The 57671-nt window shown below is 54.5% G+C and carries 49 protein-coding genes (1 of these 49 running past the window's edge); 20 read left to right on the forward strand and 29 right to left on the reverse strand.

The annotated features are described in order from the left end of the window. Positions 1-718 precede the first annotated feature (718 nt). The 3 genes from MWU61_RS15670 to hppD all read right to left on the reverse strand — a co-directional run bounded on the left by MWU61_RS15670 (position 719) and on the right by hppD (position 3378). On the reverse strand, positions 719-1210 hold the full coding sequence (locus MWU61_RS15670; RefSeq protein WP_247129358.1) for a cupin domain-containing protein: 492 nt from the start codon (positions 1208-1210) through the stop codon (positions 719-721). A 16-nt stretch (positions 1211-1226) separates the two neighbouring features. Continuing rightward, the gene (locus MWU61_RS15675) at positions 1227-2198 is read right to left on the reverse strand and encodes a glyceraldehyde 3-phosphate dehydrogenase NAD-binding domain-containing protein (RefSeq protein WP_247129359.1); all 972 of its coding nucleotides are present in this window, start codon (positions 2196-2198) and stop codon (positions 1227-1229) included. An 85-nt stretch (positions 2199-2283) separates the two neighbouring features. Continuing rightward, positions 2284-3378 (reverse strand): 4-hydroxyphenylpyruvate dioxygenase, encoded by a 1095-nt coding sequence (hppD, locus tag MWU61_RS15680; protein ID WP_247129360.1) that lies wholly within the window; start codon positions 3376-3378, stop codon positions 2284-2286. 129 nt (positions 3379-3507) lie between these two features. Here hppD and MWU61_RS15685 point away from each other — a divergent pair, with 129 nt between their 5' ends. Then, the gene (locus MWU61_RS15685; protein ID WP_247129361.1) at positions 3508-3969 is read left to right on the forward strand and encodes an Lrp/AsnC family transcriptional regulator; all 462 of its coding nucleotides are present in this window, start codon (positions 3508-3510) and stop codon (positions 3967-3969) included. On the opposite strand, the gene MWU61_RS15690 is transcribed toward MWU61_RS15685, so the two are convergent. Genes MWU61_RS15690 through MWU61_RS15700 form a run of 3 tightly spaced genes read right to left on the reverse strand, consistent with a single transcriptional unit; the run spans position 3958 to position 12520 of the window. Beyond that, positions 3958-7062, reverse strand: a complete 3105-nt coding sequence (locus MWU61_RS15690; RefSeq protein ID WP_247129363.1) for an adenylate/guanylate cyclase domain-containing protein — start codon at positions 7060-7062, stop codon at positions 3958-3960. The genes MWU61_RS15685 and MWU61_RS15690 overlap by 12 nt on opposite strands. 20 nt (positions 7063-7082) lie before the next feature. Further along, positions 7083-11126, reverse strand: coding sequence for a GMC oxidoreductase (locus MWU61_RS15695; protein ID WP_247129365.1), 4044 nt, complete (start codon positions 11124-11126; stop codon positions 7083-7085). Continuing rightward, entirely contained in the window at positions 11123-12520 is a 1398-nt protein-coding gene (locus tag MWU61_RS15700; protein ID WP_247129366.1) for a metallophosphoesterase, read from the reverse strand. Before MWU61_RS15700 ends, MWU61_RS15695 begins: the two co-directional genes overlap by 4 nt. 117 nt (positions 12521-12637) lie before the next feature. Here MWU61_RS15700 and MWU61_RS15705 point away from each other — a divergent pair, with 117 nt between their 5' ends. Beyond that, positions 12638-13330, forward strand: a complete 693-nt coding sequence (locus MWU61_RS15705; RefSeq protein ID WP_247129368.1) for a Crp/Fnr family transcriptional regulator — start codon at positions 12638-12640, stop codon at positions 13328-13330. Here MWU61_RS15705 and MWU61_RS15710 read toward each other — a convergent pair. The 11 genes from MWU61_RS15710 to MWU61_RS15760 all read right to left on the reverse strand — a co-directional run bounded on the left by MWU61_RS15710 (position 13327) and on the right by MWU61_RS15760 (position 25688). Then, positions 13327-14727, reverse strand: a complete 1401-nt coding sequence (locus tag MWU61_RS15710; RefSeq protein WP_247129369.1) for a TRAP transporter large permease — start codon at positions 14725-14727, stop codon at positions 13327-13329. The two genes, MWU61_RS15705 and MWU61_RS15710, sit on opposite strands and share 4 nt — an antisense overlap. Positions 14728-14729: 2 nt before the next feature. After that, positions 14730-15368, reverse strand: a complete 639-nt coding sequence (locus MWU61_RS15715) for a TRAP transporter small permease (RefSeq protein WP_247129370.1) — start codon at positions 15366-15368, stop codon at positions 14730-14732. Between the two features lie 69 nt (positions 15369-15437). Continuing rightward, complete coding sequence (gene dctP / locus MWU61_RS15720; RefSeq protein ID WP_247129371.1) at positions 15438-16448, reverse strand: TRAP transporter substrate-binding protein DctP; 1011 nt, start codon at positions 16446-16448, stop codon at positions 15438-15440. A 122-nt stretch (positions 16449-16570) separates the two neighbouring features. Continuing rightward, on the reverse strand, positions 16571-16963 hold the full coding sequence (locus tag MWU61_RS15725) for a monovalent cation/H(+) antiporter subunit G (protein ID WP_247129372.1): 393 nt from the start codon (positions 16961-16963) through the stop codon (positions 16571-16573). After that, positions 16960-17247: a K+/H+ antiporter subunit F gene (locus tag MWU61_RS15730; RefSeq protein ID WP_247129373.1), complete on the reverse strand. Its 288-nt coding sequence runs from the start codon at positions 17245-17247 to the stop codon at positions 16960-16962. The genes MWU61_RS15725 and MWU61_RS15730 overlap by 4 nt, the downstream gene beginning before the upstream one ends. Then, a complete protein-coding gene (locus MWU61_RS15735) occupies positions 17244-17744 on the reverse strand; it encodes a Na+/H+ antiporter subunit E (protein ID WP_247129374.1) in 501 nt (166 codons plus the stop codon). Before MWU61_RS15735 ends, MWU61_RS15730 begins: the two co-directional genes overlap by 4 nt. Before the next feature lie 2 nt (positions 17745-17746). Next, positions 17747-19330, reverse strand: a complete 1584-nt coding sequence (locus tag MWU61_RS15740; protein ID WP_247129375.1) for a monovalent cation/H+ antiporter subunit D — start codon at positions 19328-19330, stop codon at positions 17747-17749. Then, positions 19327-19674, reverse strand: a complete 348-nt coding sequence (locus MWU61_RS15745) for a Na+/H+ antiporter subunit C (protein ID WP_247129376.1) — start codon at positions 19672-19674, stop codon at positions 19327-19329. Before MWU61_RS15745 ends, MWU61_RS15740 begins: the two co-directional genes overlap by 4 nt. Next, a complete protein-coding gene (locus tag MWU61_RS15750) occupies positions 19674-22538 on the reverse strand; it encodes a monovalent cation/H+ antiporter subunit A (RefSeq protein ID WP_247129378.1) in 2865 nt (954 codons plus the stop codon). The genes MWU61_RS15745 and MWU61_RS15750 overlap by 1 nt, the downstream gene beginning before the upstream one ends. A 106-nt stretch (positions 22539-22644) precedes the next feature. After that, positions 22645-23973: a sigma-54 dependent transcriptional regulator gene (locus MWU61_RS15755; protein WP_247129380.1), complete on the reverse strand. Its 1329-nt coding sequence runs from the start codon at positions 23971-23973 to the stop codon at positions 22645-22647. Beyond that, complete coding sequence (locus MWU61_RS15760) at positions 23970-25688, reverse strand: ATP-binding protein (protein WP_247129382.1); 1719 nt, start codon at positions 25686-25688, stop codon at positions 23970-23972. Before MWU61_RS15760 ends, MWU61_RS15755 begins: the two co-directional genes overlap by 4 nt. Positions 25689-25844: 156 nt before the next feature. Here MWU61_RS15760 and MWU61_RS15765 point away from each other — a divergent pair, with 156 nt between their 5' ends. The 4 genes from MWU61_RS15765 to MWU61_RS15780 all read left to right on the forward strand — a co-directional run bounded on the left by MWU61_RS15765 (position 25845) and on the right by MWU61_RS15780 (position 31047). Beyond that, positions 25845-27419 carry an ABC transporter substrate-binding protein gene (locus MWU61_RS15765; RefSeq protein WP_247129384.1) on the forward strand — a complete coding sequence of 525 codons (1575 nt, stop codon included), beginning with the start codon at positions 25845-25847 and terminating at the stop codon, positions 27417-27419. A gap of 72 nt (positions 27420-27491) precedes the next feature. Continuing rightward, entirely contained in the window at positions 27492-28466 is a 975-nt protein-coding gene (locus MWU61_RS15770; RefSeq protein ID WP_247129386.1) for an ABC transporter permease, read from the forward strand. Further along, entirely contained in the window at positions 28466-29371 is a 906-nt protein-coding gene (locus MWU61_RS15775; protein ID WP_247129387.1) for an ABC transporter permease, read from the forward strand. The genes MWU61_RS15770 and MWU61_RS15775 overlap by 1 nt, the downstream gene beginning before the upstream one ends. Beyond that, on the forward strand, positions 29371-31047 hold the full coding sequence (locus tag MWU61_RS15780; RefSeq protein ID WP_247129389.1) for an ABC transporter ATP-binding protein: 1677 nt from the start codon (positions 29371-29373) through the stop codon (positions 31045-31047). The genes MWU61_RS15775 and MWU61_RS15780 overlap by 1 nt, the downstream gene beginning before the upstream one ends. Here the strand turns inward: MWU61_RS15780 and MWU61_RS15785 are convergent. The 5 genes from MWU61_RS15785 to MWU61_RS15805 form a co-directional block, all read right to left on the reverse strand. After that, positions 31044-31982: a hypothetical protein gene (locus tag MWU61_RS15785; RefSeq protein ID WP_247129391.1), complete on the reverse strand. Its 939-nt coding sequence runs from the start codon at positions 31980-31982 to the stop codon at positions 31044-31046. The two genes, MWU61_RS15780 and MWU61_RS15785, sit on opposite strands and share 4 nt — an antisense overlap. A 10-nt stretch (positions 31983-31992) precedes the next feature. Then, positions 31993-35148 carry a M10 family metallopeptidase C-terminal domain-containing protein gene (locus MWU61_RS15790; RefSeq protein ID WP_247129393.1) on the reverse strand — a complete coding sequence of 1052 codons (3156 nt, stop codon included), beginning with the start codon at positions 35146-35148 and terminating at the stop codon, positions 31993-31995. 86 nt (positions 35149-35234) lie between these two features. Then, complete coding sequence (gene otnK, locus MWU61_RS15795; RefSeq protein WP_247129394.1) at positions 35235-36464, reverse strand: 3-oxo-tetronate kinase; 1230 nt, start codon at positions 36462-36464, stop codon at positions 35235-35237. Further along, positions 36461-37258: an N-acyl homoserine lactonase family protein gene (locus MWU61_RS15800; RefSeq protein WP_247129395.1), complete on the reverse strand. Its 798-nt coding sequence runs from the start codon at positions 37256-37258 to the stop codon at positions 36461-36463. Before MWU61_RS15800 ends, otnK begins: the two co-directional genes overlap by 4 nt. Further along, positions 37255-37548, reverse strand: a complete 294-nt coding sequence (locus MWU61_RS15805) for a putative quinol monooxygenase (protein WP_247129398.1) — start codon at positions 37546-37548, stop codon at positions 37255-37257. The genes MWU61_RS15800 and MWU61_RS15805 overlap by 4 nt, the downstream gene beginning before the upstream one ends. A 207-nt stretch (positions 37549-37755) precedes the next feature. Here MWU61_RS15805 and MWU61_RS15810 point away from each other — a divergent pair, with 207 nt between their 5' ends. The 9 genes from MWU61_RS15810 to MWU61_RS15850 all read left to right on the forward strand — a co-directional run bounded on the left by MWU61_RS15810 (position 37756) and on the right by MWU61_RS15850 (position 44378). Then, positions 37756-38841 (forward strand): isocitrate/isopropylmalate family dehydrogenase, encoded by a 1086-nt coding sequence (locus MWU61_RS15810; RefSeq protein ID WP_247129400.1) that lies wholly within the window; start codon positions 37756-37758, stop codon positions 38839-38841. Beyond that, a complete protein-coding gene (locus MWU61_RS15815; protein WP_247129402.1) occupies positions 38841-39863 on the forward strand; it encodes a Gfo/Idh/MocA family oxidoreductase in 1023 nt (340 codons plus the stop codon). Before MWU61_RS15810 ends, MWU61_RS15815 begins: the two co-directional genes overlap by 1 nt. Further along, positions 39853-40527, forward strand: a complete 675-nt coding sequence (locus tag MWU61_RS15820; RefSeq protein ID WP_247129404.1) for a GntR family transcriptional regulator — start codon at positions 39853-39855, stop codon at positions 40525-40527. The genes MWU61_RS15815 and MWU61_RS15820 overlap by 11 nt, the downstream gene beginning before the upstream one ends. A gap of 75 nt (positions 40528-40602) precedes the next feature. Further along, a complete protein-coding gene (locus tag MWU61_RS15825; RefSeq protein ID WP_247129405.1) occupies positions 40603-41214 on the forward strand; it encodes a ribonuclease D in 612 nt (203 codons plus the stop codon). A 9-nt stretch (positions 41215-41223) separates the two neighbouring features. Beyond that, on the forward strand, positions 41224-41832 hold the full coding sequence (locus tag MWU61_RS15830) for a hypothetical protein (RefSeq protein WP_247129407.1): 609 nt from the start codon (positions 41224-41226) through the stop codon (positions 41830-41832). A 20-nt stretch (positions 41833-41852) separates the two neighbouring features. Beyond that, complete coding sequence (locus MWU61_RS15835; protein ID WP_247129409.1) at positions 41853-42326, forward strand: LptA/OstA family protein; 474 nt, start codon at positions 41853-41855, stop codon at positions 42324-42326. Next, entirely contained in the window at positions 42326-43078 is a 753-nt protein-coding gene (lptB, locus tag MWU61_RS15840) for an LPS export ABC transporter ATP-binding protein (RefSeq protein WP_247129410.1), read from the forward strand. The genes MWU61_RS15835 and lptB overlap by 1 nt, the downstream gene beginning before the upstream one ends. Before the next feature lie 234 nt (positions 43079-43312). Continuing rightward, positions 43313-43888, forward strand: a complete 576-nt coding sequence (gene raiA, locus MWU61_RS15845; protein WP_247129412.1) for a ribosome-associated translation inhibitor RaiA — start codon at positions 43313-43315, stop codon at positions 43886-43888. A gap of 25 nt (positions 43889-43913) precedes the next feature. Next, a complete protein-coding gene (locus MWU61_RS15850; RefSeq protein ID WP_247129414.1) occupies positions 43914-44378 on the forward strand; it encodes a PTS sugar transporter subunit IIA in 465 nt (154 codons plus the stop codon). A 4-nt stretch (positions 44379-44382) separates the two neighbouring features. Here the strand turns inward: MWU61_RS15850 and MWU61_RS15855 are convergent, their stop codons facing one another. The 6 genes from MWU61_RS15855 to cysQ form a co-directional block, all read right to left on the reverse strand. Beyond that, positions 44383-45816: a sulfotransferase family 2 domain-containing protein gene (locus tag MWU61_RS15855; protein ID WP_247129483.1), complete on the reverse strand. Its 1434-nt coding sequence runs from the start codon at positions 45814-45816 to the stop codon at positions 44383-44385. Next, a complete protein-coding gene (locus MWU61_RS15860; RefSeq protein ID WP_247129416.1) occupies positions 45813-47516 on the reverse strand; it encodes a beta-1,6-N-acetylglucosaminyltransferase in 1704 nt (567 codons plus the stop codon). The genes MWU61_RS15855 and MWU61_RS15860 overlap by 4 nt, the downstream gene beginning before the upstream one ends. Next, positions 47513-48493, reverse strand: a complete 981-nt coding sequence (locus MWU61_RS15865) for a glycosyltransferase family 2 protein (protein WP_247129417.1) — start codon at positions 48491-48493, stop codon at positions 47513-47515. The genes MWU61_RS15860 and MWU61_RS15865 overlap by 4 nt, the downstream gene beginning before the upstream one ends. A 170-nt stretch (positions 48494-48663) precedes the next feature. Next, positions 48664-49686, reverse strand: coding sequence for a glycosyltransferase family 2 protein (locus MWU61_RS15870; RefSeq protein ID WP_247129419.1), 1023 nt, complete (start codon positions 49684-49686; stop codon positions 48664-48666). A gap of 3 nt (positions 49687-49689) precedes the next feature. After that, the gene (gene galU, locus MWU61_RS15875; protein WP_247129421.1) at positions 49690-50583 is read right to left on the reverse strand and encodes a UTP--glucose-1-phosphate uridylyltransferase GalU; all 894 of its coding nucleotides are present in this window, start codon (positions 50581-50583) and stop codon (positions 49690-49692) included. A 147-nt stretch (positions 50584-50730) separates the two neighbouring features. Next, complete coding sequence (gene cysQ / locus MWU61_RS15880; RefSeq protein WP_247129484.1) at positions 50731-51528, reverse strand: 3'(2'),5'-bisphosphate nucleotidase CysQ; 798 nt, start codon at positions 51526-51528, stop codon at positions 50731-50733. 155 nt (positions 51529-51683) lie between these two features. Here cysQ and MWU61_RS15885 point away from each other — a divergent pair, with 155 nt between their 5' ends. Both MWU61_RS15885 and MWU61_RS15890 read left to right on the forward strand, forming a co-directional pair. Next, on the forward strand, positions 51684-52505 hold the full coding sequence (locus MWU61_RS15885; protein WP_247129423.1) for an ABC transporter permease: 822 nt from the start codon (positions 51684-51686) through the stop codon (positions 52503-52505). Next, entirely contained in the window at positions 52502-53131 is a 630-nt protein-coding gene (locus tag MWU61_RS15890) for a hypothetical protein (protein WP_247129425.1), read from the forward strand. The genes MWU61_RS15885 and MWU61_RS15890 overlap by 4 nt, the downstream gene beginning before the upstream one ends. Here MWU61_RS15890 and bluB read toward each other — a convergent pair. After that, the gene (gene bluB / locus MWU61_RS15895; protein WP_247129426.1) at positions 53110-53733 is read right to left on the reverse strand and encodes a 5,6-dimethylbenzimidazole synthase; all 624 of its coding nucleotides are present in this window, start codon (positions 53731-53733) and stop codon (positions 53110-53112) included. The genes MWU61_RS15890 and bluB overlap by 22 nt on opposite strands. 295 nt (positions 53734-54028) lie before the next feature. Between bluB and dnaK the strand changes: the two genes are divergently transcribed. From dnaK to radC, 3 genes are all read left to right on the forward strand, one after another. Beyond that, positions 54029-55942: a molecular chaperone DnaK gene (dnaK, locus tag MWU61_RS15900; RefSeq protein ID WP_247129427.1), complete on the forward strand. Its 1914-nt coding sequence runs from the start codon at positions 54029-54031 to the stop codon at positions 55940-55942. Between the two features lie 77 nt (positions 55943-56019). Further along, complete coding sequence (gene dnaJ, locus MWU61_RS15905; RefSeq protein ID WP_247129428.1) at positions 56020-57174, forward strand: molecular chaperone DnaJ; 1155 nt, start codon at positions 56020-56022, stop codon at positions 57172-57174. A 57-nt stretch (positions 57175-57231) separates the two neighbouring features. Beyond that, positions 57232-57671: the 5' portion of a DNA repair protein RadC gene (gene radC, locus MWU61_RS15910; protein WP_247129429.1), read on the forward strand. 307 nt of this gene lie beyond the right edge of the window; the window shows 440 of its 747 coding nt (coding positions 1-440); the start codon lies at positions 57232-57234; the stop codon falls past the right edge of the window.

A 57671-nucleotide genomic window follows, 5' to 3' on the forward strand; every position in this document is an offset into this window, starting at 1 on the left:
GATTACCAACACCACCAGCCGTCCAAGCCTGAATAGTCACACCCGCAGACTGGTATTCATTATCAACAATCGTACCACCAGATAGATCATTAAAATCAATCGTCTTCGTCATAACTCATTCTCCTAAGGCTCTAATAAGCCGTACCATTCAACGCTTGTCGTAACGTCCAGCCACACCCTGACGACACAACTGCCATCAGCTACAATTCCATTCATCCGGATACACCTGTGAAACAGGCCACTACCACAGACACCATCATTCTTCGCATCCCTCAGATCTGAGGAAGGCACGATTGCCCCAACAACCGTCAGCCTGCTGCCAAGCTTTCACCACTTTAGGTCACCATCCAAACGTCACCAAAGAAAAACCGCCCCAAATCTGTCTCAATGTGGCGATTTTCGACAATCGCTTGTTTGCTGACCTCTGCCCATCCACGAAGCGCGACACACTGTAAACCAAAGCGACACAATTATCCGGGATTATTGCCAGAATTATAGGGGGAACTTCAGACGCAAGCTCCCCGACACCCAGTCATTGTTTCACCTTTAGCAACAACAGCACCACGCTGCTTTCTGCCTTATTCGAGCAATGGCATGACAAATTATTCGGCATGTTCAAGTGATTTTCCAAAACAATGCGCCAAAGGCCAGTCTATTGGGCGCGCTGCGTAGACAATATATCTCTGAATCGTTGCTGATAAAGATCCCGAATCACCCCTTACTTGATCTTGGCACCTGCAGTTGTCAGCCCGATATCGTCGTGATCAACGAGGTTCCACGAGAGGCCTTCGTTGCGATAAATACGCTTACCCAGACGCGTGTAATCGCCAACATCGTGCGGCAGCCTTTGCCCTACAACAATGCATTGAAACGTCTCGGTTCCGGTGTTCTTGATCGAATGTGCAAGGCCACCCTTGCGATAACCTATGAAATCACCAGGACCGATTTCGTGCGCTTCGTCGCCGATATAGGCTGTTGCGGTTCCCGCCAGCACGTAAACACATTCGTCTTCATGGTGATGGACATGGTGTTCTGTTGTCTCGCACCCCGGTTCAACCGAAATGATATGAAATCCGAACCCGGTCAGCCCTGTGAGATCACCCAGAGATTTATTGATACGCTGCGCATTCGAGTTCAGGAAATGGGTCTTCTGCAGGCCTTCCATCTTTGCGATGTCATCAGCCTTGAGCACGTAATTGCTGTCATCCATTGTTGGTCCCCTATGATCACCCCATGCGAGCAGCCATTTCGAGCATTCGGTTCGAAAAGCCCCATTCGTTATCATACCAGCCGTATATCCGGACAAGCCCCCCTTGGGTCACGCGTGTTTCCGGTAAGGCGACGATCAGACTTTCTGGGCGCGCCCGTAGGTCTGTGGATACGAGGTGTTTGTCGGTTGATCCAATGATACCGGATTGCTGCGAAAGCACTGCTTGTACGTCATCAAGGGCTACCTTTGCGTCGACCGTCACGGTCAGATCAACGGCAGACACAGACGCCACAGGCACCCGAACGGCCGCCCCCTCAACCCGACCTGCGGTTTGCGGCAGTACCTGATCCAGCAAGCGATGCGCCGATGTTGTTGTCGGCACCATCGACAGGGATGCGGCCCTGCTGCGCCCGAAATCCCCTCGCGGCGCATCAATTGTGGGCTGGCTACCGGTGTAGCAATGGATTGTCGTCATCCAGCCTGTTTTGAGGCCCCAAGTGTCGTCTATCAGCTTGACCAGCGGCGCCAAAGCGTTTGTCGTACATGACGCGTTTGAGACAATCTTCTGGTCCGCTAACAGATGGTCGTTCGCGCCCAGAACTAACGTCACATCTGCGGCGTCGGATGGGCCGGAGATCAGAACGCGAGACGCGCCCGCTTTCAAACCACGTGATGCAACGGCGACCGAACCTGCGGTGCCCGTACATTCCATCGCCACATCGACGCCAGTCAGATCAAGCGTGCTGAGATCATCGGTTGTGTGCAGTGGGATTGGCTTGCCGTTGATGACAAGTGCACCGTCTTGTAGCGCGACATCGCCACGGAACGGACCAAAGATACTATCGTATTCGAACAGATGCGCGCACAGGTCAGGCGCGCATAGATCATTGACTCCAACAACCTCGACTTCTGGAACAGCACCATATGCCCATGCACGTAGCACGGTTCGTCCAATACGACCCAAGCCATTGATAAAGATACGCGTCATCCGCACCGTCCCCACATGAATTACGGCCAAGCTGCATCGCACCTTGGCCGTTCACAAGTGGTTTCGCGTACCAGATACAATCCGCTTAGCTGGCTTTCAGCACACCCCGTGCGATCTGATCTGCCTCGATGCTTTCGAACAGGGCCTTAAAATTACCTTCCCCAAAGCCATCGTCGCCTTTGCGCTGGATGAATTCAAAGAAGATCGGGCCAATCACGGTCTTCGAGAAGATCTGCAAAAGGATGCGGGTTTCACCGCCGTCGAGCACACCTTCACCGTCAATCAGAATGCCGTGCTTGCGCATCCGATCAAGCGGTTCTTGGTGACCACCAACGCGTTCCTTCGATAGGTCGTAATAGGTGGGCGGCGGGGCTGGCATAAACTTGATTCCGCGCTCTGAAATTTCGTCAGTGGCGGCATACAGATCACGAGCACCTACGGCGATGTGCTGGATGCCTTCGCCATTGTAGCGCTTCAGATATTCGACAATCTGACCGGTTTCACCGCGGTCTTCGTTGATCGGGATACGGATACGCCCACAAGGCGACGTCAACGCGCGGCTCGTCAGACCAGAATGTTTACCAGAGATATCAAAGAACCGAATTTCGCGGAAATTGAACAGGTCGCCGTAGAACTTGAACCAGACGTCCATGTTCCCCTTATGCACATTGTGCGTCAGGTGATCGAGGTAGTGAAAACCAACGCCTTCGGGATGCGCATCAGACACCCAGTCGAATTCTGCGTTGTACGGGTTCGTGTCATAGTAATCTTCAATGAAGTACAGCAGTGACCCACCGATCCCCTTGATCGCCGGGACATCCATGATTTTGCCGTCGCCGACATAAGGTTCGGCACCCATTTTCACGGCATGATCAAAGGCATGTTGGGCGTTCACGACACGCCAACCCATAGATGGGGCGCAAGGACCGTGTTCGGTCACAAAATCCATGCCATGCGTACCAGCTGCGTTATTGATCACATACGTGATGTCGCCCTGCTGCCAAAGTTCGACGGCTTTTGATTTATGCGTAGCCGTATGCGTGTAACCCATTTTGGTGAACAATACGCGCAGTTGCTCGGGGTCTTCATGGGCGAATTCAACGAATTCAAACCCATCAGTCCCAGCAGGGTTTTCATCAGTGATTGTGGCGCGTGGCGCGTCGTGTGGAAACGGACCCATTGGAAACTCCATATTTGCATTTCACCACCGTATCGCACGAAGGGTGCGGCAAGGGCGCGAATTTCAAACTTGGATCGCAAAATGCACGTCAATCTTGCGCATATTTGTAAAATCACGCATGAATGACGCATGAGACCACTTGACCAAACAGACGAACATTTGCTTGCCTTGCTGCAAGCCGATGCGCAGACATCTGCTGCAAAGCTGTCCCAAACCTTGAACTTGTCAGCATCTCAAATCAGTCGCAGACGACAACGCCTTGAAGAAGACGGCTACATCACGGGCACGGTTTACAAGGTAGATGCCGTCAAAATCGGCCTGACGGTTCAGGCATTTATCCAAGTTCAAACTGACGCCCACACGAAAGAAACCCACGCATCGTTTCTCAGGCTGATCAAAACGCGGCGCGAGATTACAGGCGCGTGGACCATGACCGGCGACGCTGATTACTTGCTGCGGGTCTATTGCGCCGACCTTCCGGCATTAAACAGGTTCACCCAAGACGTGCTTTTGCCGCATCCGTCAATCGGGCGGGTACATAGCCAAATCGTGATGGAAGACCTCAAGGACGCAAGCGCCCTACCCGTGTAATTTGCGCAACGCATCTTCGGCGCGCGTCATGAGCAAGGCCATCCCTTCGGCGGTCGCAATCTCAAAACCCTCTTTCAGTAGCGTTTCAGCACGCTTATGTTCACGGTTTGACAAGGCAATCAGGCCCAATCCGATCTGGGCGCGCGCAAAATGCGCACCTCTTGGGCCGCCAAGGTTTGTCGTGAAGGTCTTCAAATCCGATGCCGCGCGTCGCTTTGCGGTCAGTTTGAGTTGCACAAAAAGAGCAATGTCCGCGATGCTCGGTTTGTCTTTGGCAAAGTCAGGACGGCCTTCGGGCGCTTCTGCGTCAGGATCGATCAAACCCGCAATGGCCAACAAAATTTCTGACCTCAGGATATAGGTCTGCCGGATCAGGTTGATATTGCCCTTCGCGTCCACGTCTTTGATCAGGGCATTGATCAACCGCCAACCCAAGGCAAGATTGCCATTCTTGACCGCCAAAACGACTTCGATCCAATCAAGGGAATGGATCAGGTTGTAGTCGCCTAATTCCCAAACACGTGCCCGCAAAGGGTGCAACCGCTTCCGCACATCAGCAACGGGGTACATAAAGCTGTGCGCGAATACTTCGATACACGTTGATGCGTAGTAATCCGCAGTACCCGGAATGGCGTCACGCATACTTACTTTCACCGCGCGGTATGTCGCCTCAGGATTGCCTTCGACTGTGTAGACCAGTGCGCGCGACCATTGGGCGAAAGACAACGCGCGACGATCATTTTGGGTCCGCGCAGCATCCGCAATTGTATCCGCTACGGCAAGCGCGCGCACGCGCCGCCCCGACGACCGGTAAATCGACGACAACAGATAAAGAGCGGTCATCGCCAGAAACCGATCACCGGCAGCAACGGCAACGGGTTCCACTTCGGCCGCAAGACGTTCGACAGTTTCAAGCGGTTCCCAGTTCGTTTCTTCATAGATCCGCATCAAGACAACCTTGGCCCACGCAGCCCCCAACGCATCACCCGCTATACCCGCGTCAGTTAGCGTCGTTTTCGCCAGCTTTAGCGCGGTTTCATAATCGCGCAGATGCGTCAGGGCCATTGCATGCGACGTCCGCGCTTTGCCCAGATCCGGCGTATATCCGGCCTTCTCCAACCGCGGAAAAATCCGCGTCGCGATCGCGCGGGACCGATTGTGCTGCACCGAAATATCCAACACGTGAAACCATGTCGCAGCCATTTCGCCCAGCGCCATGTCATCAATAACGGTCGGGTCCGCCTCGATCATTTGCATGGCTTGTTCAAGGTTTTGATCAGCCTCTTCCAACGCGTATGTCGCCAATTGAAGCTTTGCGGATTTGATAAGGTAATGAACGGCTTTGGGCGGGACACCTGCCTGCACAAAGTGATAGGCAAGCTGACTGGTACGTTCCGTTACTTTTGTTGGGCTTTGCTCAATCGCGATGGCAATACGGTGGTGTATGCCTGCCTTCGCGCCCGTCAACAGCCCCGCGTAAACCGCATCCCGGATCAGGGCATGCGCAAAACGCCAACCGCCGCCAGAAGTTGCTTCGACCAATCCAACCATTTGATCCAAGTCACTTGTGCAATCGTCCCGCTCAGTCGCCGCATTTAGAATATCAGTTGGAAAGTCGCGCCCGATTGCAGCAGCCACTTGCAACATCGCCTTCTGGTTTTCAGGTAGACGATCAACGCGGCTCAGTACCATCTGTTGCAAGTTACCAGTCAGATAGTCATGGCTGTCGCCCTTGATCTCTAGTCCGTCGGGGCCATCATACAACGCATCACCCTGACGCAACGCGCGGGCAATTTCGACAGCGATCAACGGATTGCCTTCAGATTTCTGCGCAACATCATTTGCCATTGCTGGCGAAATGGCGCGCGCAAACCCCGCCTCAACGATGCTGCGGATATCGGACTGCTTCATCGGTTGTAGGTCGAAGGTGGTCGGCGCATTCGGATCAATCCAAACGGGCAGATGTGTGGGTCTGCTTGTGACGATCAACGGGACAGGGTCGTCCTTGAGCAATCCGATCAGATCATGTGTCGCCGTATCAATCCAATGCACATCTTCGATCACAAAAACAGCGCCATTCAATCGAGACAACCCGCGCAAAATTGCCATAAGCGCATCGCGTTCCTGCAAAACACGCGTCAGCGGATCGGTTTGATTATCCTTTGGTTGGATTGCCTGAGCGATCAATGCGGGATCGCAAATTTCGGGCTGAGATTTGTGCAGCGCATCCAGCGCGACGGTAAAATCTGCTTCAGCCCCAACAGAGCTGGCTTGACGAATAATGTCATATATCGGTGCAAACCCGACCTGTCCCATTGGTGCGCATTGTCCGACAAAGACGGGCCTGTCTTTCATCCGCCCGATGACTTCAAACAACAAACGCGATTTGCCTATGCCGGGTGGACCGATGATCGCGGAAATGCCGGCAGACGACTGCGCATCAAGGATTTGATCAAGCTCGACCTCGCGACTAACAAATGCGGGTGCTGCACTGTGGCGCGCGCCTTCAAATCGTGATCGGGGTGCCGTGACGCCATCCATTTGATGAACACGAACAGCGACCCGATAACCTTTCACAGGTTGCGGCCCCAGATCCGAGGTTTGTAAAAACCCGTCCGTTTCCCGTCGGATGTCTTCGGACAGAACGATGCAGCCGGGGTCTGCGATGGCCTGTAATCTGGCGGCCAGATTGACGGAATCGCCAACAACTTTGACATCCTGATCACGCCCTTTGATCACCATGACATTCCCGCCCGCAATGCCGCTGCGGAATTGGGGGGCGACACCAAATTTCGCGTGAAGCGCATCAACATCGCCCGCAATGCCCTGCTGGAATGCCCATGCTGCTTTACAGGCCTGAAGGCTGGCGTTTTCAAGCGCGCGTGGCGCGCCAAATGCAGCCAAAAAACCATCGCCCGCCGTATCGATCACCTGACCGCCATGGGCCGTCACTTGGGCTTTGGCCATGGCAAGAACGTGTTCTAGCAACGCAAAAACCCGTTCATCCCCAAGCTGTTGCAGGATCCGGGTAAAATCGACCATGTCGACCGCCAGCATGGCCGTCCACCGCTTTTCGCCAAGGGGATCCGTCACGATTTCACCATAAGTTGACGCTAGGTCGTGTCGTCCAACGTGGCAAGTAAATGCTGAAACACATCCCGTGCTGCGTCTTTGCCGATAAAGCAGTCCATATGCCCGTAATGCGGGATGAGCTTGCGGCTGTATCGTGACTGGTGATCCGGGAAAGCATCGTGCAACCACTTCAGGGACCGGATGGTCGCTTCTGGCATCATTTCTTGATTACAGTCACCCGCGATAAAATGGACCGGCATCGTCATACGCGCGACACCATCAAGGTAATTGGTCTTGCCATCCATACTAACGGCGTGCCCTTGCCCGAATATCTTGGCGATGTGTTGGAATGGTTTGGGATGCACCGGCCCAAACAAATGGCGGATCGCGTTATGTGTCGCCTGATTTAATTGTGGATGATGATAGCTGGGACCAAAGAAAAAGTTGATCCGATGGCAAGTCGGACTGTAGCAATCCGACGGCGCAAAATTCGGAACTTTCCAAAGCAGACCGTCGATAGCCGGATCAAGGTCAGGACCAATCATCGTCAAGCTCGGGGATCGCGGCTCCACCGTCCCAACACCCGTTTTAGCCATATACGTCAGAACCGGCCCAAGGTTCATCAGATCGACCAAACCCCACATGTTTTCAGGTAGACCTTCGCCAACATAACGGGCCAAACCTGCATCTGCTTTGGCGTAATTCGCCCAGTTTGTAACCGCATGTGGACCCGTTTGGGATGCGATAATCGACCGGACCCGTGTTTCACCCGCAAGCACGGCCATGAACAGTGACATCGATCCTATACAATGAACGATTGTCTGTACGTCCACCACATCATCAGGGGTGTTTTCTAGAACACAGCTAATCGCGCTTGGCCAATCCACCATCGCCACATCATCAAGCGTGAATGGTTGCCTGCTGGCAGCGATGTCGCCGCTGCCGCGATAGTCGAATAGCCAGACATCGTAACCGGCACGGTACAGCACCTGAACAAGATTGGTGTGGACGGTGGACAACGCAAAAGACGACGCCTTTGTCCCGAAACCACCCGCCAGCATTACAGGCCCTTTGCCGCCCCCATCATATCGGGTCAATTTGACGGTCAGGTCATCCCCCACGCTTGGATGAAAAACCGTGGGTTCCGGTAGGTCAGCGGGCGGGATGTCATCGCCAGCGTCCTGTGCTGGAAAGTTCATCAAATAGGCGTAGATATCGCCATAACACCGCGCAATCGTTCCCACGAAACGGGCAGCGACCTGCTGTTTCGATGCGGCCTCTAGCGCGGATTGTGCTTTTGAATTCTCGGCTTTGCGATCAAGCAGATACGCCATTGCTTGGATCACTCTTGCCCGCACTTCTGAATTATTCAAAACGTCAGGCAAAGTCTTGATCGTTTCACCGTCGAACTGCATGTCCCTATACATATTCTCAAATGCCTGACGGAGATCATCGCCGCCGTGCCCGATTTGAACGGTGCTGGCCTGCCGCATCGCTTCTTCGACACCAACGACCAAAATACCCTGCGCGACCAGCTTATCGCCGTGAAGAATATCCAGTTCGATTTCCGTCAAGTCGGTCCACCAATGGGACTGTTCACGCCGTTTGATCGTCTTGATGCCGTTAAAGGTGAAGGTGCGCCCAACATGATCCTTCGGGTTCAATTTGCCAGAATATCGCATTTCCCAGCATTCAACCTTGTCCGTGTTCGGCATTAAAAATGCGAATTCGCCTTCGACGTCAAAGGTGCCCCCTAAAAACGGACTGGTAAATTCACCCTCTGTGATCGTGGCAATGCCGTCAGGCGGAGTCAGCGTTGCACGGATCTGCGGCGTCTGAATGACCGTTGTTAACGTCGTCACCTCAGGCACGGCTGCGGCGACTTCGTAGGGCCGCGTGGGACGCGGGGTGTCGTTCAGACCATTTGCGGAAATGTGACCGACCATCGTTTCATTCAACGTGGCAGGTGGCGAAAAATCACCCATGTGATCTTGCAGAACCGACATCAGACTTGGGCCGTCAGGGTCATCATGCGCGGCCAAGATGGCGTCTAGCACAGTGATGATTTGTTCAAGCGCCGGACCAATAGCCTCTTTCATCACTGCGTCGTTTTCGACGAGCACCAGCAGGTCATCGGCGGAAATGATGGGGAATTCCGGATCGGTGTCAGAATTGACGTAGATTCTGTAACCAATGACGACACTTTTCCAAGCTTTCTCCAGCGCGTTGCGGGCATCGTCATATTCGTTAGTGGCAATCGCGACCTTACAAGACCGCAGCGGTTTCATTAACCGCTTCAGCAAATTGTACGGATCAGCCTGAACATCTGCGCTATCGCCTTTTGGCAAGGGGGCAAGATCGGTCCAGTCAATCGTCCAATCTTGCGCCTCAGCCAGACGTTCCATCGCCCGTTCTGCAACAGCCGTGATTGTCAGATGTGGGTTCACGCCGACACCGTGAGGCAAGGCTGCACCGTCACAAACGTACAACCCGTTGTGGACACCGCCGTCAGGATCGAAGACCTGGCAATCGGCGTTCACCACGCCATCCGCAGCCGTTTCCCCCATGCCGCAGCCGCCGATGGGATGCACCGTCATCACACGGTTCCCAAAAGCATCCTGCCAAAACGGAAGCGGCATAAATTCGGCTTTGATCGCATCACTGCCTTGGCGCAGCACCTCCGCATCACCGACAATCGCAGGATCAAGACCTGCATCCGGCCAATCCACGACGATCATATCACCTGACATTTTCAACACCCCGTCAGAGGCATCATGGCTCATTACCAGATATGGCAAGGTCCGTGAAACGGGGCCATCGTAAGACGTCTCGGCCAGCTGTGACGGATCATCAATCAACGCAGCCCCGAGATCAGCGGCATCTTTCAAGCGTTCTGTGACGTCCCCGAACCGGAACGGATCGCCCATCAACGCCTCCATCATCGGTAAAACAGCCGCATAACCTGCCGCCAATGCGCCGGGCATGACGCCTTCTTCGATGATCAACCCGTCTTCCAGCGTTTCGGTACGATCACGCAAATCGATCATGCCGGTGATGCAGGGACCGGGCAGATAGCGGTCCTGTGTCTCCGCCGTGACGGTCCGATCACCCGCGCCGACACCGTACACCGGCAATCGGCCGTCGCCGTCAGCCATGTTGGTGTTGTACCCAAAGGCCCAAACATCACCATTGCCCGAAAACCGCTGCCCCAACTGCGCACTGACAGGCAATCCTTTAGTTCGACTGCGCATCAAAATTTCAGTCGTGCCCAATGTGCCAGCAGCCAAGATCACAATCTTAGCGGTCAGGACCAGATCACCAACCGTGACTTCCCAACTGGTTTCATGCGTCTTTGGGTCAATAATCTTCGTCACATAACGGACAGACGCGCCTGTGAATATCTGCGCATCATGGCGCCAAGCATCTAACAGGTAGTTCATGAGGACCGTGTTCTTGGCCCCGTAATTGCAGCCAGACACGCAATCGCCGCAGTCGTTGCAGGGCGGCTGCCAAAGCCCTGCCTTTGTGTGCTGCCCGTCAAATGTGACATTGATATCGGGCCGCAGACAATCGGCACCCAATCCGTCAGCCACCTTTTCAAGAGCCTCAAACTTAGGCTTTGTACGCGGATACGGCGTAGAACCCAGCATCTCGCGGGCCCGCGCATAATAGGGCTTCAGGATATCGGTGTTTTGCGAAAACGGGGCAGGCCAATGTTTGAAAATGCGCGGATCCGCTTCAATCGCGACATTGGCGTTGATCAGGGACGTCCCACCTAATCCACACCCGACAAGCACATGCACGCCATCATTGATCCGCATATCGTAAAGGCCATCAGGTTTCCCTAAAACCTCTCCCGTCTTACTCAGGTGGACTTGAAATTCACCCATCGCCGCTGACATTTCACGCGGGTAGTCGCCCGGATGAATTTCGCGACCGCGTTCAAGAACAGTGACAGCCTGACCAGTGCGTGCTAGCCGGGATGCAGCCACGCCGCCCCCGTAACCGGACCCGACGACAATGATGTTGTGATCGACAGGTGCCTTCGAAAAGCATCGCGAGAGCGGCGGCAGGTAAAACGTCATGATGATACCCCTTGCGCGGTCAAATCAAGCAGCATCGCTTGGCGATCGACGTAAGCTACCCGAACCGTTTCTGCGAAATCAGACAGGATGCGCTGCATGTCAGGGGTCGCCTTACGCGCCTGCAGGTCTTTGACAAACGCCTGCATACTGGCGCGGGGTTCGCTAAGTACTTCGAGATAAGCAAGTGGCACAATTCCGGCTTGCGGCGTCATGAAAAGACGCAGAGCCACGACATTCAGGTCATCGTCGATCAACACCATCGCCGCCCCTTCTTTGGTATCAAGTCGCGGATCGTTCAGCACCCAACCGCCCGTGTTGTAGACCTTTAGCGGCACGTCAAAACCGGACACCTTCATCCGTTCCGAAAATGGTTTGTGTGTATGGCCAAAGATCACAGTCAGATCGTCGGGCACATGCCCCAGTTCATCCATGATCTGTCGACGTATCGGACCACCCATGAAAGACGCGAAACCGTCACGACCTTTGGTGGTAAGGGATTCGATAACGGCGAAACGTTCGGTGTCACGGTATTTGCCGACAGTGGCGTCCAACAGCACACGAGACGCGATCCGCAGCACTTCTTGCACGCGCAGATCACCCGCCAACGGCAGCTTTTCACCCAATTCGGCGCTGACAATTTCGGCGACTTGGGCCGATAGCTTCCGAAAACCCGTGCTTGTCAGCAGGTTCTGATACAAATCACTGGCATCACTCGATAGCCCCGCGTCGCCGATGGTCGACCAAAAGAAATCAATCCAACCAGCGTTTTCACCAGCAATATCAGCGACAGTCAGTTCCGCGCGATCACCGTTTGAAAAGATGTCGCGCAATGTGCTGATCAGAAGATATCCTTCCTCAAAGAAATGCCCGTGATGAAGCAGAACTGCGCGGCCATCCTTTTCAAATCCAATGTTCGGATATCGCAAATCGACATCGCCAAAGCCCGCATCTTTGACCAGAGCGTCCAACATCCGACTGCGCGCGTTTGGCGCTTCGCGAAATGCGGGGGTTGCGTTGCGATAGGTTACGCCATTTGACGACATCCCAGCGACGTCTAGCGCAAGCCGAGCGTCGGTCCATAAAGCGTGATCATGATTGCCTGCCGTCGCTATTACTTTGTCTGCAAAACAGCCGCTTTTTTGCAGACGCGTCAGAAAACCTTGTGCATTGTGGTAAGCATGGGTGCGGTCCGAAAATTGCAGGTCCAGCACATCCCCCAACAGTATCAGCTGCGGCTTGTCTTGCACGCCCAACAAGGCGCTGACCACATCGACAAAGCTATGCGTGACAGGGCTGGGTTCGGGCGGCCCTATCGCGCCACCTTCGGGTAAATTCATCAGCAGACTGGTCGGCGCACCGGCGTGTAAATCCGAAATACAGACGTATCGCAGCATGACCTTCCCCCTCCACAACCACCCTGTGCAGCCCAGTTCCACCTGTCAACCTATGCGAAGGACAGGGATCGCATGGCCAATGCTTGACCGGTCAGGCCCGACACCAGATAAAACCTCATGAGCATTTTTGACGCCAAGTTGGACGAAAGCAGCAGTATTCTGGTTGCAGCGATGGCCCCTGCAGACTGCCGCGTCCTGTTTGAAAACGCGCGTCGTGCAACTTATCCAGCGGGGCAGATGATCTTTGCGGCGGGCGAACCAGGTCAGATGGTGATGCTCATCGAAACCGGCAGGGTCGAGGTTTCGGTCACATCAATGACAGGCCGCAAATCCGTGCTTGCGCATATGGGACCGGGCGAAGTTCTTGGTGAAATCGCGGCTTTGGATGGCGGGGTGCGCAGCGCTGACACGGTGGCAACAACACCGGTGACCGGTTTAGTTTTGTCGCGCGAAAACATCCTGAAATTTGTGACCGAACGCCCTGCGATTGCCCAAGCGATCATTACCGAACTATGCCGCAAAGTTCGCAACGCCTCCGACATGTTCACTACCCAATCAATCACTGAAGGTGGGCCGCGGCTCGCGCAAGCATTATTGCGACTGTTCGACAAATGGGGCGTTGTGGAAGAGAACGCGACACTCCTGTCCGAACGGTTTTCCCAAACGGAAATTGGGGAATTCAGCGGTCTTGCCCGTGAAAACGTAAACCGCCATCTCAAATCGTGGGCAGAACTTGGTATTCTGAATACACAAGGGCGGCGCTTACGTCTGATCGACCGCGCCGCCCTTGAAAATATTGCCGCAGGTTAAACTTGGCTGGGTAGCCAAAGCACGATCCAAGGGAACGCGACCAGCAGGGCGATTGTAATCGCATCAGCGATGAAGAACGGTGTCACGCCTTTGAATACGTCCTGTACGCTAAGGTCATCGCGAACACCCGCCACGACGAAGCAGTTGAGACCGATAGGCGGTGTGATCAGACAGAACTCCGCCATTTTCACCACCAAGATCCCAAACCAGATCGCGCACATCGGACCAGACATGCCGAATGTGCTGTCCACGGCCGCAACCGCTTCGCCACCGTTCAGCGCCATGACGGCCGGATAGACCACCGGCAGTGTCAGCAGTAGCATCCCGATCGCGTCCATGAACATGCCCAGCACAGCGTAGGCCAACAAGATGCAGATCAGGATCAGCATTGGCGCCATGCTCAACGACGTAATCCAATCGGAAAACGCACCCGGTAGGTCAGCAAAGCCCAAGAAGCGGACATAGATCAACACGCCCCAGATGATCGTGAAAATCATCACGCTTAGTTTTGCGGTCTCTAACAAGGCGTCTTTCAGCTGGTGCCAGCGCATTCCGCGATACATCGCGACCAAGAATACGACGAACGCACCAATGGCGCCGCCCTCTGTGGGCGTACCCCAAGCGTCGCCGCCAAACGGGTTATAAACGAACAAGATGATCGTCAGAACCACGAACACGATAGGCAGCGCAGGAGGCAGCGATTCAAACCGTTGACGCCATGTAAAGCCGCGCACGGGTGGGCCGAAATTCTTGAACGTCATCGCCATCCCGATGATTAGAGACGCATAAACGATCGCAGAAAACGCACCGGGCACGAAACCTGCAAGCAGCAATTTACCCACGTCTTGTTCCACGATGATCGCATAGATGACCAAAATAGCAGACGGCGGGATCAACGACGCCAGCGTTCCTGCTGCAGCCACAACACCAGCCGCGAAACGTTTGTCATAGCCAATATCCAACATTTCTGGGATCGCGATGCGCGCGAATACCGCTGATGTCGCAACGGATGCGCCAGACACCGCTGCGAAACCAGCTGTCGCGAATACTGTCGACACAGCCAAACCGCCCGGCACCCACGCAAACCAACGCTTCGCAGCTTCGAACAACGCCTGCGTCAGCCCCGCATAATAGGCCAGATAACCGATCAGAATGAATGTCGGGATCAAGCTCAGCGCTTGTGACGCGACCTTTGAATGTGGCACCTGCCCTGCGGTTTTCACCGAAACGGTCAGCGCCCACATGAACTGTTCAGGATCGTACCCCTTCTTCGCCCAGAAAATCCAAATCAAACCGGTCATGCCTGCCATTGCCGCCGCGAATGCAACACGCATCCCCAGCAAAACCAGCACCAACATGCCGCCTGAAACGATCAGGCCAATATCAATCGGTTCCATGTTTAACGGCCTTCTTCTGCGCCAGAGACCGTCTCGGCCTCCATGCGGGCTTGGGTTGCGGCATCAGCGACAAGGGGCACGGCGATTGCCTGTTCTTCATTGCGGATGATGGCGCGGACATAGGCCCAGACCTGCAACATCAATCGCAAGCACAGGACGCCAAATGCGACGGGTGCCAACAGTTTCGCGGGCCACAGTGGCAGGGCGATATCCATTGAACTGTCGCGACTCCACATGGGAGATCCGAAATCAAAGCTGCGCGCGAAATGCGCCCAAGTGCCCCAAACAAGCAGGATCATCAGGATCAAAATGGTCAGTGTCGTGATCAGTTCGACAATATACAATGGACGACCGCTAAGCTTACTAACGATCATGTCCATCCGGATGTGACCACCGTCCCGCTGGGTAAACGAAACGCCCATAAAGGCGATCAGCGGCATCGCCTGCTGAATCCAATCGACATATCCGGGCAGCGGTTGGTTAAGAAAGTTGCGCCCGCCAACGGACACAACGGCCAGCAGCATCAAACAAAAAACCGCCAAACCACTAATCAGGGCAAAAGCGCTTTCGAGTTTGTAGAGCTGTCGGTCAATTTTACTGAGCGTACTGTCGTCGGACAGCACAAGGGATGAACCAGCCATGGCAGGTCTCCGTCCAAAAATGAGAAAGACCCCGCGCCGACAGTATCAGCGCGGGGTCTGTATCAGGGTTTAGCTGTCGCCAGCGATCATGCCAGTCACAAGATCGTACAGTTCTTGCGCAGGCAAACCACGACCCGCGTTATCCGCGATCCATGCTTCAGCAGCAGGGGCAGCAGCGGCTTCTTTGAAGGCTGCGATTTCGTCATCTGTGAATGTCACAGATGTGATCCCGCGCTCTTCCAATGCTGGGCCCCATGCAACCATCGTGTTGTCGTTGTAGTTGGACACATAATGATCAAGCGCTTCGTCGATGGAATCCATCAATGCAGCGCGGTGATCGTCTGACAGGTCGTTCAACGCGTCAGTGTTCGCCACAACGGGGCAGTTCACAGTGCCCGGGTTCAGGTTTGTCGTCCACCACGTACCATTTTCGATTGTGCCAAATGACATGTGTGCGTGTGGTGCGAATGCGACCGCTTTCACAACGCCGCTGTCCATCGCCTGACGTACTTCGGTCGCGGACATGGATGTTGGAACACCGCCAACGGCTTCCATCGCTGCACCGATACCACCGGTTGCACGCACGGACAGACCATCAAAGTCAGCCAAGGACGCAGGCGCATCGCCGACACCAACAAGGTTGTACTGCGGCAGTGGGGACGGCATCAAAAGCGTCGCGTTCCAACGACCAAGGTCTTCTTGGGCTGCTGGGTGGCCGTAAACAGCCATGGACAATTCAACTTCCTGCTCAAGCGATGACACGCCGAGGAACGGCAATTCCAGTACTGTGATGGATGGGTTCTTATCGCGGTGGTAGCCCGCACAGAACTGCGCCATTTCAAACGCGCCGATGGAAATACCATCTAGGTTCTCAGTGTTCTTGGACAGACCACCATAGCTGATGTTCAATGTGAATTCGCCGTTCGTTTTCTCGGAGACGAGTTCAGCCAGCTTTTCAACGTGTTCGGTAAACGCACGGCGTTTACCCCAAAGCGATACGTTCCATTCGGTGGCCAAAGCTTCGCCAGCAAATGCAAGTGTGACAGCCACAACAGCGGATGATTTCAAAATAGTACGCATGATTTTCCTCCCAGAGACATGCTGATGTCTGAGGGAAGCCTAGCAAAGGATTTGCGACCTGCCTATGCAAGAAAATGCCTAGCGACGTGGTTCTGCCCTGCGGATTCCCGCAAAGCCGGTTTTCAGCTTTCGACAGGCGTCTCTGCCAGTTCGCGGTCCGCTTCAGGCACGTTCAATGTGGCCCATGTATCATCGCGTGGCGGCGGCGGTGGCGTGATACAAGATTGGTTGTGAATGTTCACTTTCGCCATGAAATTCGCAGAAATCGGGGCCGTCACAAACAAGAACCCCATGATCAGCAATTCATGCAATGACCCCTGCCCAATCAGGAAAGAGTTCAACATCGACGCCATCAAGAACGCACCGATGCCGACAGTCCCTGCCTTGGTCGGGGCGTGCAGGCGGCTCATTGAATTATCAAGTTTCAGCAGGCCGATGGCGGCGACAAACGTAAAAAACAGGCCAATAATCAGCGAAATCGCGACGCCAATGGTGAGAATAAGATCAAGAGTCATTCGATGATGTCCCCCCGCAGTACAAATCGGGCGTATGCGACCGTGGAAACGAAACCGAGCATTGCAATGATCAGCGTTGCTTCGAAATAGATTTGCGAGCCTTGGAAAATGCCGATCAAAACGATCAAACCAATGGCGTTAATCACCATCGTGTCCAGCGCTAGAATACGGTCGCCCGTGCTTGGCCCTTTCCACAGTCGGACCATCGCCATGATCTGGGAAATCGCCACGATGATAAACGCGGCGTACAGGCACCATGTCACAAGATCAGTTGCAAAGGTCATTGGAATATCTCCAGCAAACGGCGTTCGTAGCGGTCTTTAATGTCATCGCGCACTGCGTCCGGATCATCAGCATCCAGCGCATGCACAAGCAGGCTGTGCCCTTCGTCGGACAGATCAGCCGAAACAGTTCCGGGCGTCAGCGTGATCGTTCCCGCAAGGATCGTGATCGCCTCTGGTGACTTCAACTCCAGCGGGATGATAACCCAGCACGGTTTCATCTGCGCGTTGGATTTCGTGAGGATGATCCAAGCAACTTGGACGTTCGCGACAAGAATATCCCAAACGACCAAAACACAGTATTTCAGCATCGGGATCAGGCGCATCCGGTCAGGGCGATCCGGCCACCAACGTGCGGTCAGGAACGGGATGACGATGCCCAGAATGATCCCGAAGACGACCATCCCAGCAGAAACGCTGTTCTGCAGCATCGTCCAAACGACGGCGAGCAAGAGCGTCAGGAAAGGGTGTGGGAACAGTTTTTGAATGAGGTGTTTCATATCTAGTGCTCACCTTCTTCATCAGTCGCGTGATCGTCGTCACCGTACCCATCGTCTTTGTAATCCGACAGCTTGCCCGGTGTGTCCAAAACGGTCGAGATATACGCGTCAGGCGCAAACAAATCTTTGGCAATCGCCGTCGTGTAAGACGTCGCGGGTCCTGCAAAGACCGTGTGTGCCACAAGCATCGCGATCAACCCACCGACCGCGACATAAGACAACGCAGCAGGCGGTGCCGCGACCTCTGCATCTTCGGGAACGGGCACGCCTCTTGCTTTCCAAAACACCGTGCTGCCTGCCCGCGCAAAACCCACAACGCTGATCAAGCTGGCCCCAAGCACAACTGCCCAGACCCAAACCATCGTCGCCGTGTCAAACGCAGCATCCAAAATCAGAAGTTTGCCCAAGAAGCCGGACAGCGGCGGCAGCCCAGCCATAGCAATGGCGGCAACAAAGAACATCGCAGCGGTGAGAATACCGCCTGCAATTGGCGGCTGTGCCGTCAGGTTCAGGTTTTCACGACCCGCGCGTGCAAGGTCAGCGATCAGGAACAGGGCCGCCGCAGCCAACGTCGAATGCACGATGTAGTAAAGCGCGGCTGCAATCCCTTCGGGTGTGAACAGCGCAATCGACACCATCACCATGCCCATAGATCCGATGACCGAGAACGCAATCAAACGATCCAGCTTTTTCGCGGCCAATACGCCGATCATGCCAACAGCCAACGACACGAGTGCAGCAGGCATCAACCACCAACCGTGAAGGCCAACAGTCGCCTCAAGCTCTGGCGGGAAGATCATCGTATAGACCCGAATAATCGCGTAGGCCCCAACCTTTGTCATGATCGCGAACAAGGCCGCGACAGGTGCTGGTGCTTCCGCGTAGCTGGACGGTAGCCAGAAATGCAGCGGCACAATCGCGGCTTTGATCGCGAACACCATCAACAGCAGCACGGCCGCAACACGGATACCGGACGATTCCAACGGATCGAACATCTGCACGCGCACAGCAAGATCAGCCATGTTCAGTGTACCTGTCTCTGCGTAGATCGACCCAAGCGCGAATAGGAACAGGGTCGATCCAAGCAGGTTAAACAACACGTATTGAACACCCGCCCGCAAACGGACAGTGCCGCCCGCGTGGATCATCAGACCGTAAGACGCGATCAACAATACCTCGAAAAACACGAACAAGTTGAACAAATCGCCCGTCAGGAACGCGCCCATGATGCCCATCAGTTGGAACTGGAACAAAGCATGGAAATGCCGCCCGCGATCATCCCAACCGGACCCGATGGAATAGAGCATAACAAACAACGCAAGCACCGATGTCAGCAGGACCATCAAGGTTGATAGCTGATCCGCGACAACGACAATCCCGAACGGTGCTGCCCAATCACCAAGCTGGTACAGCGTCACAGTGCCATCAGATGCTTGCCACGCCAGCCCCAAGGCCACAACGATCAGACCGACAATACCGGCCAGCGAAATCACCCGTTGAATCCCGATGTGATACCGCGCGGCCAGCACGATGAACGGCGCCAGAAACGCGGGCAAAACGATAGGTAGAATGACCCAATGGCTCATGACGCATCTCCCGTCTCTTGTTCGGGTTTTGGATCATCAACATGATCGTCGTTTGCGCCAAGGAACGCGCCCAGTGCGATCATCACGACGACCGCAGTCATCCCGAAAGAAATCACAATCGCGGTCAGGACCAACGCTTGAGGCAAAGGATCGGTGTAGGTCGTCGCATCCGTCAGGATGGGTGGTGCGCCAACAGTCAAACGGCCAGATGCGAACAAGAACACGTTCACCGCATAAGTCAGCAGCGATACACCCATAATCACAGGGAACGTCCGCAAACGCAGAACCAGATAAAGACCCGCAGCGGTCAGAATGCCAATGGCGGAAGCAACAAGAAGTTCCATTATTGGGCCTCCGCTTTCAATTCATCGTCTTCGCGGGATGGGTCAATATCCATCGGGTGATCCGGATCGTCCACATGGGCACGACGAGCCAGTCGCGAGAAGCTTTCAAGCGACAGCATCACAGCACCAACAACGGCAAGGAAAACACCCAGATCGAACAATGCGGCGGTTGCCAGCTCGAATTTCTCAAATGGCGGAATACGCACATAGGTAAAGTCGGATGTCAGGAACGGCCTACCAAAGAACCACGACCCGATCCCCGTGAGACCCGCGATCAGAACACCGGCCCCGATCACACCGTGATACGGATAGCGGACACGGGCCGACGTCCAGCTAAAGCCGCTCGCCATGTACTGCATCACAACCGCAATCGATGCGACAAGACCCGCGATGAAACCACCACCCGGTTCGTTGTGACCGCGCCAGAAGATATAGAACGCAACCATCAACACGACCGGCATAATCACACGGGTCATCACAACCATCATCATCGGGTGCATATCACCCGCACGCGGCTGATCGGGTTTGCGGTTCAGCAGACGGGCGCGGACAGGGCCGGACAGCAACGTCTCGGTCAGCGCGTAAATCAGCAAGGCCGCGATCCCGAGCACGATGATCTCGCCGTAGGTATCAAAGCCACGAAAATCGACGAGGATCACGTTCACGACGTTCGTACCGCCGCCCCCTTTGTAGGAATTGGCGAGGTGGTATTCGGAAATGCTCGGTGCGATCGTGTCCCGCAGCAAGTAGTGGTAGGACAGACCCATCGCAGCCAAACCGACGACAACGGAAATCACCGTGTCAGATGTCCGGCGCAACGCACTACTTTCAATCGGTGTCCGGTTCGGCAGGAAGTTCAGTGCAAGCAGCAGCAAAATAATTGTGACAACTTCAACAGTCAGCTGGGTCATCGCCAAATCAGGCGCGCTAAACACGACAAAACCAACCGAAACCATTAGGCCGACAATCCCAATCAGGATCAGTGACAACAGGCGATTGCGGTGCAAGAAGACGAGCCCCAAAGTCGCAGCAACCAACATCAACCAACCAGCAATCTGAATGAAGTTCGCGGGCTGCAATTCCCGTGTGGCCGGCGCCACAGTTCCGGTTGCCCAAGCGTGGTAGCCGACAGCAACGACCGTCACCGCCATAATCGCTGCATTGCGTGAAAACGCACCATCATGCAGCGGCGCGATGATCTTGCGCGACAGGCTGACGGCAGCGGCGATGATTGCATCAAAGATTGTTTTCGCTTCTGGCCGCGGTGCCGCATCCCACAAACGTAGCGCGGGATTGAAGATCGCCAGCATCAGCAAACCGCCGACAACCGCGATGATGGACATGTAAAGCGCGGGCACCAAGCCGTGCCAAATCTTGAAATGCGCGTCAGGCACCTCTGCCGCTTCGCCCAAGACTGCTGCCGTGACGATCTTGATAAACGGCTCGGCAAGGAACGGCGCGACACCGATCAGCACGACCAGAACAGCCAGCAACGCGGGCGGACCCCACATGCCAACAGGTGGATCATGCGGATGCGCAGGGTAATCGTCACGCTTTGGCCCAAGGAATGTGTGACCAATCAAGCGGAAACAATACGCGGCTGAGAACAGCGATCCGATAGTCGCAAGAACAGGCACTAACAACGGTGAATTGAACAGAACCGTGTGCTCCGCTTCTTCCAGCATCATCTCTTTAGACAAGAACCCGTTGAGCAGCGGAATACCCGCCATCGACAGTGCTGCAATCGTTGCGATCCCGAAGGTGATCGGCATCAGGTGACGCAAACCGCCCAGCCTGCGGATGTCGCGGGTGTGGGTTTCGTGGTCGATGATACCGGCAGACATGAACAAAGCGGCCTTGAACGTCGCGTGGTTCAGGATATGGAACATCGCTGCCATCGCGCCGAACGCGGTGCCTGTTCCGAGCAACATGGTGATCAGACCAAGATGTGAAACGGTCGAAAACGCCAACAAAGCCTTCAGGTCATGTTTGAACAGCGCAATCACAGCGCCCAGAACCATCGTGATCAGGCCAGCGGTGGTCACAATCACAAACCATTCGGGCGTGCCGGACAACACCGGCCACATACGGGCCATCAGGAAAATCCCGGCTTTCACCATCGTGGCAGAGTGCAGATAGGCAGACACAGGCGTCGGGGCCGCCATCGCGTGAGGCAGCCAGAAGTGGAAGGGGAACTGGGCCGACTTGGTGAAACAACCCAATAAGATCAGGATCAAAGCAGGCAGATACAGCGGATCAGCTTGAATCAAGTCGCGGTTTTGCAGGATCACGGACAAATCATAGCTGCCAACGATCTGACCAAGGATCATCATCCCACCGATCATCGCAAGGCCACCCATCCCCGTGACAGTCAGGGCCATGCGGGCACCTTGGCGACCCTCGGGCAGATGCTTCCAGTAGCCGATCAGCAAGAATGATGACAGTGACGTCAATTCCCAGAATATCAACAAAAGCAATATGTTATCGGAAAGAACGATTCCGACCATCGCCCCTTGGAACAGCAACAGATAGGTGAAAAATTCGCCCATGTTGTCTTCGCGGGCCAGATAGAAGCGGCCGTATGTGATAATAAGAAGACCAATCCCAAGGATCAGACAAGCAAAGAAGAACCCAAGCCCGTCGAGCATCAAGGTCATGTTCAGACCAAGCAGTGGCATCCAATCAATGCGGGCGGTGACTAGATCACCGGCCAGAACTGCGGGCAGGTTCGTCAACAAACCCACAAGGGCCATCAAAGTCACCATGAACGTGACACCTGCGACGGCCGTCCGGCCAGCAGCATTCATAACGCCGGGCAGCAACGCCCCTAAAAATGGCAAAGCAACGATAAGGAAGAGGGACACGCGAACTCCTGATCTTTAGGCCGAAATGGTTGGCTCGTTTTGGTTTAAAATGGATCGCACCTCAAGGGAAACAAGTCTTATCTGAGTGATTTTGTCGATAATTGATCTACAATAGGGCGTCTTTATCGAGACCAAGCTTCACAATCTTCTCGTTCAGCGTGCGTCGGCCTATGCCCAGCGCTTCGGCGGCGGCATCCATGCGTCCGGCGTGCGCTGTGATCGCTTTGCCAATCAACTCGCGTTCGAAAGCCGCAACAGCAGATCGCAACGCATCCGGCACGTCGTCTAATTGCTGATCGTTCCGAATGGCGCGCGCCATGCTACCAGACCCGCGACGGGCTGCGAGAACACGACGCTCCCCCACGTTGCGCAATTCACGGACGTTGCCGGGCCAATCATGTGCAAGCAGAGCAGCAAGATCATCCTTATCCATATCAGGCGGTTCAATCTCGTAGGCTTCGCCGTATTCCCGCAAGAAATGCGTCATCAACAACGTCACATCATCCCGACGCTGGCGCAGCGGTGGGATATTCAAAACGACGGTATTCAGCCGAAACAACAAATCCTGACGCAGATCTCCTGCCGACACGGCGGCGTCGGGATCTTCGTTCGTGGCCGATACAATGCGGATATCGACGGACACAGGCGTCGCGGACCCAATCGGCAAGACTTCTTTATCTTCGATGACGCGCAGCAGTTTGGCCTGGACCAATGCCGGACACGCTGCAATTTCATCAAGAAAAACCGTTCCACCACTGGCCGCGACCAACCGGCCCTTGGCACCGCCATCAACGCCAAACATCTCTGTTTCGAACGTTTCCGCCGACAAAGCCGCACAGTTCAGGGCCAAAAACGGACCATCAGGATTGCGCCCAAGATCATGCAGGGCACGCGCGACCAATTCTTTACCAGTCCCTGTTTCACCAAGCACCATGACAGGCGCATCCGCTTCGGCGATATCTAAGATGTCTTCGCGCAGCGCCTTAATTTCGTAAGTCTGACCAAGCAACACACGATCAAGACCGGACAACTGCAACAACCGTTCCCGCAATCGACCATTCGCTTGGGTCATACGGTGGTTGTTCGCTGCATTCCGCAGAATCGTCAGCAATCGACGTGGCTCATACGGTTTTTCAACGAAACTATAGGCCCCGCTTTGGATCGCCTGCACCGCCATCGGAATGTCACCATGTGCGGAAATCAGGACAAGCGGCGGCGCAAAATTGGGATCAAGGCTTTCCAATAGATCGAGACCGGACATCCCCGGCATTCGTACATCCGACAAAATCACGTCCGGCATCATCGTTGCCAGTTGATCAGCCACAGCGCTTGCGCGTGACAAAGCGTGTGCCGTCCAACCCGCCGCTTCTAACAATTCGACCAAGGATTCACGCATTGCTTTGTCGTCATCGACGATCAAAATACTATGGCTCATGGTGTCGTATCCTCTGTCGTATCGGCAAACCGGATATGAAAAACCGCACCGCGATCGGGGCCGTTTTCAGCAGTCATATCACCCCCGTGATCGCGCACAATCTGCGCAGAAATGGCAAGACCTAACCCCATACCACGTCCGCTATCACGGGTTGTCATGAATGGCTCTGCCAAATCCGCAAGCGTGGCATCCCCCAAACCGTGCCCGTTATCAGTGACCGACACCCACGCCGGATCGCCGCCCAATGTGACCCTAACACTGGGGCTTTCCACCTCTTCAACCGCATCCGCCGCATTGCGCAGGACATTGGTCAGGACCTGTTCGATCCGCAATTTGATCCCGCGCGTCATGACAGGTTCGTCAGGCATATCCGAGATCAACGCAATTCCGCCAGCACTGTAATTCGGTTCAACCAATGCAATTGCCGCCTGCAAAGCGTCACGCAGATCGAATGGTTCAAACGGTTCGCTGCCGGACCGCGCAAAGAACTTAAGTTGACGGGTGATCCCTTCCATCCGATCCACGAGACCACCGATTTTGCCTGCTATGTCTGGCGCTGCCTTTGCACTGATTTCAGCGGCCGCGATGTGGTTGCGCATCGCGGCAATTGGTTGGCCAAGCTCATGGGTCACGGATGCGGACAACTGGCCCAATGCCGCCAGACGGCTGGACCGTTCCAATTCACCCTGCGTCCGTTTTAAACGGCGTTCGGCGCTGCGGCGGTCCTCAATTTCTACGGCCAGCCGATCATTTGCGCGCCGCAGCTCTGCTTCCTCGTCGACCGATTTTTGCAAAGCCACAGCCATGCGGCGCGATCTTTGGACTTGGACCATGATAAACGCCAAACCCGCCGCAAAGATCAAAGCCGCAGTCACCAACCACGTACGGGTCGTAGCGCGGTCATCGCTTGCAAAGTAATGGATTGCCCAATCATGCGGCAAATCACGCGCGACCACGTGTAATCTTTCATCACCACCAATCGACGCACGAAACGCGTCATGGGGCGACCATTTCAATGGCTGAAGGTCCTGACCGGAAAACTGGCGGCTTTGTGCAATGGCGCCGCGTTGCGTATCGGTCAATGCGGTCAGCGTGCGGTATTGCCACGCTTCATCTGACGCCAACAAGACAACGCCATCCTGATTGACCAACAAAACTTGTTCACCAGAATCTCGCCAGCTTTGCGCCAATTGGGACAGATCAATCTTGATCGCAATGACGCCGACAACCGCATCGGCCCCGTCGCGCACCGCATCTGCGATAAAGTAACCGGGCAAACCGGTTGTCGCACCAATCCCGTAGAACCGACCCTGCCCACCGCCCAACGCAGTCTGGAAATACGGACGGAAGGCATAGTTCTGACCAACAAAACTGCCCTCCAGATGCGCATTAGACGCCGAAATCGTAGCACCACTGGGCTGCATCAAATAAATGGCATCCAATTCAGCCTGAGCCGCGAAATCTTTCAGTCGATCATTCAACAGATCACGGTCACCACCTTGGGCCGTCGCCACAACAAACGGATCGCGGGCCAGAACATACGTCAGGTGCGAAAAGCGCGCGAGCTCGGACGTGACCGTGCTGTGATAAAGCGACAACCGCCCTTCGGCTTTCGACAATTCCTCGGATTCGAAATACCGATACGACAATTGGTTAACCAAGGCGGCTATGGCCAAGACCACAAGGGCTGTCAGAAATCGGGGAAGGCGGCGCATTTGTATCGGTCGCGTGAAATGGGTCAAATGTCAAACAATCAGGGTTTTCCAATGACGACAGCGGACTAGGTAGCGATTGGCGCACATGAAGCGTGATTTGACAAAATGTCGCACGGCGTCAGTGTGATCAGGACGGAATCAAAAATGGGGATACACATGCGTTTATCGAACAAACTTAAACTCTCGGCGACAGCGCTTGCGCTGATTGCGAACGGGGCAACTGCGGAAACGCTGCGCTGGGCATCCACGACAGATCCACAGACAATGGACCCCCATGCCGTGAACGCGGCCCCTGTGCTGTCGTTCCTGAACAACGTGTATGAAGGTCTTGTGCGCCGCGGCAAAGATATGGCGATTGAACCGTCCTTGGCTGGATCGTGGGAACCACTCGAAGGCGAAAACGGCTGGAGGTTTAATCTGCGCCAAGGCGTGACCTATCAGGACGGGTCCGAATTTACGGCAGAAGACGTGAAATTCTCCTACGAACGCGCATCAAACGAAGCATCAGACGTGCGGTCATGGTTTGCGCCGGTTTCTGAATTCCGCGTCGTTGATGACTTTACCGTCGAATTCGTAACCTCCGCGCCGAACCCGCTGTTCCCTGACAGCATCGCGAATTTCATGATCATGGACAGCGGTTGGACGACAGACAACGACGCAGCCCTGCCTGCACGTGACGCGGAGAACCACGCGACACGCAATGCGAACGGCACCGGCCCATTCATGATCTCGGCCCGCGATCCGGGGGTATCCACAACGCTGACCCCGTTTGAAGGCTGGTGGGACGACGCGGAACACAACATCACCGAAGCAACGCTGACGCCAATCGGCAATGCATCAACCGGTTTGGCGGCACTTCTGTCAGGCGAAATCGACTTTATCGAACCCATTCCACTGCAAGACGTGGGTCAGGTCGAAGGCCGCGATGGCTTTAAGGTCATCGAAGGTTTGGAAACGCGTGTGATCATGTTCGGCTTTGGCCACGAACACGACACCCTGCTGTTTTCCGAAGATGTGACGGACGCAAACCCTTTCACAGACCCGAAAGTGCGGCTTGCCGTGGCGCATGCGATTGACGTGAACACCATCGACCGCGTCGTGATGCGCGGCAAAATCGAACCTGTCAGCCAATTGGTCCCTGAAGGTATCTCTGGTTATTCCGAAGCAAACGCAGACCGTCCTGAATATAATCCAGAGCGTGCGAAAGAACTGCTTGCCGAAGCTGGGTATCCAGACGGGTTCTCGTTTGGCCTGAAATGCACCAACGACCGCTACATCAACGATGAGGCGCTGTGCCGTGCCGCCGCATCCATGCTGGCCGCTGTTGGTATGAACGCAGAGCTGACAACTGTGCCAGTGCGCAACTACTGGGAACAACTGCGGGCCGACGATTTCGACATGTACCTGCTGGGCTGGTCCCCGGGCACATTCGACGCTGAACACCCGATCCGCTTCTTGATGCATTCTCAGGATGACGAAAAGAAACTGGGTTCGTGGAACTTTGGCAACTATTCCAACGCCGAAGTTGACGCGCTACTGCCGCAAATCCAGCAGGAAATCGATGCAGACGCCCGTCAGGCGCTGATTGATCAGGTTGTCGAAATCACGCAAGCCGAAACTGCCTATGTGCCGCTTTACACCCAGCCGTTGATTTGGGCTGCGAAAGACAACGTTGACCTGACACAGCGCGCTGACAACTTCTTCATGTTGCGCTGGGTCACCGTGAACTAATCCACGCGTTACGCGTTTATCAAAAGTCGGGGCCGCATTTGGCCCTGACTAGACACGAATAAGGCCAATACGATGATTTATCTCATCTTCAAACGGCTCGTCCAATCGGCGTTTGTGATGTTGGCTGTCGCGTTTCTGGCCTTTTCACTGTTCCGCTTTGTGGGCGATCCGGTCAGCCAGATGACTGGCGTCGAAACCTCCGTCGAGGACCGCGAACGCCTGCGCGAAGACCTTGGCTTGAACGACCCCTTTGCCCTGCAATTCTACCGATTCTCAACAGACCTGTTGAGAGGCGACTTTGGTTATTCCTACCGAACCCGCGAACCCGTCGGCGAAATGATCGCGAAACGCCTGCCCGCGACGCTTGAACTTGGCACCTTCGCGCTGGTCATATCGCTGATCATTGGCATCCCCGCAGGTGTCTACACAGCGCTACGACCAAGCGGCGTCGCATCCCAAGCGATCTTGCTGACCACCCTTGTCGGCGTCTCGATCCCCACGTTTGTGATCGGGATCATGCTGATCTTCCTGTTCGGCGTGCAGCTCGGTTGGCTTCCTACCTTTGGCCGATCCGGCACCACACAAATCGGAGGGTGGAGCACATCATTCCTCACACTCGACGGCTGGCGGTCGTTGATCCTACCGGCGCTCACTCTTGGGGTTTATCAACTGACCCTCACCATGCGCCTCGTCCGCGCCCAGATGATGGAAGTCATGAAGACCGACTACATCCGCTTCGCGATGGCCCGCGGTATCCCGACACGGTCGCTGCATTACAAACACGCGCTCGCAAATACGATGGTCCCCGTCATCACGATCATCGGCCTACAATTCGGCGGCGTAATCGCGTTTTCCATCGTAACAGAGTCTGTTTTCCAGTGGCCCGGCATGGGCCTGTTGTTCCTCGAATCCATCCGTTTCGTCGATATTCCGGTGATGGGCGTCTACCTTGTCGTCATCGCATTCTTCTTCGTCCTCGTGAACCTGATCGTTGATCTGCTCTACGTGGCAATCGACCCGCGCCTGCGCGTGAAGGAGGCAGCGTAATGTTGTATCGACTTTGGGACAGTGACGGTTTCTGGCTTTTCCGGCGTAGGCCAGCCGCGATGATCGCAGCCTTGACCGCGCTTGCGATCTTGTTCGGTGCGCTGTTCGCGCCGTGGCTTGTAGACACTAATCCGTACGATTTGGCGTCCTTTTCGCTGATGGACGGACTTTTGCCACCCATGTGGGAAGAATTCGGCACACCCCGCTTCCCGCTTGGCACAGACGACCAAGGCCGCGATATGGTCGCCGCGATCCTGTACGGCGCGCGTCTATCGATGCTGATCGGGATCGTCGCAATGGCCATCGCGCTGGTGCTTGGGGTCAGCCTTGGCCTGATCGCGGGCTACTATGGCGGCCGATTGGACGCGATCATCATGCGGGTCGCGGACGTGCAATTGGCGCTGCCTGCGATCCTGACCGCATTGCTCATCGACGGCATCGCGCGGGGCATCCTGCCCAGCGACGTGCATCAAGAACTGCGTGTCATTGTGCTGACAACCGCAATTGCCCTGTCGCTGTGGGTAAACTTTGCCCGCACCGCCCGCGCGTCCGTCTTTGTCGAAAAGAACAAAGAATACGTGCAAGCCGCGATGATCATGGGCCAACATCCGCTGCGTGTGATGCTGTGGCATATCCTGCCAAATATTATGGGACCACTGCTCGTCATTATGACCGTGGACCTCGCCAGCGCGATCCTGCTCGAGGCGACGCTATCGTTCCTCGGCATCGGATTACCGGCGGATTCCCCTTCGTTAGGTACGCTCATCCGCATCGGCATGGGTTTTCTGTTGTCCGGCGAATGGTGGATTTTATGGGTGCCAACGATGTTCCTTGTCGCCCTTGTCGTGTCCATCAACGTGCTGGGTGATTTCCTGCGCGATGTCTTTAACCCGAGGTTGCGCTGATGCTGTCCGTCACAAATCTGACCGTCAAATTCCCGTCGAGACGGGGTGAATTCACGGCTATCGAAAACGTGGATATCAGTGTCAAAGCAGGCGAAATCCACGGCCTTGTCGGTGAAAGCGGCGCAGGCAAATCGACCATTGGTGCCGCGATCATCGGGCTACTGCAAAGCCCCGGTTATGTGGCACAAGGCGAGATGTCCTTGGGCGACACCAACCTGCGCGATCTTACAACCGCGCAGGCACATGCGGTGCGCGGTGCCCGTATTTCAATGATCTTCCAAGACCCGCAAACCAGCCTGAACCCACTGATGCGGATCGAAGATCAGTTAATTGAAACGATGCAATCGCATGAAGACATTTCAGACTCTGATGCAAGGGCGCGTGCCGTTGATCTGCTGACCGAAATTGGGATCAAAAACGCCAGTGACCGGATCAAGGCCTACCCACACCAGTTTTCCGGCGGCATGCGGCAGCGTGTTGTGATCGCGCTTGCGCTATGTACGAACCCCGACCTGATCATCGCAGATGAACCGACAACCGCACTTGACGTGGCGGTGCAGTCTCAAGTGCTCGACCTGATCCGCGAACTGGCGGACACACGCGGCATCGGCTTTATCCTGATCACCCACGACATTGGTGTGATTGCACAGATTACCGATAACGTCACAGTTTTGCGTGGCGGAAAAGTGATGGAAAGCGGCCCAACAGAACGCGTTCTGCGGCTGCCAGAACATCCATACACGCGCGCCCTGCTCGCTGCTGTGCCGCGACTGGATCAAAAGATCGACCGTTTCCTTGTTCCTGCAACAGAAGCCGACGTCGACGCACCCGAAATCGTCAGCGGTATGGACGCAGAGGCGTGGTTACTGGCCGGTGGTATCCAAGACCCCATCGGGTTGGAAGCGCAGGACATCACTGTCAAATTCGCTGGCGAACGTACATCCCTTTTCCGCAAACCCGACAGTTTCACCGCATTAGACTCTGTTTCCATGGCTGTCAGACCGGGCACGGTAATGGGTCTTGTGGGCGAAAGCGGATCCGGCAAATCGACGATGGCAAAGGTTCTGACCGGCCTCGTGCAGCCCAGCGCAGGCACGATGACACTGGACGGCAAACCGCTGCCCGACGCAAAATCACGGGCACGCAAAGACCCATCACGGCGGATCATCCAGATGGTGTTCCAAGACCCCTATAGTAGCCTAAATTCCCGGCACCGTGTTGGCGCGCTGCTTGCGGAACCACTGTGGCTTTACGGGTTAGAAGACGACGCCAAAAAGCGCCGCGCGTTATGTGCTGCGATGTTGTCGCTTGTTGGGTTGGCACCTGATGCGATCGACAAATACCCGCATCAGTTCTCTGGTGGTCAACGGCAGCGGATTGCGGTGGCGCGGGCGCTACTGGCGCGGCCCCGCTTCCTGATTTGCGATGAACCGACATCGGCGCTTGATGTGTCGATCCAAGCCCAAGTGTTGAACCTGCTCAAAGACCTGCAAAGCACCTTTGGACTGACAATGCTGTTCGTCAGTCATAACTTAGCCGTCGTGCGGCAGATGTCGGATGACATCACAGTTCTGCAAGGCGGGAAGGTCATGGAAACAGGCGGATCAGAGCCGTTTTTCACCAATCCACAGGCCGACTATTCAAAAAATCTGCTGTCGCTGACGCCAACGCTTTAGTCGGCGATGAACGTGCCATAAACGATGCCGTTGGTGCCTTCGGACAGGATCAAACCGCCGACCTCGTCAGGGGTTGATCCGTCGGCATCCAACCCAAAGAACTGCCCTTGGGCGACCGTCGTCGTGTCTGACCCCGTGATGTCCACTGCGCCGTCACTATCGCGCAGCGACAAGGTACCGCCCGAAAACGCACCGTCGGCAATGATTGCATTGCGCAGCTTGATCTCGGTCACAGGGCTATCCACGACAAGGCCGCTGATCTGGCTCACACCTTCAAATTCGTCCAACGTCACGGTCAAGCGGTCGACACCAAATGCCACGTCAACGACGCTGCGGCCCTTGATCAGATCGACACCGTTTGTGCCGGTGATGACAAAACCGGATGCACCACCTTCAAACCGCGCATCACCCGTCGTGCGCAGATCGGCAAGCGGCGTCGCTAAACCAACAATCCCAACCGCGTCGGCCTGATGAAACGCAGATGCATTATCATAATCGCCCAGCACATCATTATTGAGGTACGCAGCCACGTCAGCAAGGCTAAGCGATCCATCAATTCGTTCATACAACCCGTCGCGGGTCAGTACACTCCGGCTACCGTCAGTGTTTGTGACCAATGCAGCGGATGAAATCACAGTTTGGTTCGCTTCGATTGCTGCCAATGTCGCCAAAAGAACCGGATCACTTGGATCGATTTCAACAGGTGCGACTGTGCCCGCACCATCCAACGACGGTGCAACTTCGTCTTCGATTGGCGGGGTTGAAGTCGCAAGATCATCTAGCAAGTCAACGTCTGCAGGATCAACCGGTGTCGGCTCGGTCGGCACAGGTATAGGCACATTAACGGCCACTGGACCGCTGCCGCCGCCACATGCGGACAGGATTGTCAGGGAAAGCACCGCAGCAGGGATCAAAATGACCTTTGGGACAAACATCTGAAAACCCTTAAAATACAAAATCATCGACACTTAACGTCGTGGCAGAAACGCCAAACACCGTGACTGATGTGTCTTCGGCAGAGAACACAGCACCCTGCGCACCGTCAGTCACAAAATCCATGACGTTTGAGGCGTCAATATCACGGAAACCGGACAGTTTGATGGTATCCACACCGACCGTGAAATCGACGCTCGACGGATCAATATCGCGGCTTGCGGCCGTTGTAATGTCACCGACAAGAAAACCCGCAATGACATCGTTTCCGTCGTCTGGACGGAACACGAATTGATCGGCGCCACGCCCCCCCATTAGCAGGTCATCATCCCGACCGCCGATAATGACGTCATCGCCAAACATCAGACCACGGCCACCTTCGCCGCGGATCTTGTCGTTCCCGACACCGCCGGACAGGTTGTCCGCGTCGATCCCACCGATGATCACGTCATCGCTGCCGTTGCCTTGAAGGTTTCCGTTACCGGACAGCGCAACAACCACATCATCACCAGCACCGCCCGTGGCCGTTGTGTGACCCAGACCATCAATAATCAGATCGTTATCGCGGCCACCGATCAATGTGTCATTGCCGGCAAGCCCGTACAGCCCGTCTTCACCGTTGCCACCTGTCAGGGTGTTATCCAACACGTTGCCAATAATCAGATCGCGGAAACCGCCACCGATGGCATTTTCGATCAGGGACGACAGGTTGCCGTTGTAAAGATACGGATTGGCGATATTGCCTTCGGCAAAGTATACACCTTCGCCTGTCGTATCTGGCAGGAAGCGTTCGCCGAAACTGGTGAAGCTACCGGGCTGCAGATTGATCGTCATGTGATCTTCGCCATTCGACAGATCAAGCGTATCAATGCCCGCACCATCCCAGATCGCACGCTGCATCTTGTTGTTGTTCGGCAGGCCTTGGGATTCGCCGTTAATCAACAGCTCGCCTGTGCTGAAGTTCACTTGGTAAAGTGTATCGTCTGACTGGGCTTCGAAGTTGGCCCCGAACTGGTACTGCAGGGCTGCAATATCAGCCAACATGAACGTTTCCGGCCCATGTTCAGTGCCATAATACAGGGAATTCGTATCCGGGTGGGCGCGATATGACATCACGCTCCACGAATGACCCTGATAGGCTTCCGGCAAACCATGTTCTTCATCCCCGTGACCATGGTCGTCATGGGCGTGTTCAAGTCCAAGTCCGTGACCCAATTCATGCAAGATCAAATGGTCAACGTAGTCGCCCATAATCGGCGTATCGCGGTCAGGGTTATACACATGCATGACACCGCCGTTGTAGCCGTAGACGTAGGCGGTCGATGTGTTTTCGCGGAAGCTAAAATAAAGGTCCGCATTTTGTTCAAGCGCATCCACTTCGGTGAACGTCACACCTGTGTATGCGGTCACATCCGCAAAGACCTGCAAATGGCGGTCGATAGAATCTTGGTTCAGAACTGAATTCGCACCATCGAAGGCGATATCGGCTGTCAAATCAAAGGTGTAGGTGATTTCCCCGCCAGCACCATAGACACTGTCCATCAACAAGCCGTCGATCAGTTCGTCAAGAAGGGGATCACCGGTATCAATCACATCGGGCCTACGGACACGGTTATAGCCATCAACGGATTCGTCGCTTTCAAAGACACCAACATCAACGGTCCCGAGCCGGGATTCCCCGTCGAGGTCTGTTGTGACAGCAGACAAGTTCGTGCCCGCGTTAACCGCGGCAGAGCTTGGGTCAATGTGGTAATTCCCGTAAGCAGCATCCCGGAAGCCAGCGTCGGCGATTTCTTCAAATCCCCCGCTAACTGGACCCGTTGTATCGCTTTCGGCCCGTATGCGCAAACCGCGTCCGCCGACGAACATGTTCGTCACGGCCGTAATTGCGGTCGCATCCGCAGATGCGTCCACGGCAAAGACAGTATCATCGCTCAGGCTGATCAGGTTGTTCGCGATGGTATTGACGCCAGACGTTGCCAACCTGATTGCACCCAGCGACGCCAGTTCACCTGACACAAGGCCCTGACCGCTAAAATACCCTTCCCACGCGCTACCTACGACATCATCCTGCGCCAGCAACGTGTTCAAATAACCGGCATCGACAATCGTGTTGTTCGCAACAGTCGCGCCGCGCACGTTGTTCAGGGTCACCGCGGCATTACCAGCCCGTTCAATCAAATTGTTGGCCACCAGCATTTGGCCGTGATCCCACATCGTGCCGCTTTCAGGATCGACGCTGTCCATCGCATTCTGAAAATGGATGGATTTGCCTTCATCAATTTCCATGGTGACCGTGGTTTTGGACCCAACCCACGACACCAAAGTATTGTAATTATCGCGGAACGTATTGTCGGTCACGATGATCTTGAAACCGTCGTTTTCATCGAAACTATCCAGCCCCTTAAACGACACCGCATGGGTGCCATTCGACGTGTGCTGGGTGTTGTTGTAAATCTCGTTGCCCGTCACAGTGATGTAGTCGTTACCACCGTGCGCAGAAATCGCGTGCGCTGCACTATCATGGATCACATTATTGACGACCTCGATGTGGGTACTGCCCTTTGGCAACGATATCGCTGCGGAATTGAAGAGCGCCGGCTTGCCGGATCCGCTTTGATCAATGCCTGCGTCTTCGTAAGACTGGATCGTCTCGTTGACAGTTTCGACCAGCACTTCATTTGGATCACGTTCGAAATATTCGTAGACTGGATTGCCGTCCGAGTCCTCGGATGTCGCGATCCGGTAAGTCCACTGCGCGTCCAACGCGTCATCCAAAGTGACCGATGTCGCGGGTCCTTCGATTTCAAATCCCTCGATGCGAATGTGACTGCTGTCGCGCAGAACAATCGCGCCGTTGCCGTCGTACTGGAATTTGACCGTGCCTTCGTACAAGGGCTTGATGACAATCGGGTTGGCTTCGGTGCCGTGAACGTCATTCAGTTTAACGATGGTATCGGAACTATCTTTCCAGATATCGCGCACCCAATCGCTGCCAACCCATGTCAGATCGCCATAGGTATCATTCTGATAGGCACCCGGAAGATAGCAGACCGTATCCCCGGGCATCAGCGCATCGCCGATCCCGTCGATTGTGGCAAAGGGAAAATCACGCGTGCCGTCATTTGCATCATCGCCGAAGGTGCTGACGTAATAGGTCGAAGGCATAAATCACCAAAATCACTCGAATAGGTCGAGAATTAGGTGATCATCAGGCCAGCAGAACGACACAGCCTAGGCATCATTAAGGCGAATTATGACGGACGTTCCATAAGTGTTAATGCTTCCGCAAAGAAATTTGGCCCACCAAAGTTTCCAGATTTCAGCGCAACAGCCAGCGGACGGACATCCACAGCCAGCACGGGCACGCCCGCCGCAAGACGCGGACCAACACGCAGGTTTTGCGCGTTTAACCCCGATACAGCTGCACCGGACGTTTCGCCACCAGCAACGACCATCCTGTTAATCCCAGCATCTGCCAAAGCGGCCGCAAGATCCGCAAACATACTTTCGATCGCGCCTGCAATCACGTCGGTACCGTATGTCTCTTGAGCTGCACGCACGACGTCCGGATCGGCAGAGGTATAGACCAGAGGCGGCATATCTTGCGCCAGCACCCAATCCACGATGTCATCGACCTTTCCTGCGCGGTCCATCACGTCAGCGGCAGATAACTCCTTCGCGGGGTTCGTTTTCGTGAAACTTTCAACTTGACCACGCGTGGCGCGGCTACACGACCCAGACAAAACAACGCCCGGTCCCGTCACACCGTCCCAAGGCACCGCTTTCGCCGTCAGCCCGAAATTCGCAGGCAGTCCAATCGCGATACCGGACCCACCGGTCAGCATTTTCCGGTCCTTCACGGCTGCACCAATAGATCGCAGATCGTCATCTGCAATCGCATCCACAATGACCATCGACGCAGGCAAAACAGCGATTGCGCCTTCAATGGCATCGGCACCTTGGCCGACCACCTTCATCGGCACATGGGTCACGTCCCACGAGGTTTGCAACGCCAGCACTCGCCTGAGATCCGCGTCGGTCATCGGCGTCAGCGGGTGATCCTGCATCCCACATTCATTCAGCAAACCGTCATTTACGAACAAATGCCCTTGATAGACACTACGTCCGTTTTCTGGAAAGGCGGGGCACGTCACGACGTGTGTTTCACCAAGCCGTTTCGCTAAGGCTTCCGCCACCTGCCCGATGTTGCCCTTTGCGGTGCTATCGAACGTTGAACAGACCTTGAAAATGATCTGGCTGGCCCCCTGCGACAGCAACCATTCACAAGCTGCAAGCGATTGGGCAATCGCATCACCCACAGCAATTGTGCGCGATTTCAACGATACGACACCCGCATCCACATCCGCCACGTCGGCATCGGGAACGCCCACGAATTGCATCGTCCGCATACCCCCTTCGGCCAGTGTCAGGGCAATGTCGGATGCACCGGTGAAATCATCCGCGATGACGCCTATTTTCATGTCTTTATATCTCGTGTTGGACCGCGATCTAGTCGGGTGATATGGTCCGCAATGGTCTGCGGAAAGTAGTCTCTAACAAGGGGATCATGGCCAGGAATGATAAGATTTGGATGACTTGCCAATTGTTCCAACGTCGTGAAACCATCGAGCATGTTTTGCATATCCACCACAATCGGAAACGGTTTGCGGGCATGCAGGTTTTCCCAAAAATGCGCCGCATCTGACGCCAGCACCAGCCACCCTGCCGATGTCCGCACGCGCACCGCCTGTAAACCGCGTGAATGGCCGCCGATACAATGCACGGTCACGCCATCCGCCACCTGCCCATCACCGTCGTAAAAGACGACTTTGCCAGCATAAAGACGCTTGATCGCTGTGCAGATGTGATCCGCCGTAAAAGGCATCCGCAACGTGTCGTGACACATGCACGGGCCAGTTGCGTATGCCATTTCCGCAGATTGCATATGCAAGGTCGCGTTCGGGAACAGATCGAGCCCGCCAGCATGGTCATAATGCAGATGGGTGACGATAAGGGTCGTGATGTCGTCCGGCTTGATCCCCAAAGGTGCTAGGGCTGTGACGGGATCCATGCGAATTGGACGATCCCGCGCTTCTGCCTCTGCCCCGTCATAGCCGGTATCGACAAGAATCGTTTGATCCCCGCACCGCAGCGCCCACATGAAATAATCCATCGCATGCGGGGCGTCGTGGTTGTCATCAAAGATAAAGCTATCGGCACGGGTCCGTGCATTGCGATCCGCGTACTTGACGGCATGGACCTGCCATTCGGTCATTGGGCAACCTGCGAGAATGTCTTGATGTCTTTAGCGGCGATCATCGGACCAACTGCGGCATCAAAGTTTTTGAAATGCAGGCTGCCCAGATGCACGTCAAAAGCAGCGCGATCTGTGTACAGTTCGTACAAGAACACCTCAGCAGGGCGATCCGGTTCCGTTAGGACATCGAATTGCAAGCAGCCTACTTCTTGCGCCAAAGAAGTCTGCGCATTCGCGATCATCAGCGGCATGAAATCTTCAACGCGATCTGGATGCAAAGAGAATGTCACGCAAACGGCGTAAGTCATGATACTGTCCTTCTTTTTCCAATTGCAGTGCGCAGTAGAAATTTGATGTCGTTATTAACATTTTCCCCCTGCCCTCCAAAGGGTTTCTTCGCGTATGAGTAATGCATACTAGTGTGTCACCAGATAAATATGCATTATTGCATTTTTTAACGTATGCATTAATTATAGTGACTGTCAAACTTCTTTGACTGTCTAAGGGGAACTATAATGACCAAATCGTTTCAAATTGCCGTTTTCGATGGTGACGGTATCGGACCAGAAATCATGGGGCCGACGGTCGCGATTCTGAATGCTATGGCAAAGAAAAGTGACGCCTATGATTTGGTTTTCACAAACCTGCCTGCAGGCGCCGCGTATTATGCGCAAACGGGTGATGGGCTCCCTGCTGAATCCATTCGCAAAGCATCAAAGTCGGATGCGATCCTTTTATCCGCGATGGGGCTGCCTGAGGTCCGCTATCCAGACGGCACTGAAATCTCGCCGCAGATCGACCTACGCAAAGAATTCAATCTATTCGCCGGCGTGCGCCCTGTGCGCGTCGTCCCCGGCGGCCTGACCCCCCTGAAGATGCCGGAAGGCAAATCCATCGACTTCGTGCTGATCCGTGAAAGCACTGAAGGGCTTTTTCATACCCAAGGCACCGGCGAAGTCACAGAAGACTACGCACGCGAAACCTTGCAGATCACACGCAGCGTTTCGGAAAAACTTTTCGCTTTCGCGTTCAATCTCGCTAACGATCGCAAGGCACAAGGCCGCGGTCCGGGTCGGGTGACCTGCGTTGATAAAGCAAATGTGTTTCGCTCTTTTGCATACTTTCGGGGCATCTTTGATGAAGAAGCGGCGCGCCATCCTAATTTGACCGCTGACCACGCCTATGTGGACGCAACAGCCCTTTGGATGGTGCAAAAACCATGGGACTTTGACGTAATGGTCACTGAAAACATGTTTGGTGATATTTTATCCGACCTTGGGGCCGGGCTAATGGGCGGGCTTGGCCTCGCGCCGTCAGCTGACATCGGACTGCACCAAGCAGTGTTTCAACCATGCCATGGATCAGCGCCGGATATCGCAGGCGAAGGCAAAGCAAATCCCTTTGCGATGATCCTGTCTGCCGCCATGATGCTGGAATGGCTTGGCACAAAACATGACATTGCAGCGATGCTGGGGGATGCAGCAAAGATCAGAACAGCGGTCGATGCAGCCGTTGCCAACAAAACATCCGTAACAGCTGACCTCGGCGGTTCATCAACGACCAGTCAGGCAGCAGCAGCAATCGAATTGGCGGTGACCTAATGCTGAAGGTAGCCTGTCTCGGCGCGGGGTTCTTTAGCCAGTTTCATCGTGATGGCTGGGAACGGATTGATCAGACCGAAATCGTGGGTGTCGCGGATCATGACCCGGACAAAGCATCCGCGACAGGCTACCCAAGCTATACGTCCTTGTCCGACATGTTGGCGGCGACCGCACCAGATATTCTTGATATCGCGGTGCCGCCCAGCGCACATGCAGAAGCCATTCGCACAGGTCTGAACGCGGATCTAAAACTGATCATCTGCCAAAAACCGTTTTGCACGTCTCTCGAAGAAGCACGGGAAATGACAGCTTTGGCGCAGGCCAAAGGCATTCCGCTGATCATTCACGAAAACTTCCGGTTCCAACCTTGGTATCGGGTCATAAAATCGGCCATCGACGATGGCGCAATCGGGGCACCGCTTCAGGCGACATTTCGATTACGGCCCGGCGATGGCCAAGGACCGGACGCGTACCTCGCGCGTCAGCCTTACTTCCAACAGATGGAACGCTTCCTTATCCATGAGACCGGCGTGCATTATATCGATACGTTCCGGTTTATGTTTGGCAACCCAACCGCGCTTTATGCTGACCTGCGGAAGGTGAATCCCGTGATCGCAGGAGAAGACGCAGGGCTGGTCATGTTTGACCATCCGAACGGAATGCGCTGTCTTCTGGACGGCAACCGCAACCTTGATCACGCTGCCACAAATACGCGCTGCACAATGGGTGAAGGGCTGTTTGAAGGCACCGAAGGAACCATCACCTTGATGGGCGACGGATCAGCGCAGTTGCGTCAATTTGGTAGCACTATAGCTAAAGAGATAATATCGCAGGATAATTCGGGAACTTTTGGGGGCGATTGTACGTTTAGTCTCCAGAAGTGTGCCGTGGAGTGCCTTGTGGACGGTGGCGCATTCGAAAACGATGCGAATGATTACCTCAAGGTAATTGAAATCGAGGCGGCAGTTTACAGGTCGGCGCGATTGATGAGAAAGGTTGAATTGTTAAGTAATGACCAATAGCGCAATACCGACGTCAAATACGATGGTTGCAATCGAGCAGTTGAGAGATCTGATTTTCTCGGGTCAGCTTGGTGCTGGAACGGATCATCTGGAAAGTGAACTTGCGACACGACTAGGCATGTCTCGCACCCCCGTCCGTGAAGCGCTTTTACGACTAGAAGGCCAAGGTCTATTGAAGGTTCGCCCGCGCAAGGGCGTCCGCATCACCCCGTTTTCCCCACGCGATATGGAAGAAGTCTACGAAGTCCTAACAGAGCTTGAAAGTCTCGCCGCGGCAAATGCCGCAAGCCGCAATCTGACAGACGCCGATCTGGCGGTTCTATCCCAAGCCATCGTGGACATGGACACAGCGCTTGTGCTGGACCGCCGCGAAGATTGGGCCGCAGCCGACGACGTTTTTCACAGCGAACTTGTGCGTCTTGGGAATAACGAACGCGTCCGCATGATTGCGGAAGTCATGTCAGATCAGGTCCGTCGGGCGCGGCTTGTCACACTTTACATGCGTCCCGCCCCGACCAAATCAAACGACGATCACCGTCAGGTCGTTGACGCCATCCGGTCCGGCGATCCTGAACGTGCGCGCACTGTGCACAGGCAACACCGGATCGCGGCCAAAGACATTTTGCTGAACCTGTTGGAACGTCATCACCTTAGCAGTCTTTGACCGATACGCGTTGCGTTCAGTTGCGCTTCACCATTGTAGAGCCTATCTGCAATTGACCGACTTGGAGCGCACATTATGGCCAATCACCTTTACCAAAACGATCTGCCTGATGGCCTAAATCTAGGGCCAATGGTCGCTATTGATTGCGAAACGATGGGGTTGAATCTGCATCGGGACCGCTTGTGCTTGATCCAAATGTCCAGCGGCGACGGTGATTGCCACCTTGTTCAGGTCGCGAAAGGCCAAACCGAAGCACCCAACCTGTGCAAGATGCTGGCCGATCCCGGCGTCGTCAAACTGTTCCACTATGGTCGCTTTGATATCGCGGCGATGCACAACGCGTTTGGGACACTCGCCGCCCCTGTGTATTGCACCAAGATCGCATCGAAACTGGTTCGCACGTACACGGACCGCCACGGATTGCGGAACCTGCTGCACGAAATGATCAGCGTCGATATTTCCAAATACCAACAGCAAAGCGATTGGGGCGCGGAAACCCTGACCGACGCACAGCTGAATTACGCGGCCTCTGATGTGTTACACTTGCACAAACTCAAGGCCGCATTTGACGTTATGCTCGCACGTGAAGGGCGGACCGAAATGGCGCAAGCCTGTTTCGATTTCTTGCCAATGCGTGCGAAACTTGATCTGGACGGGTGGCCCGACGCGGACATCTTCGCACATTAAGGACGCAGCGTGGCAACCTATAAGAACTTTCATACGTGGTTTGTCGGGTGGGTGAAAATCATCCTGCCGCTGGTTGCGATTGGATTGTTGTCCACCATGTTCCTGTTCGCCCGCAGCCCGTCTGAAACACCAGATATCCCCGTAGCTCAACTGGAAGAACTAGCGCGTGAACAACAGATCACGTCACCGCAGTTTTCCAGCGTGACCGACGATGGATCAGTCGTCGCGGTGTCCGCCAAGAACGCAAAACCCGAAAGCGGCAGCGCAACGACATTGCTGGTCGAAGACCTAAACATCGCCATCGACTTTGCGGATGGGACAACCATGAGTGTCACATCAGGCATGAGCATCCTGAATAGCAAAGATCGAACCGCACGGCTGAACGGACTTTCCCGTGTCACAACATCCAGCGGCTACACGATGGAAACTGTCGGCATCAGCGCAGACCTGCGCACGGGGGAAATCATCTCTGACGGTCCCCTTGAGGTACACGCCCCTTTTGGTGAACTGTCGGCAGGCAAAGTACGGATAGCAGTATCAAAAGACGGCGACGGGCAGCAGATGCTGTTCACACAAGGCGTCCGCCTGCTATACACGCCCGAGAATACACAGCCTTAAGGGCCGGAAGGACAGACCAGATGATCAGATCGATCGCGCTTTTTGCCTTGCTTTTGGCTAGCCCCGTGATGGCCCAGACCAACATTGATTTGGGCGGTATCACGACCAATCCGAACGCTCCGGTCGAAGTGGCAGCCGACAGCCTTTCGGTCGATCAGGATTCGGGCACGGCGGTTTTCGAAGGCAACGTTCTGATCGGCCAAGGTGATCTTCGGATTGGGGCTGCACGGGCACAGGTGGTTTATGATGGCGCCACCGGCGGTATCGCCAGTTTTGCCGCAAGCGGCGGTGTGACCTTCACGACAGCCACCGAAGCCGCGGAAGCGCAAAACGCCAACTACGACCTGACCAATGGAAAACTGGTGCTGTCCGGTGAAGTCCTGTTGACCCAAGGCCCATCCGCTTTGTCAGCAGACCGCATGACCATCGACGTTGAAACAGGCAACGCCCAAATGGAAGGACGCGTGCGCACCGTGTTCCAGCAGGGCAACTGATGAACGACCTGTCTGTTCAAGACGGCGACGTTGGCCTGCGCATCGTTAATCTGCGCAAAAGCTATCGCAAGCGGACGGTCATTCGTGACGTCAGTATCGACCTTGGACGTGGTGAGGTTGTGGCGCTGCTCGGTCCAAACGGGTCCGGCAAAACCACCTGCTTCTATTCCATCGCGGGCTTAGTGACGCCGGAAGGCGGGCAAGTCATCATTGACGGTCGCGAGGTCACGACCCTACCGATGTATCGTCGCGCAAAACTTGGCATCGGCTATCTTCCGCAAGAAATGTCGATCTTTCGGGGCCTGTCGGTCGAGGACAACATCAAAGCGATTCTTGAAATCGCAGTGCCCGACAAGAAAAAGCAGCGCGATCGGCTGGAGGAACTGCTATCCGAATTTTCCATTGAACACCTGCGGCGGGCACCCGCGCTTGCGCTATCGGGTGGTGAGCGGCGACGCGCCGAAATCGCGCGTTGCCTCGCGGCTGGGCCAAAATATGTACTGCTTGATGAACCCTTTGCGGGCGTCGATCCAATTGCTGTGGGTGAAATCCGCCACCTTGTTGCAGACCTGAAAAATCGGGGCATTGGTGTGCTGATCACCGACCACAACGTCCAAGAAACGCTGCAAATTGTGGACCGCGCCTACATCCTGCACGACGGTAAAGTGCTGATGAGCGGAACAACCGAAGACGTCATTAAAGACGAAAACGTACGGCGCGTTTACCTTGGGGATAGCTTTCGGGTCGTATAGATCGGTTCACCTATTAACCACTCCAGCATTGACAAAACGCGGAATTGAGCGCCCAATGTAAAGGATGACAGTCAAGTTGATCAACCTTCGCAACTGCTGGGCCGCCTCGGCCGATGTCTTAGGCAAGACACTGAAAAACTTGGCGTTATCATCCTTCCCAATGTACACGACCGCCGCCTAAAAAGGCGTGTTTTGCCTGCGTTCCGGCGTGTACCAGTCAATATAGGAGACCCGATGCGGTATCAGATCAGTGGTAAGCAAATCGACACAGGAAACGCTCTTCAAACGCACGTTAAGGACGAGCTTGGGGTTATGCTGGATAAGTACGCAGGGCGGCCAACGGACGCCAATATCGTCTTTTCCAAGTCTGGACATGAATATGTTTGCGAAGCGATTGTTCACTTATCAACGGGTTTGACGGCACAAGCGACCGGTCACGACAACGAAATTTACGCAGCATTTGACGCCTGTCTCGAAAAAATGGACAAACAGTTGCGTCGCTACAAGCGCAGGTTGAAGGATCACCACAAGGAACGATCACAACCAGTTGAACTCTCGGACGCAGGGTCCTATATCCTCGCTCCAACAGATGAGTCGGGCGAAGCGGAGCAAGATACAGTCAGCGCAATGATTATCGCTGAGACAGAGACAAAAATTCCGTCCCTGTCCGCCGGCGAAGCGGTGATGCAAATGGAATTGGCCAACGCCCCGGTACTGGTCTTCCGCAACGAGAAACATAACGGAATCAACGTCGTTTATCGGCGTGATGATGGGAATATTGGTTGGGTCGATCCGAAAACGACGGACTGAACTAATCGATTGAAGAGTGGGTTGAATGGAACTTTCTACGATCTTGAAGGCTGAGGCCGTAAAAACGCTGACGTCTTGCACAAGCAAGAAGCGTCTCTTTCACGACCTCGGCGATATCGCAGAAACCGCTTATGGATTTCAGCCAGGCGATGTCATCGATGCACTCATCAATCGCGAAAACCTAGGACCAACCGGTGTGGGACATGGCATCGCCCTGCCCCACGCCCGCCTTGCCGATGTGACCCAAGTCTGCGGCATGTTCCTGCGTTTGGAAAAACCGATCGACTTTGATGCGGTTGACCGTCAGCCCGTCGATCTGATCTTTGCCCTGTTGGCACCTGAAAATGCGGGTGTGGAACATCTGAAAGCGCTCGCACTTGTGTCGCGGACGATGCGCGATCCGGATATGCAAGCAAAGTTGCGCGCGAACGCGGATCACGGGACGTTGCACACGATCCTGACGGAAACGCAGGCGACACAAGCGGCCTAAGCCGTTACGCCCAATCCCCGAAACCAAACGCAATGTAGTCGCGCTGATAAGCATCACGGGCGGCTGCTTCGACGTCCGCGTCGTATATCTGCCCGAGACGTTCGGCATGCGGGTCGGTCACGTCTGGCACGCCCGGCATCGTTTCACGTCCAATATGCGCAGCCAAAATCGCCAGATCGTGGCCCAACCTGTCTTCGCGCATGATCAAATCAGGAATCGTGAAATCCGACATTCCTTGCAGCAACGAAAGCTGCGACGCCCAAGCCGGATCAACACGCAGGCTGGTCTGCCCGGTCAGGTTCTTTTTCAAGAAACCCAAGAACGCGACGAATGCTGCCTTATGAACAGCCGCATCATAACCCTGATCAGGGTCACGCAGCGGATCAAACTTGGGGATCGGTAGCCCAAACTGTTTGATGAGAGTCTCACGAACTTCTGGAAAGCTATCGTTTTTCGTCGACAAAATCCGATCACAGAACGCAGCATGCGCGCGCGCCAGAGGATGACGTAACACGGTGAACGTCCGGTGATCGGTATAGGCAGCCTTCCACTGGCGCAGACTTTTCTGACTGAATGTTGTCAGCACCTCTGCACCATCATCCAGCTGTGACAACCAATCCGACACGACGTCAACAGGTCCAGATTTTAATGGCAAATACAAAAGCGGCGCACGTGGGGCAGCAATGTACGTTGGCACATTCGGCCCCCGACGCGGTTCAAAATTCGGGGTGCGGTTCAGGTTAAAACGATCCATGCGGGCCAGCGCATGCGCCATCGCATCAAAGTTTGTGACTTTGCTATCCAACGGTTCCGGATTTTGCTTTTTCAGCTTTTGGTCAAGCGCTTCAATCCGGCTTTCGCAGCCCAAAAACGCAGCCAAACCGTTCATCACGTCGACATCTTGCAGGTCCTCGTACGCTACATAAAACGCCGTTTGTCCTGTCTTCTGCAGACCATTCAGTAACGTCACCTGAAACGCCTGCAGTTCTGCCATATGCCGTTCAAATTCGGCGGCATTGAAGGCCACCGGTTCTTTTCGCGCATGTTTAACGTTCGTCAGTTTCCACTGACCTGTCGCCTTCGCGATTTTCCAACTGACATAGCTGTCGATTGGATTGCGTGTCAGGATGATCTTGGCACAGCGCGGGTCGGGCAGGATCGCGTCCAATGCACGCGCATCGTGGTTATTAAAGAACCGGAACCCGCCAAGCCCGTGCGTCTTTGCCTTGATCTTTTCTATCAGGCTAACAGGGTCCGCTTCGCGCATGTCACGAGTCACGCCGAGCACGTTGTCGACATTCGGGAAGCCCACAAAGTGCGGGTTAAACGCTTCGCCGTGACACGTCAGACCATCAAAACTGTTGATATTGGCTTCAAGAAAATTCGAACCGGTCCGCATTTCGGCAAACACAACAAAATAGTCAAAACGCGACATTATTTACGCACCAGATAAGGTTTCCGTGTTTTCGCCTTCGGCGCGGGAATTGCGTTCTCGACAGGGAAATCACCCATCAAATAGGGATGCATCCCTTGGTTTTTCAGGTTCTGCAAGAATTGCCCGAACCCTTGTAAATCAACCATGCGCGGCGCTTCCGTCAACGTGCGCACAGATTTCCCCGTCATTTCATCGACAATCGTTTGCAATGCTTCCATCGGGCTATCAATGAAATCAGCCATCGTCCAAATGCGCACGCGCGCCTTGGTGTCTGCCTCTCGCAACGCCATCAGGTGTGCATTTTCAATCCGTTGCATCCGCGCGGCATCAACACGGATATCGGCAAAATTACGGTTCGAAAGGAACAATGGCACAGCCCACGCCCCCGAAATGACGGAAATCTGCGCATTGCGATCACGAATGAAGGTCGGCGCGATCTTTTGATTGTCTTCGGGGCCAAACTGGAACGCCTGCCGTTCACCGCGGGTATTCCAGATCAGGTTCGTCAGGAACATATGCGGTTGATAATCGCGCAACACCGCACTGTTCGACATCGCACCCTGAAAATAGTCCTGACGCCCGTCAAACATCACCTTTTCAGGGTGATACAAGTGGCCATGCACCCGTGCACCTGTTTCCTTGGCAAGCCAGAATTCAAAATTCTCGAACAGTTCGACGAAGCCTTCAAAGACCGAATAGGGCGACGACGTTAGCCCGTTTTCACGGTCCATACGCGGCCAACGGCTTTGCATATAAAGACCGGGACGTCCCAAGGTCCGTCTATCCACAGCCTTCGCAAAAATGCGGTCAATCTTGCCTGGATTGGGTTCGGCCGCCTTAAACGCGGACGGATCAGGGTTCAGAAACGTGCTGTAAAGTCGGTTCGCATGTTGCCACGTTTTACGCGCAACAAAACAGTCAGACCGCCGCAAAAGCTGGAGGTGATCGTCGTAAAAGATGTGTGGTTTGCCCTGAAAGTCGAACTTCGACAGAGTCAGCGACCGGCTTTCAATGTTTTGCGAATAGAGCCGGACAAGCGTCTGGAAATAGCTTTCGTCGGGGATCCAGACCTTCTTGAAATACTTATCATAAGCGGGTCGATCAGGGTCCTGCAAAATCGCCGACACCGTCTGCCGCGTCAGACACCACCACTGCGACCCCATGTGTGGGACAAGACCGGCAGGGATACGCCGTCGAAATCCAGCACGGCGTTGCAGCCGGACATAAGCGTCAAACAAGCGACGGTTCTTTTTCCACGAGAACGGGAAGCGCAGAGTAAACCGTTCTTTATCCAATCCGCCAACAGTCCAAGGCACATCTGCGGTCGTCGCACTTTCGATAAAATCGGTACGCGGGCGACCATCAAGATAAGTGCGCAATTCCTCAACAGGGCGCAGCGGCAGACACGAACCAGAGGCCAGATAGACGTGGCGCACATCCGGAAAGCTGGTCAAAATCATCTCGGACGCGTTTTGGGTCGCGGCGACCATGCCCCACGTGCCCCATTCACATCGGAAGCGTTTTGAAAATTTAACAGTCTTCAAAGGCGATAGGTTGCGCTGAAACGCCTTAAACGTCCCGTCCGGCACGCTCGAATCGACGTGCACGACGACTGGACACCCGCCCTTCACCCAATGGCGGATGACCTGTTCGGCGCGATCGAATGCAGTGTGCACCAGAATGACGATACCAACGGTGCTCATGCCCAGTTTCCTTTGGACATGATCCCCAGAATTTCCAGCTGACGCCAGTTGATGTATTTCTCGGACCACTTGCACCACAAATCGGGACTGTCTTTCAGACCCTCTGCGTAGGCCTTGTATTCAGCACTATCCGCATAGTGTTCACCGCGCGCCAGTTCTTCGGCGGCCTTGGCACCGATCGTGTCGATAAACTTCATATGCAGCAGCACACCAGACGCTTTTTCACCGCCCCATTCATCATAAACAAGGTTCAGCCCGCGCGGCAGTAACATGTGTGTCGAACTGACATAAGTGTAATCGCTTGACCATTTGACCAAGGGAACCTTGTTCAATGCAGGTGCCTGCCTCGGATTGTCGGCAAAGAATGCCCGTGCACGGGGGCCACCCTGGATCCACAGATTGCGGTACTTGCCATTGCGACTGATCGTATAATTTCCAGCATCGAACCAAGGTGCGATATCCAGCGGATTGGTGTCCCGCTGGTACGGTTTGTCGGTGACTTTGCCCTTCGGATACATGTCCAACATCATCGCGCCAAATGACCGGATGTTGGAACTATCCAACCAATCGGTCAGCGCGCGCACAGGACGCGTATCGCAGAACGGGAAGATAAAGAATTCATCGACATCGACAGTCAGTGTCCAATGATCTTCGGCATAGCGCATCTGCAAATAGGTCAGCCAATCAATGCCGAACCGCGATTTTTTGTAGCTGGCTTTGGTAGACCACACCGAAACATCAGGCTGATTGGCAAGGTATTCCGCGCCACCATCATCGCTGCCGTTATCCACGAACAAGAAATGATCGACACCTAAGTCACGGTAGTATCTTAAGAAATACGGAAGCCGCACATCTTCGTTCCGCAACGTGCAGAACAGCAAAATATCATTGGGCCGAATTTCACTGGTCCGATTGGCAAGATTGCGCAGTTCACGACTTTTGCGGCGGGCGCGTAATTTATAACGCTTCCGCTTCAACCGAAGTCGATATGATGACAAAACGCTCAACCGTGCCTCGTTTTTGATCGTCTCTTTCTTGTGATACGCGAACGCGGTTAATTCCGTGTTGCGAGTGATCTCAAGCCGAGCCCTATTTGGGAACAATCAATAGCAAGACCCTGTGATTAAACAAGGTTTAGCAATAACGATCAGTCCGGCCAGTCGCCTTTTGACATCAGTCCACATGCGACAAGCTGTTCCCAGCCTTCATATTGGGTTGACCCTTCATACCACAAATCAATGTCGTTGATCAGGGATTGATAGTAATCTGCATAAAGATCAGAGTTTTCAAAGTGTTCGCGCCGCTGCCGTTCCTCTGCGGACTTTTCGCCGATCGTGTTCAAAAACTTGCTATGCAGCAAAACACCCGACGGCAAACCATCTACTTGGCTGTCGAAAACATGGTTCAGCTTGGTCGGCAGCATGTGATGCGTAGAAGTGACGTAAGCGTAGCTCTTTTTCCAATGGACCAGCGGCACTTTATTCAGGGTAGGCGCACGTTCAGGACGGTCTTGGAAAAACACACGGTCGCGCACACCGCCTTGGATCCATTCGTTCTGAAACTTCGGGTTTCGAGTCCGGCGGTAGTTATCCGCATCGAACCAAGTCAATGCGTCGGTGGGATCGTCACCCGCGGCATAAGGTTGCTGCGACAACGGACCTTTGGGATACATATCCAACATGATCGCACCAAATGACCGGACCTCGCGGGTTTGCAGCCATGCGGTCAAAGCGTTCAAATCCTGCGTTTCCCAATCTGGGTAAATCAATGCTTCGTCCGCATCGACGGTTAAACACCAATGCCCCGCCGCATATTGCATTTGAAGCCACGTCAGCCAATCCATGCCAAAACGGGATAGTTTATAACTGTCCACCGTCCGCCAAAGCGACACGTCAGGTTGGTTTTCTAGAAATGCGGTCGTGCCATCGTCGCTGCCGTTATCAACAATCAGGAAATGGCGCACACCCAGCTTGCGATGATGATCCAGAAAGAACGGAAGCCGTAAGAGTTCATTCCGCAAAGTTGCAAAACATAAAATATCGGACGGCCGTATGTCGCCCGTCCGATCCATCATTGTTTTGAGTTGTGACCGCTTGCGCCATGCGCGCAGCAAAAACCGTTTGCGCCTAATCCGCAGCCGGTAAGTTTGCCAAGCGGAAGACGTGGTCACAAGTTACTCAGCGGCGATCTGCGGGGCAACGATGTCGCGCAAGTAGGCGGAAAGATCATCACGCAGTTCGGGACGGGACAACGCGAAGGCGACAGTCGCCTGCAAGAAACCTGCTTTCGATCCGCAATCGTAACGCTGCCCTTCGAAACGGTAACCAAAGATGTCGCGACCTTCTTCAAGCTCCATCGCGATCGCGTCAGTCAGTTGCAGCTCACCGCCCGCTCCCGTAGAAATTTTGCTGAGGTTGTTCATAACTTTTGGGGTCAGGATGTAGCGGCCAATGACAGCCAAATTTGACGGCGCGGTACCAGCCGCTGGCTTTTCGACCATGCCTTTGGCTTTCACCAAATTATTGCCATCGTTTACCGCATCCAAAATCCCGTAGGATGATGTCGCTTCCGGGGACACTTCCATTGTTGCGACCATTGCGCCGCCGGTTTCTTCGTAAGCATCAACCATCTGCTTCAAACAGCCGGTTTCGCCTGCGATCACATCGTCAGGCAGCATAACTGCAAATGGTTCATTCCCGATCAAACGACGGGCACACCACACGGCGTGACCAAGGCCCAGCGCCTTATGCTGGCGAATGTAGGCAATCGCACCGCTGTCCATGTTCGTGGACTTCAGCGTGTCGAGCAGTTCGGTTTTACCAGACTTGCGCAGCGATTGTTCCAGCTGCGGAGAGTGATCAAAATAGTCTTCCAACGCACCTTTGCCACGAGACGTAACAAAGATAAATTCCTTGATGCCAGCTTCACGAGCCTCATCAATCGCGTACTGAACTAGCGGTTTGTCCACCAGCGTCATGATCTCTTTCGGAACAGACTTCGTAGCAGGCAAGAATCGTGTGCCCATACCAGCAACAGGGAAGATCGCCTTGGTAACTTTCTTCTTCATAAGTCTACTCCATACATTAGTAATTCAAAATTTTTGATACAATTGATGCTAACTTTATCCAATCCCTATCAATTTTGAGAGGGGAAAAAGGATACTTTGCCGCCAATAAGTATCGAATTGCATCATATGGATAGCCAATGCGGCAAATTAGGGCTGCTTTAGGTCGACGCCCGGCGCGTAAGCGATGAAGAACGGGTTCGCAAAAATCTCTTTCCCGTAGCGCAACGGCGTGTGGTCATCAAAACGCACAACGTCACCACCAGCACCGGTAAGAACAGCATGACCCGCCGCTGTGTCCCATTCCATCGTCCGGCCAACGCGCGGGTAAATATCAGCTTCACCCGTCGCGACGAGACAGAATTTCAGCGAAGACCCTGCGCTTTTCATGTCTTTGACGTTGTATTTATTGATGTAATCATCCGTCGCCTGATCGCGGTGGGATTTAGATGCGACGACCATCAGCGCATCGTTATCTGGATTTGTCACCTTGATCGGCTTCACGGCACCAACGGTATCCTTTGCAAAATCACCACTTTCCTCGACCGAAACACCATCCGCATCTGTAAAGAACATACGACCCTTCGCAGGCGCATAAACAACGCCGCGCACAGGAACGCCATCAACGACATACGCGATATTCACTGTGAAATCGCCGCGGCGGTTGATAAATTCCTTCGTGCCATCCAGCGGGTCAACAATGAGGAACGTGTTAGCCGTGACCGAATGGGACGCCGCCTGCTCTTCTGTTACAAGGGCGAGGTCAGGAAACGCGGCACGCAATCCATCGCTGATAATCGCATCAGCGGCTTCATCAGCAATCGTCACAGGACTGTCGTCACTTTTCGACTTCACTTCAAAATCTGGACCGTTGTAAATTTCCATAATTTTGTCGCCCGCCTCTAGGGAAAGACGGCGCATTATTGTGGTGAGAAGATCATAGTCCATCATACTACCTGCCATTTCGGCCCAGCTATTGCTGGAAATATTGAAAATTAAAGTTCTTCGCCTTATGCTTCACAGGTAATAAGACTTCAAGAATTACGTGCTATATCGCTATATCAGCGACCATTCACGCGGCACATTAGGCAGGATCGCAAGGTATGTTCCATGTAGAGACCCGACAAACGCGGTCACGCACGATTTTCGGCATGCTAGAACTGATCTATCATGCCACCGTCCGTGAGGTCCGCAAGGATCACCGCAATGCTTTCATGGGCTTGATCATGAACATGCTGCAAACGGTCATCTTTGTGATGACGTTTTTCCTGCTGTTCATGTTTCTTGGGATGCGCGGCAGCGCCATTCGGGGTGATTTTCTGCTGTATATCATGTCGGGCATTTTCCTGTTCCTGACCCATACCAAAGCAATGGGGGCCGTTGTCGGTTCAGAAGGCCCCGCATCCCCGATGATGCAACACGCGCCGATGAATACGGCCATCAGCATTACGGCAGCGGCCCTGTCATCGCTTTATCTGCAAACACTGTCTTTGGTGACGGTCCTGTTCATCTACCATGTCGCCGTAACCCCCGTCGTCATCGACAATATGATCGGCGCCTACGGAATGGTGCTTGTGGCTTGGATTTCCGGCGTCGGTGTCGGGATGATGTTTCTGGCAATCAAACCTTGGCTGCCCGGCTTCGCAACGATTGGGTCCAGCGTGTATTCCCGCGCCAATATGATTGCGTCGGGCAAGATGTTTGTGGCCAATTCCTTGCCGTCATCCATGCTGGTTCTCTTCGATTGGAACCCGCTTTTCCACGCGATTGATCAGGCACGCGGTTTTATCTTTCTGCATTACAATCCGCATTTCAGTTCTTGGACTTATCCGCTGTATGTCAGCGCCGGTCTGGTGATGATCGGGCTCATGGCAGAATTCTACACACGGAAGAACGCATCACTCAGCTGGAACGCCGGACGATGATCAAGCAGATCGCGTTTGCCATTGTTTTATGTGCCAGCCCCGCCATCGCGCAGGACTTTCCGGCACATTTTGTAACCGATGGGGTCGCGGCTAATGATACATTGAATATACGCGCGATGCCTGACGGGACGTCGGATATCATCGGGGAATACGGCCCTTACACAATGAACATTGAAGTGATCCGGATTTCCAACGACGGCAAATGGGGCCTTGTTGGGCTAGGCGAACAGAACGGCTGGGTCGCAATGCGTTTCCTCACGTGGTCGGATCATCAACAACCTTACGAATTCCCGCGCCCTATGTCGTGCTTTGGGACCGAACCGTTCTGGTCGCTAAACGTGACGGTGCGCGGCGACGAATATCACGCGATGGGCGAAGACCGGCGCGATCTCAATATGATCCGCGAAAACGCGGGGCCAAACGGCGCAATTGCAGTTTTTGAAGAAGGACCGACCTTAAACCGGACCCTTATCGTTCAAAAGGCTACTGCAACGACGGCATGTCTGACCGCGAATTTGGGTGGAAAGCGACGCTGTTTAACGAAGCGCCCGACGGAAACGGGGCGCAATCAGGCTGCTGCACCTTGGACGCACACCGTTAGTCGCTATCGAACATCCCATGATTGACGCGTGTCTTCCTGCCATCCTGTTTCGTGCAGTAAAGGCGTATCTGAGTCAGATGCCGTGTGCCCCAAACACAGATACCCCGTGAAGGACCAGTCCTTCGGCACATCCAAGGTCGCCGATACAGCAACCGGATCGAGGATCGACACCCAACCAAGCCCGATATTATGCGCGCGCGCCGTCAGCCACAGCGTATAGATCGCCATGACCGTGGAATACGACAACGTTTCTGGCATCGATTGACGGCCAAGCCCGCGGCCTTCCTGAACAGACATGTCAGTGAAAACGGCTAGGTGAACGGGCGCTTCACGCAGGCCAGCCAATTTCAACGCAAAGTAATCCGCCTGTTCGGCCGGCGTGTAGTCCATGGCAGCCGCAGTGTTGCTCGTTTCAAAGTTCGCGATGATTTCAGCACGCAGGTCAGGGCTTTCCACCTGTATCACCCGCCATGGCCGTGCGTTCCCGACGGACGGGGCGTGGGCCATACTGTCCTGCAAAACTGCGAGCAAATCTGGATCAATTGGATCACGCCGAAAATGGCGGACATCGCGCCGCCATTTTAGAATGTCATACAACATCGCCACATGGCTTTTCGTCAGTTTCACATCGGCCCCCTCGGTCACACGCCCCCTGAATACAATTACATGCGCCGCGACAACAGCCCAGCCAGCCTTAACCATTCGATTACAATTTCGACTAAACCGCCACATCACCCGTAAAACTTGCAAATTGGTACGTTTTATCCCCCTTCCACTGCTTGCAGCCCCCAAAACGCGTCCCTATATACCGTTCGATCACAGAGCAGGGCATGTCCTTGAACTGAATCAGTTTTAATCAGGCGCGGGTGCCGTAAGCGGGTTCGCGCTGCTCAAACCGCCTAAACGTAAGGGATTTGATAAAATGGCCAAAGTCATCGGAATTGACCTCGGAACCACCAACTCTTGTATTGCGATCATGGACGGGTCAAAGCCCCGCGTGATCGAAAACGCAGAAGGCGCGCGTACAACGCCGTCTATCGTTGCGTTCACAGACGACGAGCGCCTTGTAGGCCAGCCGGCAAAACGCCAGGCCGTCACAAACCCAGAAAACACAATCTTTGCTGTAAAGCGTCTGATCGGCCGTAATGTCGACGACAAAGCACTGGCAAAAGACAAAAAGAACATGCCGTTCAACGTCGTTGACGGTGGGAACGGTGCTGCTTGGGTCGAATCCAAGGGTGAGAAATACTCTCCTTCTCAAATCTCTGCCTTCATTCTTGGCAAGATGAAAGAAACAGCTGAATCATACCTTGGCGAAGATGTGACACAGGCGGTTATCACCGTTCCTGCGTACTTCAACGATGCCCAGCGTCAGGCGACGAAAGACGCCGGTAAGATTGCTGGCCTCGAAGTGCTGCGCATCATCAACGAGCCGACAGCGGCTGCGTTGGCTTACGGCCTCGACAAAGAAAACACGCAAACAATCGCGGTCTATGACCTTGGCGGTGGTACATTCGATGTGACCATCCTTGAGATCGACGACGGCTTGTTCGAAGTGAAATCCACCAACGGTGACACGTTCCTCGGCGGTGAAGACTTTGACATGCGCATCGTTGATTACCTCGCAGGTGAGTTCAAGAAAGAGCACTCTGTTGATCTGACCCAAGACAAGATGGCGCTGCAGCGTCTGAAAGAAGCTGCTGAAAAAGCGAAGATCGAACTGTCATCGTCTTCACAGACAGAAATCAACCAGCCGTTTATTTCTATGGGGTCTAACGGTCAGCCGTTGCACATGGTGATGAAACTGACACGTGCGAAACTGGAAAGCCTTGTTGCTGACCTGATCAAAGCGTCCATCAAGCCATGTCAGGCTGCGTTGAAAGACGCCGGTCTGTCCACATCCGACATCGACGAAGTCGTGTTGGTTGGTGGTATGACACGGATGCCACGCGTTAAAGAAGAAGTGACAAAGTTCTTCGGCAAAGAACCACACCAGGGCGTGAACCCTGATGAGGTTGTTGCGATGGGTGCGGCCATTCAGGCTGGTGTTCTGCAAGGTGACGTGAAGGACGTTGTTCTTCTCGACGTGACCCCGCTGTCCTTGGGTATTGAAACCCTTGGTGGTGTGTTCACACGCCTGATCGACCGGAACACAACGATCCCGACGAAGAAATCTCAGGTTTTCTCGACTGCCGAAGACAACCAAAACGCCGTGACACTGCGTGTGTTCCAAGGTGAACGCGAAATGGCTGCGGACAACAAAATCCTCGGTCAGTTCAACCTCGAAGATATCCCGCCAGCACCACGCGGCATGCCGCAGATCGAAGTGACGTTCGACATCGACGCCAACGGCATCGTGTCTGTTGGGGCCAAAGACAAAGGCACCGGCAAAGAACAGAACATCACGATCCAAGCGTCCGGTGGTCTGTCTGACGACGATATCGAACAAATGGTACGCGACGCCGAAGAGAACGCAGATGCCGATAAGGCACGCCGCGAACTCGTCGACGCCAAGAACCAAGCGGAAAGCCTGATCCATTCGACTGAAAAGTCAATGGAAGAGCACAAAGAGAAAGTCGATCCGACAACAATCGAAGCCATCGATCTGGCGATTGCTGCGCTGAAAGACGATCTCGAAGGCGACAACGCGGACAAGATCAAGTCTGGCATCCAGAACGTTACCGAATCTGCGATGAAGCTGGGTGAAGCGATCTACAAAGCGTCACAAGACGAAGAAAACGGCGAAGAAGACGTCAAAGGCGCTGACGAAGCTGGCGGCGACGACGACATTCTCGACGCAGACTTCGAAGATCTGGACGGCGACAAGCGTGACTAAGCCCACGGGCTAAACGATTGGGCCGGTCCGTTTGCTAAGCGGGCCGGTCTTTTCCGTTCCCAAGGGGGATTATGACTATGGCAAAACGTGATTATTACGAGACGCTCGGCGTGTCCAAAGGCGCGTCTGAAGCTGAGATCAAAAAAGCCTATCGCACAAAGGCGAAGGAACTGCATCCCGACCGCAATTCCGACAATCCAAACGCCGAGGCGCAGTTCAAAGAAGCGAATGAAGCTTACGACGTTCTGAAAAACGCCGAGAAAAAAGCAGCGTACGACCGTTATGGTCATGCAGCTTTCGAAGGCGGCATGGGCGGCGGCGGCGGCGGCGGCGGTCCACGCGGTGGCGGTCAGGGCGATTTTGCGTCGGCCTTCTCTGACGTGTTCGACGACCTGTTCGGTGACATGATGGGCGGTCGCGGTGGCGGCGGCGGACGGGCACGCGCCCAACGCGGCAACGACCTGCGGTACAACCTGCGCATCAACCTCGAAGATGCGTTCAAAGGCATGCAGAAAACCGTAAACGTTCCGACAGCTGTTGGCTGTGATGAATGTAACGGCACTGGCGCCGAAGGCGGGTCCGAACCTGTTACATGTCCGACCTGTTCAGGTATGGGTAAAGTCCGTGCGCAGCAGGGTTTTTTTACCGTTGAACGCACCTGCCCGACATGTTCCGGCATGGGTCAGACGATCAAGAACCCGTGCAACAAATGTCACGGTCAGGGCCGCGTCGAGAAAGAGAAATCTTTGTCGGTGAACATCCCTGCTGGCGTTGAAACCGGCACACGTATCCGGCTCGCTGGCGAAGGCGAAGCAGGTATGCGCGGCGGTCCAACCGGCGATTTGTATATCTTCATCGAAGTGAACGACCACGAATTGTTCGAACGCGAGAACACCAACCTGTTCTGCCGCGTCCCTGTTTCGATCACCAACGCCGCTTTAGGTGGCGAGATCGAAGTACCAACAATCGACGGTGGCCGGTCACGCGTGAAGATCCCAGCCGGTTCACAATCTGGTCGCCAGATGCGTCTGCGCGGCAAAGGTATGCCTGCCCTGCGTGGCGGTGGCCAAGGCGACATGTTCATCGAACTGGCGGTCGAAACACCCGTGAACTTGACAACCCGTCAGAAAGAAATCCTGCGGGAATTCGACGAAATCGCAGCAGAGAACAACCCGGAAGGGTCTTCGTTCTTTAAATCTGTGAAATCGTTTTGGGATGGAATGAAGGGTTAAGGCGCATTGCCTTAACCGTTAACTTCGCCTTCACCAGAATCATTACAAGCTTCGGCAATGTCACACTTTGCCGAAGCCCGTACCCTTTTTGATGATGACGTTCAGGCCATCCTGCCTGCGTCAGAACGTGTCTCACCTTACATTGGCGATCACCGCAAACACTTGCGCGATCGTTTCGCCGTAGGTGGTGCGTCAGCGATGCTGGATTTCGAAATGCTCGAATTGATCCTGTATCGCGCCATTCCGCGTCGGGATGTACGCCCCATCTGTTTTGAACTCCTCGACACCTTCGGCGACTTTAACAGGGTGGTTTCAGCCCCCATTCATCAGCTGTTGAAAGTGCATGATGTGACCCGCAAAGCCGCATTAGAGATCAAGATGATCGAAGCTGCCGCACACCGCTTGTCTCGGGCAAAGATCATGCAGCGGCCCGTTCTATCGCATTGGGACGCCTTGATTGATTACTGCCATACGGTGATGGCGCATCGTGATACGGA

The sequence above is a fragment of the Loktanella sp. F6476L genome (assembly GCF_023015725.1).
Taxonomy (GTDB): domain Bacteria; phylum Pseudomonadota; class Alphaproteobacteria; order Rhodobacterales; family Rhodobacteraceae; genus Yoonia.

Coding starts and splice junctions, on each gene's coding strand:
- MWU61_RS15715 (WP_247129370.1), bottom strand. CDS start 15,368: ATGGCTGGTTCATCCCTTGTGCTGTCCGACGACAGTACGCTCAGTAAA.
- MWU61_RS15685 (WP_247129361.1), top strand. CDS start 3,508: ATGAGACCACTTGACCAAACAGACGAACATTTGCTTGCCTTGCTGCAA.
- MWU61_RS15700 (WP_247129366.1), bottom strand. CDS start 12,520: ATGCTGCGATACGTCTGTATTTCGGATTTACACGCCGGTGCGCCGACC.
- MWU61_RS15760 (WP_247129382.1), bottom strand. CDS start 25,688: ATGCGCCGCCTTCCCCGATTTCTGACAGCCCTTGTGGTCTTGGCCATA.
- MWU61_RS15825 (WP_247129405.1), top strand. CDS start 40,603: ATGGCCAATCACCTTTACCAAAACGATCTGCCTGATGGCCTAAATCTA.
- MWU61_RS15815 (WP_247129402.1), top strand. CDS start 38,841: ATGCTGAAGGTAGCCTGTCTCGGCGCGGGGTTCTTTAGCCAGTTTCAT.
- MWU61_RS15745 (WP_247129376.1), bottom strand. CDS start 19,674: ATGGAACTTCTTGTTGCTTCCGCCATTGGCATTCTGACCGCTGCGGGT.
- MWU61_RS15675 (WP_247129359.1), bottom strand. CDS start 2,198: ATGACGCGTATCTTTATCAATGGCTTGGGTCGTATTGGACGAACCGTG.
- MWU61_RS15730 (WP_247129373.1), bottom strand. CDS start 17,247: ATGACCTTTGCAACTGATCTTGTGACATGGTGCCTGTACGCCGCGTTT.
- dnaK (WP_247129427.1), top strand. CDS start 54,029: ATGGCCAAAGTCATCGGAATTGACCTCGGAACCACCAACTCTTGTATT.
- hppD (WP_247129360.1), bottom strand. CDS start 3,378: ATGGGTCCGTTTCCACACGACGCGCCACGCGCCACAATCACTGATGAA.
- dctP (WP_247129371.1), bottom strand. CDS start 16,448: ATGCGTACTATTTTGAAATCATCCGCTGTTGTGGCTGTCACACTTGCA.
- raiA (WP_247129412.1), top strand. CDS start 43,313: ATGCGGTATCAGATCAGTGGTAAGCAAATCGACACAGGAAACGCTCTT.
- MWU61_RS15770 (WP_247129386.1), top strand. CDS start 27,492: ATGATTTATCTCATCTTCAAACGGCTCGTCCAATCGGCGTTTGTGATG.
- cysQ (WP_247129484.1), bottom strand. CDS start 51,528: ATGGACTATGATCTTCTCACCACAATAATGCGCCGTCTTTCCCTAGAG.
- galU (WP_247129421.1), bottom strand. CDS start 50,583: ATGAAGAAGAAAGTTACCAAGGCGATCTTCCCTGTTGCTGGTATGGGC.
- MWU61_RS15765 (WP_247129384.1), top strand. CDS start 25,845: ATGCGTTTATCGAACAAACTTAAACTCTCGGCGACAGCGCTTGCGCTG.
- MWU61_RS15775 (WP_247129387.1), top strand. CDS start 28,466: ATGTTGTATCGACTTTGGGACAGTGACGGTTTCTGGCTTTTCCGGCGT.
- MWU61_RS15755 (WP_247129380.1), bottom strand. CDS start 23,973: ATGAGCCATAGTATTTTGATCGTCGATGACGACAAAGCAATGCGTGAA.
- dnaJ (WP_247129428.1), top strand. CDS start 56,020: ATGGCAAAACGTGATTATTACGAGACGCTCGGCGTGTCCAAAGGCGCG.
- MWU61_RS15885 (WP_247129423.1), top strand. CDS start 51,684: ATGTTCCATGTAGAGACCCGACAAACGCGGTCACGCACGATTTTCGGC.
- MWU61_RS15890 (WP_247129425.1), top strand. CDS start 52,502: ATGATCAAGCAGATCGCGTTTGCCATTGTTTTATGTGCCAGCCCCGCC.
- MWU61_RS15705 (WP_247129368.1), top strand. CDS start 12,638: ATGAGCATTTTTGACGCCAAGTTGGACGAAAGCAGCAGTATTCTGGTT.
- MWU61_RS15695 (WP_247129365.1), bottom strand. CDS start 11,126: ATGACGTTTTACCTGCCGCCGCTCTCGCGATGCTTTTCGAAGGCACCT.
- otnK (WP_247129394.1), bottom strand. CDS start 36,464: ATGAAAATAGGCGTCATCGCGGATGATTTCACCGGTGCATCCGACATT.
- MWU61_RS15735 (WP_247129374.1), bottom strand. CDS start 17,744: ATGAAACACCTCATTCAAAAACTGTTCCCACACCCTTTCCTGACGCTC.
- MWU61_RS15740 (WP_247129375.1), bottom strand. CDS start 19,330: ATGAGCCATTGGGTCATTCTACCTATCGTTTTGCCCGCGTTTCTGGCG.
- MWU61_RS15725 (WP_247129372.1), bottom strand. CDS start 16,963: ATGACTCTTGATCTTATTCTCACCATTGGCGTCGCGATTTCGCTGATT.
- lptB (WP_247129410.1), top strand. CDS start 42,326: ATGAACGACCTGTCTGTTCAAGACGGCGACGTTGGCCTGCGCATCGTT.
- MWU61_RS15800 (WP_247129395.1), bottom strand. CDS start 37,258: ATGACCGAATGGCAGGTCCATGCCGTCAAGTACGCGGATCGCAATGCA.
- MWU61_RS15780 (WP_247129389.1), top strand. CDS start 29,371: ATGCTGTCCGTCACAAATCTGACCGTCAAATTCCCGTCGAGACGGGGT.
- MWU61_RS15785 (WP_247129391.1), bottom strand. CDS start 31,982: ATGTTTGTCCCAAAGGTCATTTTGATCCCTGCTGCGGTGCTTTCCCTG.
- MWU61_RS15810 (WP_247129400.1), top strand. CDS start 37,756: ATGACCAAATCGTTTCAAATTGCCGTTTTCGATGGTGACGGTATCGGA.
- MWU61_RS15850 (WP_247129414.1), top strand. CDS start 43,914: ATGGAACTTTCTACGATCTTGAAGGCTGAGGCCGTAAAAACGCTGACG.
- MWU61_RS15805 (WP_247129398.1), bottom strand. CDS start 37,548: ATGACTTACGCCGTTTGCGTGACATTCTCTTTGCATCCAGATCGCGTT.
- MWU61_RS15790 (WP_247129393.1), bottom strand. CDS start 35,148: ATGCCTTCGACCTATTACGTCAGCACCTTCGGCGATGATGCAAATGAC.
- MWU61_RS15710 (WP_247129369.1), bottom strand. CDS start 14,727: ATGGAACCGATTGATATTGGCCTGATCGTTTCAGGCGGCATGTTGGTG.
- MWU61_RS15820 (WP_247129404.1), top strand. CDS start 39,853: ATGACCAATAGCGCAATACCGACGTCAAATACGATGGTTGCAATCGAG.
- MWU61_RS15670 (WP_247129358.1), bottom strand. CDS start 1,210: ATGGATGACAGCAATTACGTGCTCAAGGCTGATGACATCGCAAAGATG.
- MWU61_RS15860 (WP_247129416.1), bottom strand. CDS start 47,516: ATGAGCACCGTTGGTATCGTCATTCTGGTGCACACTGCATTCGATCGC.
- MWU61_RS15835 (WP_247129409.1), top strand. CDS start 41,853: ATGATCAGATCGATCGCGCTTTTTGCCTTGCTTTTGGCTAGCCCCGTG.